Consider the following 55,493-nt stretch of genomic DNA (forward strand, 5'->3'; position numbering starts at 1 on the left):
GGGCGAGTGCGGCGCGCGCAGGACCGGTCCGCAAGCGGCGGATGGCGATGCCGGCGACAGCCAGCTCGTGGGCGGCCCGCGATGCCGGCGGCAGCGGCGAGGGATCGAAGCCGTCCAGCCTGCGCTCGGCTTCGTCTAGATGACCAATCAGCAGCAGGCGCCGAACTTCGAGGTTGCGCGCATGCGCGGCGTTGACGCGGTCGCCATGCTTTTCAAGCGTCGCCCGCGCGGTGTCGAGTGCCTTGGCCGGCCAGGCGAGGTCGCGCGAGACGAGCGCGATCTCGGCCTCGGCGACGATACACCGCGCGCGGGCCACGGCCTCCCTCGGGCTGAATGCGTGCGCCGCCCTCTTGAGAAGAACCTTCGCCCTATTCAGGTCGCCAAGCTGCGCCATCGCGATACCGCGCAACGCAAGTGCCGGCGCATCGTCGCGCAGCGCAACCCGTTTCAAGGCGCCGAGCGGATCGCCCGCCGCGAGCGCATGCGCCGCGGCCGTGATCAGCGAGTCCATCGGAATCCCGTCACACTTGTCACTCCCATGGCTTCGACATCCGGCGCTAAGTCCATCTCACCAACCAGTCGTATCGAGAATGGCGACTGTAGCCAACCTGAGTTGCGGCGCGCCTGAGTTGCGGCGCGATTATGCACTGAGCTCGAACACAACGATAAGCACTAGGAGAGACGCAATGAAGATCGAAGGCACAACTATCCTGGTGACTGGAGCCAATCGGGGCATCGGTCGGGCACTGGTCGAGGAAGCCCTGAGCAGAGGCGTAAAGCGCGTCTATGCCGCAACCCGCCAAGCCATGGCTCACCCCGACCGGCGTGTAACGTCCCTGATCATGGATGTAACGAACGCCGCGCAGATCCGGGAGGCCGTCGAGAAAATCGATGCTCTCGATATCCTCATCAACAATGCCGGAGTATCGCCCTTCGACGACCTCAGCGACCGTCGCGTGCTCGAACAACAGCTCGCCGTAAACCTCTTCGGCGCGTATGACGTGACCCAGGCTCTGCTGCCGTTGCTGGCCCGGTCGCGGGGAGCCATTGTCAACATTCTGTCGCTGGCCTCGATTGCCGCCGTGCCGTTCAGTCCGGCTTACTCGATCTCGAAGGCGGCCTCATTCTCCCTGTCACAGTCGTTGCGCACCCTCTTGGCCGGACGGGGTGTCAGCGTCCACAGGGTCCTTCCCGGCCCCGTGGACACGGACATGACACGGGGCCTGGACATCCGGAAGGCCTCTCCGGAGTCTGTTGCGCGAGCGATCCTGGACGGCGTGGAGAACGGCGAGGAGGAAATCTTCCCCGATCCCATGTCGGAATCCGTGGCGGAGGGTTGGCGCAGCAGTGCGGTCAAGGCGCTTGAACGCCAGTTTGCAGCCTATGCGGAAGCAAGCCCGTCAAGTGAAGCGAGCCCGTCAGGCAGTGGGCATGAGAGAAGCAGCGAAACGATTGCCCGCGAGCCCCATCCTTGCTGCTCGGCCTGAAACTGCCGATGCTTGTGCAGGGGACGGCAGCATCGCCGCCCCCGGCGCCAGCGGTCGGCGTCGCTGGCGCCGACCTTCACCATCATTGCGCGGCCTGGCGGAGATGCCTCGTTATGTCCCGGGCAAGTTGACGGATCAGTTGCGGTCGTCGGGGAAGCTGGGAATCGGCAAGAACTCGACGCCGTCCTCGGCAAGGCTCTTGGCCTCCTCCAGCGTCGCCTCGCCATAGATGCCGCGCGGATCGCTCTCGCCGAAATGGATTTTGCGCGCTTCCTCGGCAAACTTGTCGCCGACATAATCGGCGTTCTCGCGCACCTTCTCGGCCATGGCCTTCAATTGCGCCAGCGCCTGCTTCTGGGCCTCGCCCATGGCGAGCGCGATCTTTTCCTGGTTGCGCCCGGTCGAGACCGCGGGCGCCATCAGCGCCTTGTCGACCTTACGCGAGCCGCAGGCCGGGCAATCGACGAAACCGCGCTTCTTCTGGGTGTCGAAATCGTCGTTGCTGCGAAACCAGGCTTCGAATTCGTGCTCGTGCTCGCAGGTCAGGGAAAAGCGGATCAAGAGGCGGCACCCCTGAGCGGCAGCGCGTCCACCGGACCGGCGTTGACGGCAAAATCGCGTGCGTTCTTGAGGTTCGGTATCTTCTTGCGCGCGGCGACCGACTGCGCCGGGTCAATCTCGGCGACGATCACCGCCGGCTCGTCATGCGCTGCTTCGGCGATGATGCGGCCCCAGGGATCGACGATCAGCGAATGGCCATAGGTTTCGCGGCCGTCTTCGTGCACTCCGCCTTGCGCGGCGGCGACGACATAGGCGCCGTTCTCGATGGCGCGCGCCCTGAGCAGCACATGCCAATGCGCTTCGCCGGTCTGGCGGGTGAAGGCGGCGGGCACCGCAAGCAGATCGGCGCCGGCCAGCGCCTCGGCGCGGAACAGCTGCGGGAAGCGCAGATCGTAGCAGACGGCAAAGCCCAGCTTCGCGCCATCGATTTCGGTGACGACAGCCTCCGTGCCCGGCTCATAAGCGGCGGATTCGCGCCAGCTCTCGCCATTGTCGAGATCGACGTCGAACATGTGGATCTTGTCATAGGTGGCAATCGTGGCGCCGTCAGGCCCGAACAGAAGCGCGCGGTTGGCGAGCTTGCCGTCGGCGCGCAGAATGGCGGTCGAGCCTATATGCAGGAAGATGCCGAGTTCGTTGGCCAGCTTCCGTGACGTCGAGACGATGATGTCTTTGTCTTCGGAGGTGAACGAAGCGGCCCGGGCTTGGCTGTCGCGGATCAGCGCGCCGGTCATTTCCGGGGTCTGGATGTAGCTCGCGCCAAGGCCTGCCGCCTCGCGCACCAGCCGTTCCAGATCGACCGCATTGCGCTCCGGGCTGGTTCCCGAACGCATCTGGATCGCCGCCGCCTTGAAACCACTCATCGTCATGTCCTTACCTGGCCGAGCCGTTGGCGAGCAATCTGTCCAGCCGTCCTTCCGCCTCCAATTCGTGGAGATCGTCGGAGCCGCCGACATGCGTGTCGCCGATGAATATCTGCGGAAAGGTGGAACGGCCGTGAGCCCGGGAAATCATCTCCTGGCGCAGCTCCGGCGAGAAGGAGGCGTCGTGCTCGGTGTAGGCGACACCCTTCCTGTCGAGCAGCCGCTTGGCCGCAGTGCAATAGCCGCACATCATCCGCGTGTAGATCGTCACATCGACCATCGGTCAGCAACCCTGCCTCGTTCCGCTGTCATATAGGCTATATAGGCGCCGATTCGTCGGCCCGAAAGTCCCCCGGCAGCACGCGCGCGAAGGTCAGTACGTCGACTGCGCCGGCACCGCCCTTTTTTAACGCCCTGGCGACCGCACGGACCGTGGCGCCGGTGGTGTAGACATCGTCGATCAACAGCACCCGGCGGCCGGCGATTTCGATCTCCGCTTCATCAGGCACTGTGAATGCGGCGCGCACATTTTCCTCGCGTTCCCGCCGCTCCAGCCCGACCTGCTGGCGCGTGAGTTTGACGCGCTTGATGGCTGATGGCGTGAAGGGCCGATCGCCGAGCTGCGCCACCGCCCGCGCCAGTTCCGCCGACTGGTTGAACTGCCGCCTGAAGAAGCGCCGCCAGTGCAGCGGCACCGGCACGACCACGTCGGCCTCGGCGATGAGCTCGGCACCGGCGCGAAGCATCCAGCGCGCCATCCACGGCGCCAGATCGGTGCGGTCCTGGTATTTCAGCCCTTGCACCATCTGGCGGGCAACGCCGGAATAGGCAACCGCCGAGCGCGCGCGCTCGAATGGCGGCGGGTCGGCTATCGCCTCCGCCGACAGGAACCCCTCACCCATATTGTGGGTGAACGGCGTGCCCATCACCGGGCACCATGGCCGTTCCAGCAGCCTGAGTTTCGGCCAGCAGGCGCCGCACAACACGCCGGGTTGCGAGACATGGCGGCGGCAGCCGGCGCAGACCGGCGGGAACAACAAGCGCGCCGGCCAGCCCAATGCCTTGCGGGCAATGCTCTTGATCGCAATACGCTTGATCTCCGGCATGGGATCGGCCACGTGGTTGGTCCTCCGCGTCACTATATCAGAGAGCGAAGCACAAGGACCTGCCCATTGCAGCTTGTAATCGACACCTCGCTCTGGCTGGCGCACAAGCGTCGGGCACTGGCCCGCCCTATCGCCGGGGCGGATTTCCTCATGCGGCGGGCGGCCGAGGATCTTGCCGACCGGCTCGGCGCCGTCGAACGCAAGTTCGGCAAGGCGGCCTCATTGTTTTGCCAGACGCCGGCAGCAGCAGAGGTGCTCGCAGAAAGCGGCAAGGTAGCGGAAAACGTGCGCGTCGAGGCCGACGCCGCTTTCCTCGACGGCCGGCCAGGAGTGGTGGCGCCGTTGGAAACCGTGCCATTCGAGCCGGAAAGCCTCGATCTCGCTGTCTCGCTGCTGTCGCTGCAGGCGATGAACGACATTCCCGGCATGCTGGTGCAGATCCGCCGGGCGCTAAAGCCGGACGGGCTTTTCCTCGGCGCCTTCGCCGGCATAGGCACGCTCTCCGAACTGCGCGAAAGCCTGCTTGCCGCCGAGACCGAGCTCTACGGCGGCGCCAGCCCGCGTGTGATCCCGTTCACCGATGTCCGCGACGCCGGCGTGCTGCTGCAGCGCGCCGGCTTGGCGCTGCCGGTTGCCGACGTCGAGACGATTACGGTGCGCTACGATTCCCTCTTTGGCCTGGTCGCCGACCTGCGCGCAATGGGCGAGACCAGCGCGCTTGTCGACCGCAGCAGACGGCCGGGCACCCGAGCGCTGTTCGCGCGCGCCGCCGAAATCTATGCGGAGCGGTTTTCGGACGCCGATGGCCGCGTCAGGGCGAGTTTCTCGGTGGTCTGGATGTCAGGCTGGGCGCCCGATGCCTCTCAGCAAAAACCGCTGAAGCCGGGCTCCGCAAAAATATCGCTGAAGACGATCCTGGAAAACCCCGGCGGCCCCTGAGCATATCCCTGCGCAAAAGCTAGGCGTAGCCCTGCGCAACAGCCGAGCGAATCACTGCGCAAATGCGTTGGCAAGCCTGCTGCTGTTGTCGCTGAACAGCCACTCGATCGCACCGGCAGCCTGGCCGATGCCTGTGACAATGGCAAGCGACAGCACGGCCACGATCAAACCATATTCGATAGCCGTCGCACCCCTCTCGTCTTCTAAAAATCGTTGCAGCAAGATTTTCATGGGCGCCCATCCCTCTTGCCGGAACCTAGCGCCGACCCGTTAAGAAAGGTTAACGTGACAGGCTTAACGCGCGGTGAAACAGCTGCATTCCAATGCATGTCGCGCAAAAGTGTGCAGCGGTTTTGCGATAACGACATGCATCGAAACATAAGCGCGTCGCACGAGGCCGGTCGAACGCGACGCGCTTCAGATATCTGTTGAGGACGTCAGCAGTCACCGCTGCTTCTGCCATCGGCCCGAATGACGCAAACCGAACTGGGCAGCGGCTGCAGCACGCTCTTACGCAGCGTATAGCTGTCGCGCTGGCCGATCGAGCCGGTGCTCATTGTATCAAGCCCATCGCGGGCAAACTGCGATCGGGTCCGGCTGTCGAGGTAGGGTGTCGCGATCAAGGCCAGAGCCACCGCGGCCGAGCCGAACAAAAGGGCGATGCGCAATATTCCCATGCCAGCATTGGCGGCGCCAGGAAGGCGATCGGGCCAAGGCAAGTCCCAGTCCTTGTCGAAGCTCATGCAAATCGCTCCCCAGCGGTGGAATCGGCGTAACCGCTTTGCGTCAATTTTTCACGGCCAGATAAATCTTTCATTAACGCTGCTGATATCGCTTCGCGGAGCTGCCCGGTTTACGGGAGATCGGCCGTTACAGCAGATCGATGAGGAACTGGATCAGCGGGGCATCGGCCGGCGGCATTGGAAAATCGCACATCTGGCGCGGCCGCACCCATTTCAGCACCTGCCGTTCCTTCGGCTGGGCAATGCCGCGGAAGCGACGGCAGACGAACAGCGGCATCAGCAGGTGAAAATCATCGTAGGAATGGCTGGCAAAGGTGAGTGGTGCCAGGCAAGGGATATCGGTCTCGATGCCGATCTCCTCATACAGTTCGCGGATCAGGCATTGTTCCGGCGTTTCGCCGCGCTCGACCTTGCCGCCCGGAAACTCCCATAGGCCGGCGAGTTGCTTGCCTTCGGGCCGCTGCGCCAAAAGCACGCGCCCATCGGCATCGACTAGCGCGCAGGCCGCAACCAGGAGCAGGCGCTTGCCGACCGTGTCTGAGCCGCTCATGCGCCTTGTGGCCGGCGATAGTGATAGCGATAGACTTCGTCGAATCCGAGCGAACGGTAAAGCGCCAGCGCCGGCGCGTTGTCCGCCTCGACTTGCAGCCAGGCTTCCCGCGCCCCGCGCAGTCGCGCCCATTTCAGCGCCGATCGGATGAGGTGGCGGCCATGGCCCTGGTTGCGCACCGATCTGTCGGTGGCGATCTCGAACAGCCCGGCAAGGTCGCCGTCATGCACGCAGATCAACGTTGCCAGCGGCTCGCTGCCGTTCTCCAGCGCAAACAGCCCGGCCTCCGGCTGGATGGCGCCAATGATCTCCGACAGGCCGGGCCGCAGCGACACATCCGAGCCGCTCACCTTGAGCGCCGCGCCGATGAAACGGCTGATGTCCTTCAACGGAATCTGGTCCATGGCGTCGTCGAGCATGGCGTCCGCCAGCGGCAGCCGCATGACCAGCGACTCCGCGAATGTGCTCCAGCCCTCGCTGTCGAGGTACTTTGAGAAATCCGGCCCCGACAGCGGCGAGATGCGAAAGGTCAGCGGCCTGCCATAGGCGTCGAAGCGACGGCTGGCGCGGCCGATGCGCTCGGCAATGTGCTGAATGTCGCCCGGATCGAGCGGATTGACCGAATTCAGCCGCTTGGCCGAGTGGCCAGCCGTCAGCCGCACCACCCAGGTGCCATCATAATGGACGGCGGCCGCCGGCCAGGCGCGAAAGCCGGCCGCCTCGTAGCGGCGCACGATCGCCAACACGCTTGCCGGATGTCTGGAGGCCAATGTCATCAGCTCCGATAATCGCCATTGATGGCGACATATTCCTTGGTGAGATCGCAGGTCCACACCGTCGCCTTGCCGCGGCCGATGCCGATATCGGCGCGGATGCGGATCTCGTCGCGCTTCATATACGCCGAAGTCGCCGCTTCGGAATAGGCGGCGTCGCGCTCGCCCTGAAATGCCAGGCGGTTGTCGCCGAACCAGATCGACAGAAGGTCGCGGTCGGCCGGTTCGCCGGCCTTGCCGACGGCCATGACGACACGGCCCCAATTGGCGTCCTCGCCGGCGACTGCCGTCTTGACCAGCGGCGAATTGGCGATCGACAGCGCAATGCGCTTGGCCGAGCGGGCCGATTTGGCCCCGGTGACGGTGACCTCGACCTGCTTGCGGGCGCCCTCGCCGTCGCGCACCACCTGTAGCGCCAGCGACTTCAACACCTTGCCGAGGGCACGGCGGAACGCGCCGAGGCGCGCATCCTTGGGGTCAGAAATCGCCGGCGCGCCACGCCTGGCGGCAGCAGCTGTGGCGAACATCAGCAGCGTGTCGCTGGTCGAGGTGTCGCTGTCGACGGTGACCGCGTTGAAGGTCTTGGCCGTGCCGCGCGACAACAGATCCTGCAGCACCGGTGCTGCGATCGGCGCATCGGTGGCGATGAAGGAAAGCATCGTCGCCATGTCGGGCGCGATCATCCCCGCGCCCTTGGCGATGCCGTTGATGGTGACGTCGGCGTTGCCGAGCTTGAGCGTCGCGGTCGCCAGTTTGGGATAGGTGTCGGTGGTCATGATTGCCTTGGCGGCTTCGGTCCATAGTTCCGGCTTGCCGTCCTTGATCAGCCCGGCCAGCAGGTGGCTGAACTTGCCACTGTCGAGCGGTTCGCCGATGACGCCGGTCGAGGCCAGGAACACCTCGCCTGGCGTGCAGCCGGCCGCCTTCGCCGCCGCCTCGCCCGTGAGTGCGGTCGAGGCGCGGCCCTTCTGGCCGGTAAAGGCATTGGCATTGCCGGAATTGACGACCAGAACGCGCGCCTTGCCCGCCGTGAGGTTTTGCCGGCAGAAGTCGACCGGCGCCGAGGGGCATTTCGACCTGGTGAACACGCCGGCGACGGTGGTGCCGGCGTCGAACACCATGGCCAGCAGATCGGTACGGTTCTTGTATTTTATGCCGGCCTCGGCGGTGGCGATGCGCACGCCCTCGATGGTCGGCATCTTGGCATATTTCTTCGGCGCGAGCGGCGAAACCTGTGCGGACATGGAAGACCCCGGGCGGGAAAATCGCGAAAGGAACGCCGGTTTGCCCGATAGCGCGCGTCGGCGCAAGCCGTTTTCACAGCCGTTACGGGTGCCGGACGCCTGACACTGCCTCATGCCGCAAGCAGGGCTGTTGCAAATTTGTTGGCATCGCTGCGGCCGATAGCGCTATGATCCTGCCCCATGGGCAGGCTTGTGGTCTTGGCACTGGCGTTTCTGGGCTTTCTGCTGCTGCGCGCGGATGCGCAGACGGCGCGGCGCGTGGCGCTTGTGGTCGGCAACGGCAGCTACGCCAAAGCCGGCACGCTGGCCAATCCCGTCAACGATGCGCTCGACATTGCCGACAAGCTGCGCGCCATCGGTTTCGAAGTGATCGAAGGCAACGATCTCGGCAAGCGCGAGCTCGAACGCAAGATCGGCGAATTCTCCGATGCGCTGCAGGGCGCCGGTGCCGGGCTGTTCTACTATGCCGGCCACGGCCTGCAGGTCGACGGGCGCAACTTCATCGTGCCGGTCGACGCCAGGCTGGACATGCCGGTCAAGCTCCAGCTCGAGGCCGTGCCGATCGACGAGGTCCTCGACATCATGGAGCAGCAGACCAAGGTCAGCCTGGTCTTCCTCGATGCCTGCCGCAACAACCCGTTTGCGCGAGGTCTCAGCCGCAGCGCCACGACGCGCTCGGCGACGGCTCTCGCCGGCCTCGCCCAGTTCGAGTCGACACGCGGTTCATTCATTGCCTTCTCGACGGCGCCCGGCGCTGTGGCAATGGACGGGACGGGGCGCAACTCGCCCTTTGCGGCGGCACTTTTGCGGCATATGGCGGAGCCCGGACAGAGCATCAACGACATGATGATCGCGGTGCGCCGCGATGTCGTTTCCGCAACGCGCGAGGCGCAGCGTCCCTGGGAGCAGGGATCGCTGCTCGAGCGTTTCGAATTCGTGCCGGGCGGAGACAGTGCCCAGCAACCGAAACCGGCCGTCACCCCGGCGCCCGCGTCTGAGGTCGCAGCGCTCGAACGCTCCGTCGGCGACAAGGGCGCCATTGAGCAGTTTCTGCGCCACGACTATCTGACGCCTGATGCCAAGGCGATGCGCGAGACCGTCAAGCGGCTTTACGGTGCGTCGGCCACCATCTACGGCACGCGCTACGACAGCGAGGCCATCGTCAAGGTCAAGACTGACTGGTTCGCGGAATGGGCGTCGTGGTCGTTCGGTCTTGAGCCCGGCAGCCTTGAGGTGACGCCGCACGGCAAGGACCGCGCCGATGCGGTTTTCGCCATGACCTACGATTATGTGCCGAAGGACCACTCGGCGCAGCGGCTGACCGGCAAGGCACGGGTCATGCTGGAACTCGTGCTGGCCGACGGCGAGTGGCGCGTTGCGTCGGAAACGTCGCAGGCGCTGGAATGAACATCACCGGACCGCTGGGTTAATGAACCCGCGAAACGCCCGCTGCACGCCCGGAATCAGTCCCCAGATCATGATCGAGACCATCAGCGGCGCGATGACCAGTGTACGCTGCCAGCTTTGCCACTCCTTGGTCAGCGGAAAAACCATGTACAAAATGGCAGTGATCAGCGGGTAGACGCCGAGCAGCACCAGCAGGGCGAAGCGCAAGCGCGAAAAACGCGTGGCGACAGTCGAGGTCATTGCTGTTCTCCTTACCGTTACGGAACGTTCCGTTACATATGAAACGGATCGTTTCGTTTCGTCAAGGGGCTGTGTATGATGGCTGCTGAGATCATCGGCAAGGAAGACGAGATGGGCGAAACCACCGATCCCGGGCGCAAATCAGCCGGCGCACGGCGCAGCCCCGAAAGCGCCGATGCCATTCTCGACGCCGCCGAAGCGGTACTGGTCGAAGCCGGTTATTCCGGCTTCTCCATCGAGGCGGTGGCGCGGCGGGCGCGCGCCGGAAAACCGACGATCTATCGCTGGTGGCCAAGCAAGGCCGCTCTGCTGCTCGACGTCTACCAGCGGCAAAAGCGTGTCGACAATCCCGACACCGGGAACCTTGAGCAGGACCTCGTCGGCTTCCTGAAGAGCTTGTTTGCGCACTGGCGCGACACATCGTCGGGCAGCGTGTTCAGATCGCTGATTGCCGAGGCGCAGTCGGACGAAAAAGCGGCCGCCGCCCTTGCCGAATACGCAAGAGGGCGGCGCGTCCACACCGGCCAGATGGTCGAACGCGCCAAGGCAAGGGGAGAGGTGGCAGCCGACGTCGATGCCACTGTCGTCGCCGACCTGATCGGCTCGTACGCCTGGACGCATCTTCTGACGAACCGCCTCGACGAGGACGAAGCGACGCTGCACAGGGCGGTCGGCTATGTCTTGAAAGGCATCGTCGCTGGCGATGCCGGCGATGCCACGGCGGTCCGGCGGCGGCGTCGACGCATCATCGTTCGCCCTACCAAATAGAAGCGACAGGGCGGCAGCGCGCCCTGTCGTAGCTCAATCTGGCCTATTTCGCGCTTTCCAGTGCGTCGACCGTCTTCTTCAGGTTGGCATCGGGGATGTCGACCTTGGCGTTGGCGCGCAGCGACTTGACCAGCGCGAAATACTTGTCGCGGATGACCGCCTGGCGGGCCTGGTCCTTGACCTCGTCGAAGGCCGGCGGCTGCTTGGTGCGCTTGTCCTCGACCTTGATGACGTGCCAGCCGAACTGCGACTGTACCGGCTGCTCGGTGTATTTGCCGACCGCCAGCGCAAACGCCGCCTTGTCGAATTCCGGCACCATCTGGCCAGGCCCGAACCAGCCGAGATCGCCGCCGCTGGTCTTGCCGCTCGGATCGCTGGTGTGCTCGTTGGCAAGCTTCTGGAAATCGGCACCGCCGTCGAGCTGCTTGATGATGGCGTCCGCCTCTTCCTTCGTCTTCACGAGGATGTGACGGGCGTGCACCTCGTTGGTGGGCGGCGTGTTGGCGATTTCCTGGTCGTAGCGGGCGCGGACCTCGGCATCGGTAACTTTGTTGACGACGCCCTTCTCGACCATTTCGCCATGCAGCGCGCGCTGCTGCAGGAATGCCATGCGGCGCTGGAAGTCGGGATCCTTGTCGAGGCCGGTGGTCACCGCCTGGGCCGCCATCACGCGGATTTCGATCGCCGCCGACAGCGCCGCGGCGCGGCGCTGCTCGGGCGGAAGCTGCGCGAACTGCTGCGACAGCTCGCCCTCGGCAAGCCCAAGGTCTGCCTCGGTCAGCGTCTGGCCGTTGATGGTGGCGACCACGGCGTTCGGATCGACCGGCTTGGCCGCCGGGGCGGGTGCCGCCGGCTGGGCAGGGGCGGCTTCCTGCGCCATCAACGGCGACAGCGAGAGGGCCGACAGCCCGAATGCCAGACCAAGGCTGGCGAGCGACGCGCGGCGGAACAATACAGACATTACGATTATCTCCAAAGCGGGGTAGCTAGAGCGGAATGGCTTCCAGACCAGCAGGATTGTGGCGGAATTTGGCGCGGTCGACAGGGCGAGCGCGGCGTTGACATCGAATGAGCCCCCTCTTATCTGTCCAACGACTTTGCGTCCAGAACCGTTTTCCGGGCGCTTTTTGCGTTTGTCCGCGTTCACGCGGATTTGATGGGGGCCGGCCGGCGCCCGTCGCAATGACTTGGAATGCTATCGAAAGGGCCATTGGATGGTCAGTCTCGGCGGTCTCGCCCGTAAGGTTTTCGGCTCCTCCAACGATCGTCGGGTCAAATCGACCCGGCCGCGCGTCGAGGCGATCAATGCCATGGAAAACGAGATGCGGGCGCTTTCCGACGCCGAGCTTCAGGCCCGCACCGACAAATTCCGCCAGGACATCGCCAACGGCGCCAGCCTCGACGACCTTCTGGTGCCGGCCTTCGCTACCGTGCGCGAGGCCGCCCGCCGCGTGCTCGGCATGCGGCCGTTCGACGTGCAGCTGATCGGCGGCATGGTGCTGCACAATGGCGGCATCGCCGAGATGCGCACCGGCGAAGGCAAGACGCTGGTGGCGACGCTGCCGGTCTACCTTAACGCGCTCGCCGGCAATGGCGTCCATGTCGTCACCGTCAACGATTACCTGGCCACGCGCGACTCCGAATGGATGGGCCGCGTCTACAAATTCCTCGGCCTCAAGGTCGGCGTCATCGTCCACGGCCTGTCCGACGAGGAGCGCCGCGTCGCCTACGCCGCCGACGTCACCTACGCCACAAACAACGAGCTCGGCTTCGACTATCTGCGCGACAACATGAAATACGAGCGCGCCCAGATGGTGCAGCGCGGTCACAGCTACGCCATCGTCGACGAAGTCGATTCCATCCTGGTCGACGAAGCCCGCACGCCGCTGATCATTTCCGGTCCGCTCGAGGACCGTTCGGAAATGTACAACACCATCGACACCTTCATCATCCAGCTGCAGCCGCAGGACTACGAGATCGACGAGAAGCAGAAGACCTCGATCTTCACCGAAGAAGGCACCGAGAAGCTGGAGAACATGCTGCGCGATGCCGGCCTGCTCAAGGGCGAGTCGCTCTACGACGTCGAGAATGTCGCCATCGTCCATCACGTCAACAACGCGCTGAAGGCGCACCGGCTGTTCCAGAGGGACAAGGACTATATTGTCCGCAACGGCGAGATCGTCATCATCGACGAGTTCACCGGCCGCATGATGCCCGGCCGCCGCTATTCGGAAGGCCTGCACCAGGCGCTCGAGGCCAAGGAGCATGTGGCGATCCAGCCGGAGAACCAGACGCTCGCCTCGGTCACCTTTCAGAACTATTTCCGCCTCTACAAGAAGCTGGCCGGCATGACCGGCACGGCGCTGACCGAGGCCGAGGAATTCGCCAACATCTACAATCTCGACGTCACCGAGATCCCGACCAACCTGCCGGTCATCCGCATTGACGAGGACGACGAGGTCTACCGGACGGTAGAGGAGAAATACAAGGCGATCGTCAAGGAGATCAAGGAAGCCCGCGCCAAGGGCCAGCCGACGCTGGTCGGCACGACTTCCATCGAGAAGTCGGAGCAACTGGCTGAACGCCTGCGCAAGGAAGGTTTCAAGGATTTCGAGGTGCTGAACGCCCGCCACCACGAGCGCGAGGCGGCGATCGTCGCCCAGGCGGGCAAACCGGGCGCCATCACCATCGCCACCAACATGGCCGGCCGCGGCACCGACATCCAGCTCGGCGGCAATGCCGACATGCGCATTGCCGAGGAGCTTGGCGACATGCCGGCCGGCCCCGAGCGCGAGGCCAGGGAAAAGGACATCCGCGACGACATCGCCCGGCTGAAGGAAAAGGCACTCGCCGCCGGCGGTCTTTATGTGCTCGCCACCGAACGCCATGAATCGCGCCGCATCGACAACCAGTTGCGCGGCCGCTCGGGCCGCCAAGGCGATCCCGGCCGCTCGAAATTCTTCCTGTCGCTGCAGGACGACCTGATGCGCATCTTCGGCTCCGAGCGCATGGACGGCATGCTGCAGAAACTCGGCCTCAAGGAAGACGAGGCAATCATCCATCCGTGGATCAACAAGGCGCTGGAAAAGGCGCAGAAGAAGGTCGAGGCGCGCAACTTCGACATCCGCAAGAACCTGTTGAAATATGACGACGTCTCGAACGACCAGCGCAAGGTGGTGTTCGAGCAGCGCATCGAGCTGATGGACGGCGAAGGCTTGTCCGAGACCATCACCGAGATGCGCGAAGGCGTCATCGAGGAGATCGTCGCCAAGAACATTCCCGAAAACGCCTATGCCGAGCAGTGGAACGTCGCCGGGCTCAAGGCCGAGATCGCCGAATTCCTCAATCTCGATCTGCCGGTCGAGGACTGGGTCAAAGAAGAAGGCATTGCCGAGGACGACATCCGCGAGCGCGTCAGCCAGGCTGCCGAAGCCGCCGCCAAGGAGCGCGCCGAGCGCTTCGGCCCCGACGTGATGACCTATGTCGAGCGCTCCGTGGTGCTGCAGACGCTCGACCATCTGTGGCGCGAGCACATCGTCAATCTCGACCATCTGCGCTCGGTCGTCGGCTTCCGCGGCTATGCCCAGCGCGATCCGCTGCAGGAGTACAAGGGCGAGGCGTTCGAGCTGTTCCAGGCGATGCTGGGCAATCTGCGCCAGGCCGTCACCGCGCAATTGATGCGCGTCGAGCTGGTCCGCCAGGCGGCGGACGCGCCGCCGCCCGAGGCCCCTGACATGTTCGGCAGCCATATCGACGGCAGCACCGGCGAAGACGATTTCGACGGCGGCGAGACGGCCGTGCTGGTCCGCCAGGAAAGCAACGCCATCGTCGCCCCCGAAGACCGCGACCCGAAGAACCCGGCAACCTGGGGCAAGGTCGGCCGCAACGAGGCCTGCCCGTGCGGGTCGGGCAAGAAGTACAAGCACTGTCATGGGGCGTTTGCGTAAGGCTGCGCTTTCCTTCTCCCCGTGATGGGGAGAAGGTGCCCTAAGGCGGGGCGGCACGGACGTCTGCGATTAGCCAATCTCCCCACCTGAGGGGGAGATGGCCGGCAGGCCAGAGGGGGGCGGTGTCCCGCCGACACCAAAATACGCATTTCGAATTTTCTGTATCTCGACCGGCGGTGGTGTTTGAGTTTGAAATCTAATAGCCGGGTGACGCACGCGCTGATGTCCGCGCTTCATGAAGATCGGAACCTGCTAAAGTGGGTAAAGACACTACTTTGATTCAATAACCCCGTTCGAGGTCGATCTTGTTGGACAGAGGCTCTCCTCTGGCGACTTGACCGCAGAGATCGGCGGCCTGGTCGATTCCAGAATCCACCCAGAAGCTCGCGACATGAGGTGTGACGGTCACCTTGGGATGAGTCCACAACGGCGATGAAGCCTCCAGCGGTTCACGCTCAAACACGTCAAGACAAGCACCAGAAAGCTGACCTTCGTCGAGAGCGCGGATCAGGTCGGCTTCGTTGACATGCGCGCCCCTGCCGACATTCACAAGGTAGGCACCTCGCTTCATTTTTCCAAAGGCACTCAAGTTCAGTATCCCACGAGTCTCACCAGTCAGGGGAAGTGAACAGATAACGTAGTCCCGACTTGTGAGTGCGCCCGCAAGCTGGGCACGGCCAAAGTAACTGTGTATGCCAGGAAGCGTCTTTTGATGACGAGACCAGACTGCTGTGTCATAGCCAAAGTCCGCAAACAGCTTTGCGGCCCAGCCACCGATCCGGCCCGCACCAAGCACAACTATTCTTGTCTCGGAGATCTTCCGCGGCGCGATCGGATTCCACAACTTGCGGGCTTGTAGACTCATGTAATCCGCAACATGCCGTTGCTGGCAGAGAACGCGAAGGACGATGTACTGCACCACTTCCGAAGCCTGCTCACGCGTTGCGAGCCTGATGAGCGGAACACTCTTGGGAAAGCTCTGAAGATCAATACCCTCGACACCGGCTCCCAAATAGACGACGGCGCTTAGCCCCGTCATGGCATCAAAAAAGCCAGGACTGGCGCCCTTGTCGATCAGCACAATATCTATGTCACTTTTGTTCCCGGCGTCTGGCCAAAGCCTGAACTCCAGCTGCGGCACACGGGTTTTCAGCTCAGCAGCCCACACTTGTGCATCAATGTAGTCAGGATACTCATTGACCATCAGAACGGTAATGGGCTCGCCTAACACTTCGCCCCTCCCAGATTCAGGTAATCAGGCATCCACCGGATTACCGTTCTGTTGAGACTGAGGTTTGCGCAAACTGGCACCAGTTGCAAGATCAGACCCCGGCAAAAATGGCGTTGGTGATCCGCCAAAGCCGTGATGTCTGCCCGCTGCTGGCCGAGGATGTCGATTTCGCTTTCTTCAAGGCATAGTTCTCCCCTTGTTTTGCTGAAACGCATGACAACCGGGCCGGTCACGCCGGTGATGGATGGGGCGATGGCCGGAGTTCCGCGATCAGCCGCAGGATGTCGGTGAAGAGTTGCCTCGGGATAGCGACCTCCGCATCTGGAAGGCGACATAACGCCCATGGCTGATAACCTCGGCAACGATCTTGATGAGCTTCTTTGTGAGCTGGTAAGTGGTGCCAGAACATCCTTCCTGGCCTTTAGGTCCGGTTGGCATTCTTAGTTCTCCGCATGGCTAAAGACGACAGCGCCGTTGTCCTTACGAACTTCAACGGACACGATTCCATCGTCACCCTTTCGGGTTTGGAACATGGAGGTTGCATGATCTTTCGCGGTCTTCTCGTCGTCGAAGATCACCTTGTCGACGATGCCCTGCCTTCCATACCAAATGACAGTGTAGACCATTGTTGCTGCCATGCGTTCCGCTAAGCATATAGGCGTTTTCGCATATGGGGCAAACGAGATAGGCGTTTCCGCGTATTTCAAACTGAGACACTAAAGAGCAGGGTGAAGGGTTGCGCGAATGATGAATATGAAGCAGCGCGCCGCCCCTCATCCGCCTGCCGGCACCTTCTCCCCGTGAACGGGGCGAAGGAACACCCACCCAACCGTTTCTTAATGTGTTTTCGCTACACGCATAGCCAGAAAAGAAGCGGAAAACGGAGTGTGATCGGGGTGCGCTTTTCCGCGGCGACGACAGCCGGGCGGTTCCTGCCGCAGCGCTTTGCGCTGCGCATAAGGCCGCTGCTTGGCCTGATCGATGCCGTGCTGTTCAGCGCCGGCGAGCGCGGCGAAGCCGGCCGCATGTCGCTGATCGCCTTTTCGGTCCGCATCGTCAGCGCCGTCATCGCCTTCGTCAGCCAGGTCTTGATGGCGCGCTGGATGGGCTCGTTCGAATACGGCATTTTCGTCCTCGTCTGGGTAACGATGGTCATCGTCGGCAACCTCGCCTGCCTTGGCTTCCACACCTCGGTCATCCGCTTCATTCCCGAATATCGCGAGCGCGGCATGCTGGCCGAATTGCGCGGCATCGTGCAGGCCAGCCGGCTGTTCGTGCTGGTTGCCTCCACGGCGATCGCCGGGCTCGGCGCGCTCGGCGTCTGGCTGCTGTCGCCCTTTATCGAAGACTATTATGTCGTGCCGTTCATCCTCGGCATCATCTGCCTGCCGATGATCGCCATGTCCGATCTTCTGCAAGGGCTGGCGCGCGCCAATTCCTGGGCGCTGTTTGCGCTGTCGCCGACCTTTCTGGTGCGGCCGCTGCTGATCCTGGCGTTCATCGCGCTGATGCTGCTGGTCGGCTACGCGCCGGATGCCAAAACGGCGATCTTCGCCGCGATCGCCGCCACCTATGCCACCACGCTCGGTCAGCTCATCGGCGTCACTTCACGCATGGACAGAAGGATCCCGGCCGGGCCGATGAAGCTGCATTTCGGCCAGTGGTTCATCGTCTCGCTGCCGATCTTCCTGGTCGAGAGCTTCTTCTTCCTGCTCACCAATGCCGACGTGCTGATGGTCGGCGCCTATCTCGATCCCAACGACGTCGCCGTCTATTTCGCCACCGTCAAGACGCTGGCGCTGGTGCATTTCGTCTATTTCGCGGTCAAGGCCGGTGTCGCCCAGCGCTATGCGCAGTTCACCCATGGCGAGCCGCACAAGCTCGCCGCCTTCGCCCGCGAAACCGTGTCGTGGACGTTCTGGCCGTCGCTGGCGATGGCGCTGCTGGTGCTGGCCCTGGGCGAGCCGATGCTGACCTTGTTCGGCCCGGAATTTGCCGCCGGCTATCCGCTGCTGTTCCTTTTGGTGTTCGGCGTCGTCGCCCGGGCCGCCGTCGGCCCTTGCGAAAGCCTGCTCACCATGAGCGGCAACCAGAACATCTGCGCCGCCGTCTACGCCATGACGCTGGCCTTCAACATCGCGCTCAGCGTCGTGCTGATCCCGCTCTTCGGTCTGTGGGGCGCAGCGATGGCCACCGTCTTCGCCATGATCTTCGAGGCCGGCGCGCTGTCCTTCACGGTCTGGCGCAAGCTCGGCATCGCCATGGTCATTTTCGTGCCCGCCAAAGGAGCCGCCTGATGGCTGCCGTCCCCTTGCTCGAGGAAACCAGCGGCGGCCCGGCCGGCGCCATGGTGTCCGGCCTTGCCGGGCTTGCGCGCGAAGCCGATCCCGCCCATGTCGAGATCCTCGCCAACAACCGGCCCGAGCGCAAGCTTGCCATCTATCCGGCCTCCGCCGGCTTCGACCTGGTCGAGGAGCTCGACTATCTCTGCACCCGCACGATCGAGCCGAACGTCTTCTTCAATCCGCGCTTCCTGGCTCCGGCCATGCCGAGGCTCGAGGACCGCGAGGTGCGGCTGGCGGTCATCCGCGACGGCGACCAGTATCGCAACCGGCTGCGCCTGCTGGTGCCGTTCTCGGTCGAGCGGCCGATGGTGCCGCTCGGGATTCCCGTCATGCGCACCTGGTCGAGCCCGTTCGGCCCGATCGGCACGCCGCTGGTCGATCGCGACGATCCGATCGGCGTCATCGAGGATTTCTTCTCGATGCTGTCCAGGCCGCATCTCAAGCTGCCGAAGGTCTTCGTGCTGCCCGACATAAGGCTGGATGGTCCGGTGGCGAGCCTGCTCGCCAGCGTCGCCGAGACGCGCGGCCTGACGCTGGTCACCACCGGCAAGGCCGACCGCCCGGTGCTCGAAAGCGAGCTCGACGGCGAGGCGTATCTGAAGGCTTCGCTGCGCGCCCACCATTATCGCGAGTTTCGCCGCCTGAAGCGCCGCCTCGCCGACCTCGGCCGGCTGGAGCATGTCGTGGCGCGCGGGCCCGACGAGATCCGCCACGCCATCGAAAATTTCCTGACATTGGAGGCCGCCGGCTGGAAAGGCCGCGAGCGCACCGCCATGGCCATCGACCGCTACCGCGCCGCCTTCGCCCGCGAGGCGGTGCACCGGCTGGCCGAGCAGGATCTTTGCCGCATCCATTCGCTGACGCTCGACGGCCGCACCATCGCCTGCCTGGTCGTCTTCGTCGAGGCCGGCGTCGCCTATACCTGGAAGACCGCCTATGACGAGACGCTCGCCGCCTATTCGCCGGGCACGCTGCTGATGATCGAGGTGACCAGGCAGCATCTCGACGACCCCAACATCATGATGACCGATTCCTGCGCGGTGCCCGACCACCCCGTGATGAGCCGGCTGTGGAGCGAACGCAAGCCGATGGGCACGCTGGTGATCGGGCTGACGCCGGACGCCGACCGCCCCGCCCGCCAGGCGGCCTCGCAGCTTCACCTCTACCGCGAGACCCGCAACATGGCGCGCCTGCTGCGCAACCGGATGAGAAGCCTGCTGCGGCGACGGTAGCGCATCGGGTCCAAAGGGGGACCCGGCCCGGCCGACCGTCTCCGCACCATCGACCTGCTCCGGCCTAGGTCGTCAGGGTTAATTCTCCCGATCAGCGGAAAGGATTAGCATCGACGCAGTCCCAACAGGGATGAGGCGATCAATTACGGCCGCGCGTCCAGCATCACTGCCGCCTCGGTCCTGCACGGCCAGAAGAAAAATCTGGGAGGAATGCATGACGAAAACAACTCACCTCAGGCGTCTCGGTATCCTCACATTGGCAGGTCTCGTCGGCGCGTGTCTGAACGCCGCCGCTCCTCGGGCCGCCGAACCCGACAAGGCCGAGATCGATGCCCTGCGTAAATCGCTGTCCAGGTATGAAGACTACAAGGTTGCCATTCGCGAGCTTTATCTGTCGACGGTTGGATGCGTCTTCTACAGCGGCGAAAAGGTAGAGGGAGCGATGGACTACCCGAAGGGCGCGATGGGCATCCATTTCGTCAACGTCACGACTGTCGGCCCGACCGCGGATCCGACGCGCCCCAATGTGCTGATCTATGAGCCGGTCGGCGGCGAATTGCGCCTGGTCGGTGTGGAATGGCTCGTGCCCTTGACGCCGGACACCAAGGAGCCGCCGAAGCTCTTCGGCCAGACATTCATGGGGCCTATGGAGGGGCATTATCCGCTCATCCCGAAGGAGTTCCACCACTACGACCTTCACGCCTGGCTGTTCAAGGAGAACCCGCTCGGAATGTTCAGCCCGACGAACCCGGACGTGAAATGCGACAATTATGCGTTTCCGATGCCGGAGCAGCCGACCAAGATGGTGCCGGGGCCGATGTGATAGCGGCTCGGGCTGCGATCCGCAGCTTGCCAGGAAGGGCTGCCGGATCTCAGACGTTATCCCAGAGGACGCTCCTGGGATAACGCCCAAGTAACCTCTCGAGGTTTCCCGGAAGAAAATGGTGCCCTCAGCCCGGATCGAACCGGCGACGCATCGGCAGCCTAGGGCAATTTCGCCATAGCGCATTCGCTGCGGGGCCGTTGGGCTCGCAGCGCGGTCGCCTATGACTTGGCGGGCATGGCTTGGACGAAAGCCGCCATCTGGCGTTCGAGCGCCTTGAACGCGCTGCCGCGCCAGCTCTCGGCCATGGACGCCGATTTTGGATCGGGGAAAATTTCCTCCTCCCCTCGCGCCATGCCGTCCAGGATACCTTTCGCGACGCTCTCCGCAGAGCTCTTCGGGATGTCGGCGTCTCTGCTCATGTCGGTGTCTATGGGACCGGACAGGACCGCATGAACGCTCACGCCACGAGCGCCGGCGAGAGCACGGAGCGATTGCGTCATGGAGAACGCGGCGGCCTTCGACAGCGAGTAGGACGGAATCGGGAAGGGAACGAGGGCCGCTTCCGACAGGATGTTGACCACGGCGCCGCGCGAACTCGTGAGCAGCGGCAGGAATGCGTCGGTTACGCCGTGCACGCCGAGCAGGTTGACGGCGAGGTGTCGCTCGAGCGCAGCACGATCGCCGAGGTCGTCGTAGAGCCCGATGCCAGCATTGTTGATGAGGATATCGAGAGACCCGACCCTTTCGACAGCCGCCTCAATCTGCGCCGTATCGGTCACGTCCAGGATCAGCGGCGTGACACGCCGATCCGCGTGGGCGAGCGGTTTGCGCGCGCCGGCATAGACGCGCTTGGCACCCCGCCTCAATATTTCCTCGACCAGCGCCTTGCCGAGGCCGCGGTTGGCCCCGGTTACCAGAACGGCCTTGTCTGTGACTTCCATCGATTTTGGCACGGCGATCTCTCCTCCTACTTGCATGAATGCAAGCCATTCGTTCTTGCATCATGCAAGTAGGTTATAGGTTTCTGTTCCATGCTTGGATGCCGTCCCCCTTTGCGTTGCTCCAGGGCAGCCGGCACCGGCACCGTCGCCGGGCGAACCCTTGCAATCAGGACCCGACTTCCAATGTCGTGTAGGAGATCGGCGATGGGCGCTCCAGGAAGGCGCCGGTTATGGCCGAGACGAAATTCTTCGCGTCCGCCGAGCGTAGAAAAGCGTCGCGCTCCTGCTTCGATATCCAGCGCTCGACGCAGATCGTAACATGGGGCTCCGCCTCCGAGCGAAAGACGCTGTAGTCGATGCATCCGCTTTGCCTGCGGGCCGCCCCTGCTACGTCCCGCAGGGCATTCCGCACCTTGCTCTCGGTGCCGGGCTTCGCCGCTGCCGTCGTCATGACGATCATCTCGGCGCCATCGCTCGCTGTCTTGCGCTCGAGGCCGATGTTCTCGTTTTGCGGCACGACCGTTGGATTGGCGTTCTCTTCGCCCTTGTTGGGCTGCCCCTTGCCCGTCGAAATCAGGTCGCGAAGACTCGCGACATAGAAGCGCCAGGAGTCATGGCAGACGTCGTAGCATTCTTCACTCGGCTTCAGCCCGACATGGGTGAAGCGCAGCTCGGTACCCTTGTCGGTCGGCGCGATCTCGAAGACCACGTCCGTGCCGGTCCACTCGGTCGCATCCTTGACGAAGTTGAAGTAGTTCTGGACGACGTGCCAGACGACCTTCTTGCCGGGCACAAGCTCCGTAACCTTGAAGGTACCGCGGTGGATATCCTTGAAGTGATAGTAGAATATCGCACCGAGCTTGTTGGTATCGCCGTCGATGTCTTCGGACCACCAGGCGCGCGGATTGACAACCGCCGCAAAAACCTCTTCCGGGCTTTGCTCAACGACAAATGACGTCGTGTAATCTTCATCCTTTTTCATGACATATCTCCTGTCTGGATCCGACGGTTGATGGGCACCCAAGTCTCGGGCGATGAAGTGAGCGACGCTCTCTCGAGCTCCATCGCTTGCATCATGCAAGCACAATGCATACTTGCATGATGCAAGTCAACAGGGTATGTTCACGCCATGCTTGGTCGTCTTTATGAAAAACAGAACTGCTCGGCCTCACGCGCCCTGGAGCTGGTCGGCGAGCGCTGGAGCCTGTTGATCCTGCGCGACGCGATGTTCGGCGGCTACACGCGCTTTTCGCAATTCCAGAAGAGCCTGGGGATTGCCACCAACATCCTGGCCAAGCGCCTCGAGGATTTCGTCGAGGCCGGCCTGATGGACCGTCGTCCGGGTGCCGCCGGCGAGCAGGCCGAATACGTCCTGACCCGAAAGGGGCTGGAATTCAAAACGGTCATCATCGCGCTGACCGAGTGGGGCGACAAATGGGTGCGGCCCGGACCCATCTTCTACTGCGACCAATCCGACGGCAGGCCCGTCGAGGTGCAATTGCGCCGCGCCGACAATGGCAAGCGGGCCGATTTCGCCGACGTCGTGGCGGCCCTCCGCTAGGCACGGCGGCGGGTCCGGCCCGCAGCACGATCCAAGACGAAGCTGTTTCGAATTGTGCCATAAATGTTACCGCATAGCTCACCTCTCCAGGTTGCATCTGTGGCTCGGGTCTGGTGGATAGTCCGCGGGAGGAAACATGTCCGTCGGACAGCGATCGACTTTGCGGCAGCGTCTTTTTGCGTTTCTCGTCGCCGGCCTTGGTGGCCTCGCGGCGGCCGCCGCGTCATTCGCAATGACGGTGTATGAAGCATCCAACTCGCGGCCAACTCCAACGGTCGCAGCCGGCGAGCCCATCGACACCGGGCGCTGGGTTATTACGTTTCGCGGTGCCCGAACCGGCTCGGTTCCGCCGACGGGAACCGAGCCGTCCCAGCCGAAGACCTTTTTGATGGTCGAATTCGACCTCGACAACCGCTCGGCGGCGACCAGCAACGCCTTCGCGTCCATGTTTGACATCGACCCGCCGATCACGGACGTGCAGGCGCCGGCCTTCTATCTTGCACGCGACAAATGGATCGCAAGCGGCGTCCATCCCGGCATACCGGAACACATGATCGCCGCCTGGGAGTGGCCGAAGGCGCAGCCGCTGCCGCAGGATCTGCGTCTCGTGGTGGGCAGCCAGATCTACAAGCGGCGTGACAATCTCTACGGCGGCTCGGGCTGGTTCGATCGCGATCCGGTCGCGATCGTGGCATTGCCGGTAAAGACCGAAATGGTCGTCGGGCCGGGGCAATGAGAACAGGTCTCAAGGAAACCGGCGCGATCATCTTCGCGGCGGCGATCCTCTACGCAATGCAGCGGACTACCCCGCTCTACAGCAACATCACCTCGCCCGTCTCGATTGCTGGCGAGCAGGGTAAGCGCACCGACGCACGCGCCTTCGCGCTGGCCGTCGGCGACGTGCATCTCGCGCGTACCGTAAGGATCGAGCGCTTTGGCCAGACCCGGACCTACACCACTTCCGGGGTCTGGGTCCTGGTCGAGGCCGCCGCCGAAGCAAAACGCGAGAGCCTGACCCTGACCTCCGCCGAATGGCTCGGCCCGAGCGGGTTGCGCTATTCTCTCAGCCAGCGCATTTCCACCATGCCGGCAATGCTGCCGGCAGAGCGGCTGGAGCCGGGTCTGCCAAAGCCCGTGCTCATGGCTTTCGAAGTCCCGGAAAACGAACTTGCGGGCGGAACCGTGCTGGTCGCGCCATCGGCATTCACACCGCTGGGTGAAGAGGTCCGGGTGGCAATCACCGAACTTGCGGTGGGCGACATCCCTGGCGCCGTGACGATCCGCCGGAGCGATGGCCCGATGCCTTGGACGCTGGAGACCGAGTGATGGCGGAGGCCATTTCCCGTGCCGAGAGACGCCGCTACTGGCTGAGCCTTGCTGGGCTGGGCTTCGCCCTGCCGGTTGCAGTGCTGGTGCATTCCTGGGAAAGCCTGGAGGCATGGCGATCCGGTAGCGACCGCGACCCGATCGCGGTCGACAGGGGTGAGTCGCAGCGCTACGCCGGGGCCGAATGGCGGCTGACAACGCTGTCGCGCCTGCCCGGCGGCTCGGCAGATGAAGCCGTCGTGCTGGCCGAATTCGAGGCGAGGATCGAGGATCCTGGTCTCCTTGCAGAAAGCCCCTGCGCCGTTGTGCTCACAGACGCCGAAGGCCGCCGCTGGCTGCCTGCCTTCCTGACCCGGCCCGTCGTGCGCAAGATGCAGCCCGAGGCAGCCGACAAGCCCCGCTGCGGCGGGCTGGCCTTCCAGGGCGCCGGCACGCACGGCACGGCGCGCATGGCCGAGACTTTCGTCATTCCGGCGACGGCAAGCGGCCTTGCGCTGTCGGTCACGCTGGCGAACGCCAGGCCGCGCCATCTGCTCTTCAGGTAGCGACCCTCAGCGGCTGCCGTTGCGCCGCCACCGCAAATTCAAGCACCGCCGCCAGCAGCGCGATCCTCAAGGCGTCGAGCACTATGCCGCCGTCAAGATCGCTCGGACTGCCGATGAACACGCTGGCGAAGCTGAAGACGACCTGCCATGTATCGAGGTCTGGCGCGCCGAGCGTCCGCGTCGCGCCAGACCACAGCCAGGCGCAAAGCCAGCCGATCAGCCGGTAGGCGACGACGAAGGTGAGCAGCGTCGCGAGTCCTGCGCCGAGCGTGAGCTTGAGACAGGCCCAAATCGGCGCATAGCGCGAGCGGTAGCCGCCGAGGAAATGCGTGATGAAGTCGCTCAACCATTTGCGCCAGGTGGACCCGCGCGACGGCGGCGGCGCGGCCGCTGCCGAAGCGGCCGTCAGCTCGTAGCCGTTGATGATCGCCGCCATGACCAGCCAGACCATTGGCAGAAGCGCATAGAAGAACAGGCTTTGCGCCTGTTCCAGGATGCCGGGCTGCCTGAACTCGACCGGCGTGAAGCCTTCGGCAGCGTGAGCGGCGATCGACAGGACAAGCGATCCTGCGCCCATGCTGAGTTCGCTGCGCAACGCACTAGCCCCGATCCAGGTGATGAACTCGTCCTTCCAGATATCGAGCGCATAGAGCCCGATAAAAATCCAGCTTGCATCCGCCGCCACGACGAGCAGCCGCCAGTAAGGCCTGCGCGCGCCTTTGTTCATGCGCTTCGCGAACCAGCGGACCAACCAGCAGCCGACAATCGACGCAATGAGGCCGCTGGAGCGCAGCAGGCCGAATATGTCGGCGCTTTCTCCCAGCGGAATGCGTTCGAGCGCCAGCCGCGAATATTCTCGCACACTGTCGCCGAGGAATCCCCATGCGGCGTAATAGGCGAAGAAGGGCAAGATGGCGGCCGCGGTCACCGCCAGCAAGTGGTCGGCGGGCTGGGACGTTTTCTCCTGTTTCGCACCGCTTGCCGACATTTGGCGAAGCGAGGCGAGTGCCGGCAGTCCCGGACGCAGGGCGACGAACATCGCCACGATGACCAGAAGCTTCGTCAGCACCACCAGCGAAAGCACAACCATCCCGCCGAGGGGATTGACGAGGCCCACCGTGACTGCCGCGTTGAGCAGGAGGTCGCGCGCTACATAGCCGATGGCGCCGAGAAGCAGCAGTTGCGGCCAGAAGCGGGCAATAAGACCCACGGTAAGGGAAAGAGGCCTGACAATATCGTCGGTCGTTGTCATGCCATGTGCATAGCCGAGCAAGACCGGCGCCTCAATCCACGGAATGTCCGGTTCGGCTATACCAGCTGACCGCGGAGTTGGCGGCGCATCCCTCGTGATGGCGGGGACCGCAGCACGCCCGATTGCGGTGGTGAGGAACGCCCAATTGCGCTTGGGTCTAGTCCGCGCACCGTTCAGCGGAAGCTTGGGCAGCTTGCGGCAACAGGCAAGACGCAACCATTCGATGCCGTCGAGGGCGTCGTGGACGATCCCACCGACGCCCTTGGGTTTAATAAGAAGTGGCGTGGGAATTTAAGAAATGGTGCCCCTAGCCGGGATCGAACCAGCACTCCTTGCGGAACTCGATTTTGAGTCGAGCGCGTCTACCAATTCCGCCATAGGGGCTCAGGCCGGGCGGCCTGGATGGGCGCGGACTATACGGTTGGAGGCCTGTTCGTCAACTGGCCAATTCCCGAGACCCTATCTAGCCCAAGCCCAGGCTTTCGATTTCGTCGATCGGAGGCTTCGGTCCATAGTGGGCATCTCAGCCCGTTTGAACCCTTCTACCTCAACAGCGGCCACAGAATGCCGATGAATGCTGACACCCCATCCATGAGCCAATGCGCCGTCGCCAGCGGCAGGATGCGGCGCACGCGCAGGTACACGAGGGTGATGAATGTCGAATGGGCGATAGGCGCCAAGAGCCGGTAGAGCATGAAGTGTGGGTCGAACGTCAGCGGCATCACGGCGTGCTGAAACGACCAGGAAAACGCTACGACGGCAACGGCAAATCCCGTGCTTCCCGACAAGACTTGGAAACGCGGCAGAAGATAGCCGTTATAGGTGGTCTGCTCCGTAATGCCCCAGACCAACGGAAAGATCAGCACCCCGTAAAGCGCAGGCAAGAGCGGCAAAGGTCCGTATATTTGCAGTGCATCAGGGTTGCCGTAGACCAACAGGCTGCTGGCGATGATCCCACCGTAGATGAAAACGAGGCTCGGGAGGATGAGCGCGACGCCCAACAACAGATCGCGCCCCAAGCGTTTGCGATCGAAGCTGATAAAATCGAGCAGCGTGATGCCCTCGCGCCCGTGCAAGCCACCACAGGAGACCAAGGCAGCCCGCGTCGATCAAACTGCCGTATGCCGGCAGCCAAGCCCCTGCGTCGCGCCAGGGCGTTGCCGAACCGTGCGCTGCATAAATGGCCGCAACCAGGCCCTGCGCGGCAACAGCGAACGCCGAGCGCGCGAACAACATCAAGGCGGGGCCGGACCATGTCAGCACGCCGGCAGATCGCCGCTCGAGAATGGCGGCACGGGAGTTCGGGACTGTGGCTTCGCTCATGATCGGCTTCCGAACGCTACGGTGGAAACGAGTTCAGCCAATTCCGGTTTCTGGAGTGAAAGCAGAATGTGTCGAGCCGGCCATGAGCAAAACATCATCACCGAGGGCGGCTCACATCTCCTCGATGGCGTCGGCAATGTAGCCGCCGGTCTGACGCTTCCACAGTCGGGCATAGAGCCCGTCGCGTTCCAACAGCGCCGATGGTTTTCCCTCCTCGACGATGCGGCCTTTGTCGAGGACGACGATCCGGTCCATCCTGGCAATGGTCGACAGGCGATGGGCGATGGCGATCACGGTCTTGCCCTCCATCAGAACCGCGAGCTTGGACTGGACCGCCGCCTCGGCTTCGCTGTCCAGTGCGGACGTCGCCTCATCGAGAACCAGGATTGGCGCATCCTTGAGCAACACCCGGGCGATCGCGACGCGTTGGCGCTGGCCGCCGGAAAGCTTCACGCCGCGATCGCCGACGAAAGCGTCGTAGCCGGTGCGGCCTTCAGCATCTCTGAGATCGGCGATGAAGCCGTCGGCGTCGGCCAGCAGCGCGGCGTGCTCCAACGCCTCCGGCGGGGCATCGGGCCGGCCGTAGCGGATGTTGTCGCCGACGGAGCGATGCAGCAGCGAGACGTCCTGGGTGACGACGCCGATGCTCTCCCGAAGGCTGGCCTGGGTCACGCTGCGGAGATCCTGTCCATCGATCAGGATCGCGCCGCCCTTCAGCTCGAAGAACCTTAGGAGCAGGCTGACAAGGGTCGACTTGCCGGCCCCGGAGAGGCCGACGAGCCCGACCTTCTCGCCTGCGCGCACGGTGAGCGACAGGTCTTCGATCACCCTTTGGCCCTCGCGGTATTCGAACTGGATGTTCTTGAACTCGACTTCGCCGGCCGTGACGTCGAGCGGGTTGGCGTTCGGCGCGTCTTTTATAGTCGGCGGCGTCGTCACGACCGGCATTGCGTCGCGGATCGTGCCCACCGCCTGGAAAATCTGCTGGCCCATCTGCAGGAAGGCACGGGAGTTGGCATTGAGCCGCTGAACGATGGCGATCGATGCGGCGAACTGGCCAATCGTGACAAAGCCGGCGACAAATCCCCAGAGCCCTATGGCAACGTTGGTGAGAAAGAGCGCAACATTGAGCAGGACGACGCCCATGTCGGTCGTCAGATAGATGCGCCTTTCGCGCTGCTGGGTCTCGATGGCGTTTTCCATGACGGTGCGCATTGCGCCCGCCTCGCTGTCTTCCGCCGCAAACAGCTTGACCATCTGGATGTTGCTGTAGAGGTCGGTCATGGCGCCGACAACAAGGCTGCGCCCCCGCGCCGAGCGGCGCGAGCGTTCGGAATATTGGGGCACCGCCACCACCGCAATGGCGATGTTGGCGGCGATCCAGACGAACACCGGAAGCGCCAGCGGCCAGGATAACGCGCCAAGCAGAACGAGCGAACCGACGAGCTGCACCAGAAACAGCGGTATTCTGTAAAAGGCCACGACGATCTGCTGCTGCACGGCGGATGCGACTTGCGAAATGCGCGACGCAACCTGACCTGCGAAGAGATCGTGGAAGAAGGCAAGGTCCTGGCGTTCCACCGCCTTGTGGCCCTGCCATTGCATCGCCGCCGGCATGCATACGGCCACCGTCTGCGAGTTCAGCGCATTGCCCAGGAAGATGAGCAACGGCAGCACGGGGAAAACCAGCACGCCGAGCACGACCAGCGTCGGCCAGTCCTCGTGCAGGAAAACCGCCGCGCCCTTCGCGCTCACCCCGTCGACGACGAACGAGGCCCCCCAGATCGTCGCAAGGTTGATCCCCTCGATCGCCATCATCAAGACGGTAATGGCCGCAAGAGTGCCGCGGAACATCCTCGCGAAATGCAGGAGCAGCGCAAACGGCCCGCTCGTTGGCAGCGGCCCGGGTGGAATATCCAGCGGACGGATGAGCGTCTCAAAGGGGCGGTAAATGAAATCGGAGAACGTCATGGCGGCGCAAAGGGCGGATGGAAAGACAGGATGTGACAAAAATCGCCGTATTTAAACACGGATCGTGTTCGACGGGAAAACCCACGATCTATTAGATATTGCCTTGACGCACTTCAGGCGGGCAGGTGCTCGATGCCATGGCCTGGTCGTCAACTGGCCAATCCCGACATCTGGGCTCGCTCAAGCCTCAGCCTTTCGATTTCGTGAAGCAGCAGCCATTGTGCAGCGCGGAAAATCTTTCTAGACAGGCGGCGCATGTCATTGAAGCGCACCTTGTCCGACGAGATTGATGCGGCGCGCTTCCAAGTCTTGTTTGTACATGTCGTGACCCAAGACCACTACCGGTTTGGGCGTGCATTAGGAGTGCCGATGCTTCGCGGACTTTACGACTGGACCTTGTCGCTGGCGGCGAGCAAATCCGCCGAATGGTGGCTGGCGTTCATCGCCTTCGTCGAGAGTTCGGTGTTCCTGGTGCCGGCCGACGTCCTCTATCTCCCGATGGCGCTGTCGCGGCCGGATCGCGCCTATCGTTACGCGCTGGTCGCCACCGTCGCCTCGGTGCTGGGCGGCATCGCCGGCTGGTTCATCGGCCATTACGCCTATGACGCGGTGGCGCGGCCGATCCTCGAATTTTACGGCAAATATGACGAGTTCGAGGCGATGCGCGTCTCGTCGGGTGTCGGCTTCATCATCCTGATGCTGGTCACCTCCGGCCTCGCCCATCTGCCGCCGATCAAGGTGGTGACAATCCTGTCCGGCGTCATCGGCGTTCCTTTGCTGCTGTTCATCGTGCTGGCAATCGTTGCGCGCGGAGCTCGCTTCCTGTTTCTCGCCTGGCTCTTGCGCCGCTATGGCGAGCCGATCCGCCACTTCATCGAAAAGCGCCTTGGCCAGATTGCGGGCGCCGGCGCCGCTGCCCTGATTTTGCTCTATATCGTCGTCAAATACGCCGTCTGAACGGCATCGAACCGAATGGACTGAGTCCGATGACAGCGACCGTGAATGCCGATACCGGACGCCAGCGGCTGCGCACCGCCCTGTTCCTCGCCGTCGCCATGGCCGCCACAGTCGGCTCGGCGCTGGCCTTCCAGTATGTTGGCGGCTACATCCCTTGCAAGCTCTGCCTCGAGCAGCGCACCCCTTACTATGTCGGCGTGCCCTTGATGCTGCTGGCGGTGCTTGCGTCGGCCCTTAAGGCGCCCGCCTGGATAAGCCGTGGCCTGCTGGCCATTGGCGGCCTGCTGATGCTCTACGGCCTCTATCTCAGCGTTTATCACTCCGGCGTCGAATGGGCGTGGTGGCCGGGCCCGACCGATTGCACCGCAGCCGCCGGACCGGTGGACACCGGCGGCAAGGGCGTGCTCGACGCGCTCGACAAATTCGTCCCGCCCTCCTGCGACAAGGCGGCGCTCCGCATCCTCGGCCTGTCCTTGGCCGGCTGGAACGCCATCGCCAGCTTTGTCCTGGCAGTCGTCGCCTTCCGCAGCGCCTTTGCCCGCGATTGAGCGGTTCACCCTTGCGCCGACGCGAGATTATTCAAGAATTCGGCAGGCTGAGTCGTATCAAGTGATTATCGAGAACCGGAGCGGAGCGTACTAAAGTACGTGAGCACCAGCCTACGCCAGCCGTAGCCTTAACTACCACACCACGACCGCTCATGAATGCTTCGGCCGGCGAAGGCCGGAAGCGCAGAAAATCGCTTCAGACGGCCAGCCTCCCGAATTATCGGATGATCTCAAGGCTCCAGTTCGACATCCCAGTACAGATAATCCATCCAGCTTTCGTGCAGATGGTTGGGCGGGAACAGCCGGCCGTTATTATGCAAATCATGCACCGTCGGCTGGTAGGGCTTCTGCAGCGGCCACATCTTGGCGTGGGCCGGCATCATGCCGCCCTTCCTCAGATTGCAGGGCGAGCAGGCAGCGACGACATTCTCCCAGGTCGTGGCGCCGCCGCGATGGCGCGGAATGACATGGTCGAACGTCAGATCGTCCGGCGTGCCGCAATATTGGCACTGGAAACGGTCGCGCAGGAAGACGTTGAACCGGGTAAACGCCGGATGCCTCGACGGCTTCACGTAGGCCTTCAGGCTGACGACACTCGGCAGCTTCATCGAAAAGGTCGGCGAAGACACGGCGTGTTCGTATTCGGCGACGATGTTCACCCTCTCGAGGAACACCGCCTTGATGGCATCCTGCCAGGACCAGAGCGACAGGGGGTAATAGCTGAGCGGACGGTAATCCGCATTCAGCACCAGCGCTGGAAGCCCATCCGGAGATACGGCAACCGTCACGTCGTTGACCTCCTTCACCCTAGAACCGGTCGACGCGGATACTGTAAGCCCGACATGACAGGGATGTGAAGCGGATTGTCGATCATGCCGGGTCTCAAAAACGCATGATTTCAATGCTTTTTTGCGGATTCAGGCCGGAGGCGCGGCATCCCTGCCCTTCAATTCGCGATAATAAGCCCAGAAAAGCCGCGATGCGACACCGCGCCACGGGCTCCATGATTCGGCAAGCCGGATCAGCATTTTCTCCGGCGGACGCGGCTCGATGCCGAGTGCATGGCCGACCGCGCTCTGCAACGCAACATCGCGCGCCGGAAAGATATCTGGGTGTCCGGCGGCAAACAAAAGGTAGACTTCAGCCGTCCACGGGCCGATGCCCGGCACCTTGGTCATGGCAGCGATCGCTACCGTGGCATCGAGTTGGCAGAGGTGATCGAGGTCGAGCCCGTCGGCCACCGCCTGGGCGACGGCAATCAGGCCGCGCTGCTTGGGCCGCGACAGCCCGACCTCGCGGAAGACCGCCTCATCGGCGGCTAGTATCGCCTGCGGCGTCAGCGGATCGAGCAGTTTCGTCAGCCGGCCGAAGATGGCATCGGCGCTCGCGCGGGACACTTGTTGCGAAACGACGATCGAGGCAAGGCTCCTGAAGCCCGGCTCCGACAGCCTGAGCGGCACCTCGCCGGCCATGCCGCGCACCTTGTCCAGGCGCGGATCTAGCAGGCACAGCGCGTCCAGGCCTTCTACAATGTCGTCAAGGTTGGCGATGCGTTGCATGTCTGCTTGTTCCAAAATCAAAAGTGCCGCACACGCTTCGTCACGCGTCCCTCTGGACGCGCGACGCTGCCGGCGCAAAGTAGCAATTGGCGAAAGCGCCGCACAACCCGATTGCCGCCGGACAATGACACTGCTGACATTCCGCTTCGCGCCGAGCCCGAATGGCGAATTGCATCTCGGCCACGCCTATTCGGCACTGCTCAACCAGAAAATGGCCAAGGCGGCGGGCGGACGCCTGCTGCTGCGCATCGAGGACATCGACACGACACGCTGCACGCCGGAATTCGAGGCGGGCATTTTTCGCGACCTGAAATGGCTGGGGCTTGGCTGGGAGGAACCGGTGCGCCGCCAGTCCGAGCATTTTGCCGAATATCAGGCTATGCTCGAGCGTCTGATCGAAGAGGAGCTTGTCTATCCAGCCTTCATGAGCAGAAGTGAGATCCGCGCCTTCATCGCCGACAGCGAAAAGCGCGGTCGCGACTGGCCGCGCGACCCGGACGGCGTGCCCCTCTATCCCGCCGCCGACAAGGCGCTGCCGGCCAGCGAGCGTAAGCGGCGCATCGTGGAAGGTGCACCATTTGCCTGGCGGCTAGACGTCGATGCGGCAATGGCGCGGGTCGGCAGGGACCTGACATGGGCCGAATACACGGACGAGACGCTCTCTGGGACGCGTCATGTCGAGGCCCGACCGCAGGATTGGGGCGACGTGATCGTGGCGCGCCGCGAAATCCCGACCAGCTATCATCTCGCCGTCACCTTGGACGACGCGCTGCAGGGCGTCAGCCATGTCGTGCGCGGCCAGGACCTTTATTCCGCGACCAGCGTGCAGCGGCTGCTTCAGCAACTGCTTGGCCTGCCGCAGCCGGCCTATTTCCACCATCGCCTGATCCTCGGCCCGGATGGACGAAAACTGTCGAAGAGTCTTGGCGATACCGGCCTTGCCGCCCAGTGTAAGGCGGGCGCCTCGCCCGACGATGTCAGGCGGCTGGTCGGTCTTTAGACCGGTGAGCCGACGGCCATCAACGGCGCTCCTTCAATTCAAATGACTCTATGGATCAACCGTTTGGTTTTGCTTGCCGGCCCGAACGGCATTAAGCAATCGCCGCAGTCGATCCCTCACCCGAATTCACCGCGGCCTCCGGAAAATGCACAGCCTCAAGCGGTTCATCCCCGCCTCTTTCGTCGTCCTGTGGGCGACCGGCTTCATCGGCGCGCGCTATGCCATGCCGTGGGCCGAGCCTTTTACTTTCCTGGCTGCGCGCTTTGTCCTGGCCGCAATCCTGCTTGTCGCGTTGATGGCCGCGCTTGGTTCGAGCCGCGCCACCCGCGACGAGGCGCTGCACGCAGCCGGCGCCGGCATCCTGATGCATGGGGTCTATCTCGGCGGCGTGTTCTGGGCCATCCACCGGGGCATGCCCGCAGGGCTTTCAGCCCTGATCGTCGGCCTGCAGCCGCTGATCACGGCAGTGCTCGCCGGCCGGCTTCTGGGCGAGGCCATCCTGCCGCGCCACTGGGCCGGTCTCGGCCTCGGGTTGATCGGCGTGGTAATCGTGCTCTGGCCGAAGCTCGGCGCGCTCGGCGGCGGCGTGACCGCCGAAACATTGGGCGCCTCGCTGGTCTCCGTACTCGGCATGAGCGCCGGCACGATCTGGCAGAAGCGTTTCGCCTCCGGCGGCGATCTGGTGGCTGCCACGTTCTGGCAATATGTCGGCGGCGCATCGGTGATGGCTCTGGCCTCGCTCGCCTTCGAGACCCGAACGGTGATCGTCAACGGCGAACTGATCTTCGCCACGGCCTGGCTCGTGCTGGTGCTGTCGATCGGTGCCATCTTCCTGTTGATGGTAATGATCCGCGACGGCGAGATGTCGAAGGTCGCCTCGCTGTTTTACCTCGTGCCGGCCGTCACCGCGGTCATCGCCTGGACATTGTTCGGCGAGCAGCTGAGCCCACTCCAGATCGCCGGCATGGCCATCGCGACGCTCGGCGTCGGGCTGGCGACGGCTCAGCCACCGACGCGGGCGCGCGCCTCCAAATAGCGGCTGATCGCGGCGTTGAGCTCGCCGCCGAGGATGAAGATCGCCGAGACGATGTAGAGGAAGACAACGGCGATCATGATCGAGGCGAGGCCGGCATAGGTCGTCACATAGGACGAGAAATGGTCGAGATAGGCGGCGAAGATGGTCGACCCGATGAGCCAGCCGACCAGCGTGAAGATAATGCCAGGCACGATCGAAACGAACCGGCGCTTGCCGGCCGGTAACCAGAAATGCACGGCGAACAGGCCGCCGATGATGACGACCGAGGCGATGACGTAACGCCAGAGGGTGATCGTGCCCATATAGGGTTTTATCCATTCAAGATGAGATTCGGCCAGCCGCGCCAGCAATGGCGCAAAGACCAGCAGCACGCTGATCGCCAAAAACCCGGCCGTCGCGATCAGCACGAAGATGATGCTCTGCACCCGCCGGTAGATGATGCCGCGCGTTTCTGAGACACGATAGGCGCGGTTGAGCGAGGTGCGCAGCGCCTCGATGCCGTTCGAGGCGAAGTATCCGGCAAGCACGATACCGTAGGTCAACAGGTCGCTGCGCCTGACGGTAAGCACGTTGAGCACTTCGCGCGCGATCGGTTTGGCGATCTGCTCGGGCCATGTGTCGAACACAAGGTGCACGGCGGTGTCGGCGAAAGCCTGCGCGCCGAAAAAACTCGCCAGCGTCGTGGCGAAGATCAGGAAAGGAAAAAGCGCCATCAGCGCGGTGATCGCCAGATGGCTGGCCATTGCCCAGCCGTCGTCGGTGTTGAAATGGCCGAGCGCGTCGTAAAGCACGCGTTTGAGGGCTACGATCTTCCGCAACAAGAACCGCGTTCCCTTCGATTGTCCCGACGCCGCGAATATGGGAAGGGTTTGCGGCAAATGACAACCCTCGGTCAAACCACCATTCCTCCCGAAGAAGAGTTGCGCACCATCATTGTCACCGGTGCCTCTTCCGGAATAGGCGCCTATTGCGCCCATGCTCTTAAGAAGGAAGGCTGGCGGGTGTTCGCAACGGCCCGAAAGCCGGAAGATATCGCTACGCTCGAGGCCGACGGCATCGAGGCCTTTTATCTGGACTACACCGAGCCCGGATCGATCGAGGCGCTGGTGGCGTCGGTGCTGGAGCGGACCGGCGGCCGGCTCGATGCCCTTTTCAACAACGGCGCCTACGGGCAGCCCGGTGCCGTCGAGGACCTGGCGGTCGAAGCTTTGCGGCAGCAGTTCGAGGCCAATGTCTTTGGCTGGCACGATCTCACTCGCCGTGTCGTACCGGTGATGCGCCGCCAGGGCCATGGTCGTCTCATTCATTGCTCATCGATCCTCGGCCTCGCGCCGCTGCCTTTCCGTGGCGCTTACTCGGCATCGAAGCACGCCGTCGAGGGGCTGATGCTGTCCCTTTATCAAGAACTCCTCGGCAGCGGCATCCATGTTTCGCTGATCGAGCCGGGGGCGGTGAAATCGAAGATCGCCAGCAACAGCCTCCCCTGGTTCCTTGCGAACATCGATCACGAGAACTCAGTCCATCGCCTCGCCTATGCTGTGCAACTCAAACGGCTGCGGGCCGGCGGCAGCACATCGCGGCTGAAGCCCGGGCCAGAGGTGGTTTATGCCGCCTTGCGCCATGCGCTTCTGTCGCGGCGCCCGCGCCCGCATTATGTGGTAACTGTGCCGGCCAGGATCGGCGCGATCCTTAAACGCATCCTGCCGTCTTCGGTACTCTATCGTCTGCTCGCCAAACGCGCCTGAACGCAATCCAACTGGAACACACCATGGCAACTGTCTTCAACATCCTCGCTGTTCTCGTCATGGTCGCCGTGGTGATCGTGCTGATCCGCGGCCTCATCAACATGATGCGCGGCGGCTCCAGCATGACCTCCAACAAGCTGATGCAGACGCGCGTGCTGTTGCAGTTCGTGGCCTTGGTGCTGATAATGCTGGCGGTGTATTTCACCCGTAAGTGACGCACCGGCCGGCAGCCGGGAGGTAACCCGTGGTCAAGCTCAACAAGATCTACACCCGCACCGGCGACGATGGCACCACCGGCCTCGGTTCTGGTGAGCGGCGGCTGAAATCCGACCTTCGCATCGACGCCTACGGCACGGTCGACGAGGCAAATGCCTGCATCGGCATGGCTCGCATCCATACAGCGGCGGTAAATCCGGCGATCGATGCGATGCTCGGCCGCATCCAGAACGATCTTTTCGATCTCGGCGCCGATCTGGCAGTCCCCGATAATGGCAAGCCGCTCGACTACGAGCCGCTGCGCATCATCGCCTCGCAGACCGAGCGCATCGAACAGGACATCGACCTCCTCAACAAGGACCTTGAGCCGCTCAAATCCTTCGTGCTCAACGGCGGTACGCCGGCAGCGGCTGCCCTTCACCTCGCCCGCACGGTGGCCCGCCGCGCCGAGCGCATCATGGTGGCGCTGTCACAAGATCCAGACGAGCACGTCAACCGCGAGGCGATAAGATACATCAACCGTGTCTCGGACTTTCTGTTCGTCGCCGCACGCGCGGTCAATGACAATGGAAATGCCGACGTGCTATGGGTTCCCGGCAAGAACCGCTGAATCCGCCGGAAGCGGGAGAGGCCCGATGTTCATCCCGCTTTACGACACCAACCGGCTGCGGCACATCAAGCTGCAATATGTGACGATCAGCCTGATCGCGCTCAATGTGTTGATCTATTTTGTAACAACACTTGGCGGCGAGGACTTCGCCAACGCCGCGGTATTGGGCCTCGGCTTCATCCCGTCGGTTGTGCATGACAGCGTCGAGCTCGCTCCGCAATTTGTCGTCATTCCGGAGAGCCTGAGCTATCTGACCTATTCCTTCCTGCACGCGGATATCTTCCACCTCGGCGGCAACATGCTGTTCCTGTGGGTGTTCGGCGACAATGTCGAGGATGCGCTCGGCCATGTCCGCTATCTCGTCTTCTACCTGCTTTGCGCCATTGCCGGCGCTTTCTTCCAGGGCTTGGTGGCCTGGGATTCGCAAGTGCCGCTGATCGGCGCGTCGGGCGCCATCGCCGGTGTCGTCGCCGCCTATCTGATCCTTTATCCGCGGGTGAAGGTATGGGTGCTGGTCTTCGCCCGCATCCCGTTGCGCATCCCGGCCTTCATCCCGCTCATCCTGTGGATTCTGTTCCAGATCTTCATGTTTGCCCAGGGTGGCGAGGACCAGGTCTCCTGGGCCTGCCACATCGGCGGCATCATCGCCGGAGCCGTGCTGGTGCTTGTCTTGCGCAGCCGCGGCGTGCCGCTACTCGCCGGCGCCGACGAGGAGCCAGCCGTAGTCGCCGGGCCGGCGCCCATTGCCGTGGAGCCGCCGGCAAGCGATCTGCCGCCCGCCCAGCCGGCGCCGCGCTGGGGCCGGGGAAGCGTTTCCGGGCCGGACTGAACCGATTTGAATGCTTTGCCGAGGATCCGAGTGCGCCCGGGATATTGACGGGCGGGGTCGCCGCAACTACGGAAGCGCCACCCTACTGGCGTGGCGAGACCAGAATTCCGTCCGGAATGTCGGCTTTCGACAACTCTGAAGAGGTGCACGCTGCTATAGCGCGCCCGACGAGCGTGAAGAGACTATCGTGAAAGAGGTGACAGGCAAATGAAGATCCTTGTGCCCGTGAAGCGGGTTGTGGATGCAAACGTCAAGGTCCGGGTGAAGGCGGACGGTTCGGCGGTGGAACTCGCCAACGTCAAGATGGCGATGAACCCGTTCGACGAGATCGCGGTGGAAGAGGCGATCCGGCTGAAGGAAGCGGGCAAGGCCGAAGAGATCATCGTCGTGTCGATCGGGCCGCAACAGGCACAGGAGACCTTGCGCACGGCGCTCGCCATGGGCGCCGACCGCGCCATCCTGGTCAAGACCGACGAGCAGACTGAGCCGCTGGGCGTCGCCAAGGTGCTGAAGGGGGTCGTAGAGGCAGAACAGCCCGGCCTGGTCATTCTCGGCAAGCAGGCGATCGACGATGATTCCAACCAGACCGGCCAGATGCTGGCTGCACTTCTCGGGTGGGCGCAGGGCACCTTCGCCTCCAAGATCGTGCTCGACGGTGACAAGGCCACGGTGACGCGCGAGGTCGATGGCGGCCTGCAGACGCTGGAACTGAAGATGCCGGCAATCGTCACGGCCGATTTGCGGCTGAACCAGCCACGCTACGCGTCGCTGCCCAACATCATGAAGGCCAAGAAGAAGCCGCTCGACGAGAAGAGCCCTGCCGACTACGGCGCCGACGTCAAGCCGCGGCTGAAAGTGATCAAGACCGAGGAGCCGGGCGGCCGCAAGGCGGGCGTTAAGGTCAAGAGCGTCGCCGAACTGGTAGACAAGCTGAAAAACGAAGCCGGCGTGCTGTAAGGCCAGGAAGGGACAACAAAAATGACAATTCTTCTGATTGCCGAACACGACAACGCGACGCTTTCCGACCAGACCGCGAAGGCGCTTTCCGCGGCGCTGCAGATCGGTTCGGACGTGCATGTGCTGGTTGCCGGCAAGGGCGCCAAGCCGGCAGCGGACGCCGCCGCCAAGCTCAAGGGCGTCACCAAGGTGCTGCTCGCCGACGCCGACGAACTGACCGAGCGTCTCGCCGAACCGCTGGCGGCGCTCGTCATTTCGCTTGCTGAGCCATACGACACGATCATTGCGCCGGCGACCTCGTCGGGCAAGAACGTCTCGCCGCGCGTCGCGGCCCTGCTCGATGTCGCCCAGATATCGGAAATCATCGAAGTCGTGTCGCCCGACATCTTCAAGCGGCCGATCTATGCCGGCAACGCCATCCAGACCGTGCAGTCGAGCGACGCCAAGAAGGTCATCACCGTGCGCACTGCTTCCTTTCAGGCAGCACCCGAGGGCGGTTCCGCGCCGGTCGAGACGGTTCAGGCGGCAGCCAATCCCGGCCTGTCGAGCTTTGTCGAGAACAAGCTGTCCGAGACCGACCGCCCGGAGCTGACCTCGGCCAGGATCATCATTTCGGGCGGCCGTGCGCTGGGCTCCTCCGAGAAGTTCCAGGAGGTCATCCTGCCGGTCGCAGACAAGCTCGGTGCGGCTGTCGGCGCATCTCGCGCCGCGGTCGATGCCGGCTATGCGCCGAACGACTGGCAGGTCGGCCAGACCGGCAAGGTGGTGGCGCCCGATCTTTATATTGCCGTCGGCATCTCCGGCGCCATCCAGCACCTTGCCGGCATGAAGGATTCAAAGGTCATCGTCGCCATCAACAAGGACGAGGAAGCGCCGATCTTCCAGGTCGCCGACTACGGCCTCGTCGGCGACCTCTTCGTCATTCTGCCGGAACTGCAAAAGGCGCTTTGACGCCCTCTGCCAAAGCGTATTAAATTCTGCGGGGTGGGGTAGACGAAGTCGCCCCGCCCTTTTAGTTTGCACTGCACAAAAAGCAGGCCGCAAAGGCCTTGACGGGATCGGGTAATGAGCAAGATCGAGACGATCGGCATCATCGGCGCGGGCCAGATGGGTGGCGGCATCGCCCATGTATCGGCGCTGGCGGGCTACAAGGTGCTGGTTTACGACATTTCGCCCGACCGCATCGAAAAGGGCATTGCTACGGTCAGCGGCAACATGGCCCGTCAGGTCGGCTCCGGCAAACTTGAGGAAAAGCTGCGCAACGAGGCGATGGCGCGCATTTCCGCGGCGCCGGCCATGGCCGACCTTGCGGGCGCCGATCTGGTGATCGAAGCGGCGACCGAAGACGAGACAGTCAAACGCAAGATCTATGCTCAGCTCTGCCCGCAGCTCAACCCCGAGGCCATCCTGGCGACGAACACCTCGTCGATCTCGATCACCCGGCTGGCTTCGCAGACCGACCGCCCGGAACGCTTCATCGGCATACATTTCATGAACCCGGTTCCGGTGATGAAGCTGGTCGAGCTGGTGCGCGGCATCGCCACCGAGGACCAGACCTTCGAGGCAGCAAAAACCTATGTGAAGCAGCTCGACAAGACGATCACCGTCTCGGAGGATTTCCCGGCCTTCATCGTCAACCGCATCCTGCTGCCGATGATCAACGAGGCGATCTACACGCTCTATGAAGGTGTCGGCTCGGTGGACGCCATCGATACCGCCATGAAGCTCGGCGCCAACCATCCGATGGGGCCGCTGCAGCTTGCCGACTTCATCGGGCTGGATACCTGCTTGTCGATCATGCAGGTGCTGCATGACGGCCTGTCGGATTCGAAATACCGCCCCTGCCCGCTGCTGGTCAAATATGTCGAGGCCGGTTGGCTCGGCCGCAAGACCGGGCGCGGCTTCTACGACTATCGCGGCGAGCATCCCGTTCCGACGCGCTGATCGCCACCGCTACCAGCGCACGAAAAGCCGTCCGCCGACCGCCCCGAGCGCGGCAAGGCCGGCGATCGCGATCGTATACCAGGTGCCGACGAAAAGCGGCGAATCATCGAAGCAATGCGCTGCATAGAAGGTCGCCGCCAGCCCGCCGGCAAGCAGGCCCGCGGTCGCACCGGCAAGCACCGGCCTTGTTGGCGCGCCATGGCGCAGCACCGCGAGAAAGACGGCAAGCGGGCCGACCAGTGATGCACCGGCTCGACATAGACGGCGACGCCANCTTTCCCTACACGACGCTCTTCCGATCTGATCAACGGAATGAAGGTCAGGCAGATGACCATGTTCGTGCCGATCAGGCGCGTGCCCCAGTCGGACGCAGGCACGACGAGGAGTTCGAGAATCACGGCCATAATCACCAGCAGCGGCGCGGCGATCATCCAGCTCGCCGCCCGCCCTGTCGATGCACCGGGCGTCGACAGCGCGCGGACGAGGGCAAAGGCGCTGACGGCTAGAGCAATCGTGAAGACGAATTTGGACAGGAACCGCATCGTGTGCATGGCAAATGCGATGTCGGGACGTGGGCCGATCGTCAGCCAGAAAACCGCGGCCGCGATCACGATGGCCGCGCCGGTTGCAAGCAACCAGGCGGCGCCCAGCGGCAGCGCCTTGCTGCGGACATCGGCATCGAGCGCCTTGATAAGATCTTCGGTCCTCATGCTATTCCCGCCCCGCCCCGAACCGTTTGGCAATGGCGGCAAGCCCGCGGTGTAGTGAAACCCGCACAGCCGTCTCGCTGATGCCGAATTTCGCCGCCGTCTCGCCGATCGAACGGCCTTCGACCGACACGGCCGAGACGACCGAACGCTGCGCCGGCGGCAGGCAGTCGAGTGCCCGGTTGACGTCGCGCTCGCTGACCGTCTCCGATTCTGGCTCGGCAAAGGTCTCGGCGANCGTTTCACATGAATGGCCAGCAAGGTTTCCTGCACGACATCCTCGGGATCGACCCCGCCTTGCACGATCTTGCGCCGGGCAAAGCCACGAACGAGGGCGGCGATCCGGTGCAGAAAGTCGGCATAGGCCCTTTCGTCTCCGGCGATTGCGGCCCGCAGCAGCCGGGAAAGCTCGGCTTCGTCCTTGCCGCTCACAAGAGTTCACTCCCCGATATTCGCGTCTCGGCGCTGGTTTGTTACGTGGCCGGCGAAATAATGTCCAAGGCAAATTAGCTGGGCATCACGAAAGTTTGCTCCTTTTGAGCGATTGAGCGGGCCAGCAATGTTGACTGCGCTAGTCATGTATTGATAGGTGCAGCATACCAAGCCAAAGACCATCGAAATCGAGGACGATGCCATGAAATATGCTCTTTCCGCCCTTGCCGGTGCGACAGCACTTGCAATCAGCCTGATCGCCGGCCCGGCGTTAGCCGAGGACGAGGGCATCGTCGTCTACAACGCCCAGCACGAAAACCTGACCAAGGCCTGGGCGGAAGGATTCACCAAGGAAACCGGCATCAAGGTCACCGTCCGGAACGGCGGCGACAGCGATTTCTCCAATCAGATCGTTGCTGAGGGGTCCTCTTCGCCAGCTGATGTGTTCCTGACGGAAAACTCACCGGCCATGGTGCTGGTCGAGACAGCCGGCCTGTTCGCGCCGGTCAACGCCGAGACGCTGGCCCAGGTTCCGCAGGAGTACCAGCCGGCGAGCGGCAAATGGGTCGGCGTTGCCGCGCGCAGCACCGTCTTTGCCTACAATAAGACCAAGCTGACCGCCGACCAGCTGCCCAAATCGCTGCTCGATCTCGCCGATCCGAGCTGGAAGGGCCGTTGGGCCGCTTCGCCCTCCGGTGCCGATTTCCAGGCGATCGTCAGCGCCTTGCTGCAGCTCAAGGGTGAGACTGCCACGGCCGACTGGCTGAAGGCGATGAAAGAGAATTTTACCGCCTACAAGGGCAACAGCACGGTGATGAAGGCGGTCAATGCCGGCGAGGTCGAAGGCGGCGTGATCTATCACTACTACTACTACGGCGATCAGGCCAAGACCGGCGAGAACAGCAAGAATGTCGAGTTGCACTATTTCAAGCACGAGGACCCCGGCGCTTTCGTCTCGGTTTCCGGCGGCGGTATGCTGGCCTCGAGCAAGCACCCGAAGGAAGCCCAGGCTTTCCTGAAATGGGTCACCGGCAAGGGCGGCCAGGACGTGCTGAAAACCGGCGATTCGTTCGAATACGCAGTCGGCAAGGGCGCCGAGTCCAATCCGAAGCTGGTGCCGCTGGCCGATCTGCAGGCGCCGAAAGTCGACCCGACGGCGCTGAACTCGAAAAAGGTGACCGACCTGATGACGGCGGCCGGCTTGCTTTAGCCGGCGTTCGTCCTAAAAGGGCAACCGACTGCGCTCCTGTGGGAATTCGCTTTCCGCGGGAGCGCTCTGTTTTCAAAATGGCATTTGCCCATGACCACAAGCTGCTCGCCACATTGTCGGCCGCCGATCGTTTCCGCCTCCGGGCGGACCCGGCGCAACGTCTGATCTGATGCAGTCTGCGATCGATCTCGCACCTTCAGGCTTGCCGGCCGACACCACGGCCGTGCGGGCACGTCGTTGGTCGGTCTCATGGATTGCGTTGGCTGCCGTCTTTGTCTCGCTTTTCGCGCTGCTGCCGCTTGCCTTCATCGTCTGGGTGGCGGTGCAGACCGGCTGGGAAACGGTGGCGGCGCTGGTGTTCAGGCCGCGCGTCGGCGAGCTTCTGGTCAACACCAGCCTGCTGGTGGTGCTGGCGGTGCCGATCTCGATCGTGCTGTCGGTGGCGCTGGCTTGGCTGACGGAGCGCAGCGATCTGCCGGGTGCCCGCTTATGGGCCTGGCTGTCGGTGGCGCCGCTCGCCATTCCCGCCTTCGTCCACAGTTACGCCTGGATCACCATGGTGCCCAGACTGCACGGCCTGTGGGCCGGCGTGCTTGTGTCCGTCATCGCCTATTTCCCCTTCCTTTATCTGCCGGTGGCGGCGGCATTGCGCCGGCTCGATCCCGCTCTCGAAGATGCAGCGGCAGCCCTTGGTCTCGGCCCGTGGCGCGTGTTCAGGCGTGTCGTGCTGCCGCAGCTCCGGCTCGCCATTTGCGGTGGCTCCCTGCTGGTGGGCCTGCATCTCCTGGCCGAATACGGGCTCTACGTGTTCATCCGCTTTGACACCTTCACCACCGCGATCGTCGACCAGTTTCAGTCGACCTTCAACGGTCCCGCCGCCAACATGCTGGCCGGCGTGCTGGTGACCTGCTGCTTCGTGCTGCTCGGGCTGGAGGTGCTGGTGCGCGGCGAGGAGCGCTATGCCCGCGTCGGCTCGGGTGCTGCGCGCCACCAGCAGCGCACGAGCCTTGGGCGCGCCACCATTCCTTGCCTGCTGCTGCCCGCTGTTACCACGCTGCTGGCGCTCGGGGTGCCGTTCGTCACTATCGGTCGCTGGCTCATGGCCGGCGGCGCCGATGTCTGGCGGCTCGACGAGATCGGCCTGGCGCTTGGTCAGACACTGTTCCTGGCGATTGCAGGCGCGCTGCTCGCCACCGTCGCGGCAATGCCGATGGCGTGGATTTCGATCCGCGCGCCGGGAAGGCTGCAACGCGTCCTGGAGGGCTGCAACTATATCGTCGGCGCGTTGCCCGGGGTTGTCATCGCCCTGGCGCTGGTCACCATCGCCGTGCGTATCGCCATGCCGCTCTACCAGACCCTGTTCACCATCCTGGTCGCCTATGCGCTGATGTTCCTGCCGCGCGCTCTGATTAGCCTCAGGGCGTCGATCGCACAGGCGCCGGTCGAGCTCGAACGGGCCGCCTCCAGCCTCGGCCGGTCGCCGCTCAAGGCGCTGTGGTCGACGACCATCCGCCTGTCGGCGCCGGGTGCCGCGGCCGGCATGGCCTTGGTCGCGCTCGGCATCATGAACGAGTTGACCGCAACCCAGATGCTGGCGCCCAACGGCACCCGCACGCTGGCCATGGCGTTCTGGTCTTATAGCGGCGAGATCGACTATGCGTCGGCGGCGCCTTATGCCTTGATCATGGTGGCGATGTCGCTGCCTTTGACCTGGCTGCTCTACGTCCAGTCGAAGCGGATGGCCGGGCGATGAGCTTTCTCGAGCTGAGCGGCATCCACAAGCACTACGGCCCCGTGGCAGCACTTGCCGGCGTCGACCTCAGCGTGGCCAGCGGCAGCCGTACGGCGATCGTCGGGCCATCCGGTTGTGGCAAGACCACCTTGCTGCGGCTGATCGCCGGCTTCGAGGCGCCCGACCAGGGCCGCATCGTGCTCGATGGCGAGGTGCTGGCCGATGGCGACACGGCCGTGCCGGCGCATCGCCGCGGCATCGGGCTGGTGGCGCAGGACGGCGCTCTGTTCCCGCATCTGAGCATCGCCGCCAATATCGGGTTCGGCATGGGCCGTCACGAGGAAAAGCGGAGCGAGCGCATCGCCGAGCTCGCCTATGTCGTCGGGCTGGACAAAGGGATCCTGAAGCGCCGCCCGCACGAACTCTCCGGCGGCCAGCAGCAGCGCGTCGCGCTCGCCCGCGCCATGGCCATGAAGCCGCGGCTGATGCTGCTCGACGAGCCGTTCTCGGCGCTCGACACCGGCTTGCGCGCCTCAATGCGCAAGGCCGTGGCCGAGCTCCTCGAAACGGCCGGCATCACCACCATCCTGGTCACCCATGATCAGGCCGAGGCGCTGTCATTCGCCAGCCAGGTCGCGGTGATGCGCGACGGCAAATTCTCGCAGGTCGGCACGCCGCGCGAGCTCTATTTCAAGCCGAAGGACCGGATGATCGCCGAGTTCCTCGGTGACGCCATCGTCCTGCCGGCCAGGATCGCCGATGGCGTCGCCACCTCGCCGCTCGGCCGCATTGCCGTCGACAGCACGGAGCGGCGCGACGTCGCGCGCATCATGCTACGGCCGGAGCAGGTGCTGCTGAAACGGACATCGCGTGAAGGCATGTCCGGCACGCCGGACATGCTGTTCGGCGAGGTGACGGAATCCGAATTCGCCGGCTCGATGTGCACGATCGCGGTGCGTCTCTTGAACAGCCCCGATCCGCCCGATGCTGCCGCCATCGGCAACACGCCGTTGATCCTGCGCAAGCCGGGCATGGACGCGCCGGCGATCGGCGAGATCGTCCGGCTGACCGTGTCGGGCAAGGCGCATGTGTTTGCCTGAACGGTTTTGCGCAAGGCCGACCTCAATCGACCCGTTTACCGGCCTGATCGAACCAGTGCAGCTTTTCAGACCTGGCCACGACGCGCAATTGGTCGCCTGGCTTGGCGCTGGCGCGGCCTGAGACGCGCACGACGATACGGCTGCCGGCTGCCGCGCAGTGGAGAAAGCTTTCGGCACCGACCGGCTCGACTGCTTCCACTGTCGCCGGCAACGCGAGCGCGCCGGCCGGCGCCTCTGCCGCGAAGGTGATATCGGCATCCTCCGGACGAAAGCCGAGTGTCACCGCCTTGCTTTGTCCAGGCGCCGAGCCAATCACCATCCCGTCCGCCAATACCGAGCCTGGAGAGGCCCCTGTGAGCGCCAGCAGATTCATCGGCGGTGCGCCTATGAACGAAGCAACGAAGGTCGAGGCCGGCTTCTCGTACACGTCGAGCGGCGCGCCGATCTGCTCGACCAGGCCGGCGTTCATGACGACAAGGATGTCGGCCAGCGTCATCGCCTCAAGTTGGTCGTGGGTGACATAGACCGAGGTGACGCCAAGCGAGCGCTGCAAATTCTTGATCTCGACGCGCATCTGCCCGCGCAATTTCGCATCGAGGTTGGACAGCGGTTCGTCGAACAGGAAGACCTTCGGGTTGCGCACGATGGCGCGGCCCATGGCGACACGCTGGCGCTGACCGCCGGAAAGCTCGCGCGGGCGCCGGTCGAGCAGCCCCGAAAGCTCCAGCACCTTGGCAGTCGAGCGTACCCTGCTGTCTATCTCGTCCTTCGGCGTGCCGCGGTTGCGCAGGCCATAGGCCATGTTGTCGTAGACCTTCATATGCGGGTAGAGCGCATAGTTCTGGAACACCATGGCGATGTCGCGCTCGGTCGGGCCAATGGCGTTGACCACCTTGCCGTCGATGGCGACTGTACCGGCCGAAATCGTCTCGAGCCCGGCGATCATCCTCAGCAGCGTGGACTTGCCGCAGCCGGAGGGGCCGACCAGCACGCAAAGCTCCTTGTCGGGAATGGCGATGGAAACGCCCTTCACGGCCTCGACGCCGCCGGGATAGATCTTCTTGACATCCTTCAGATCGACGGTCGCCATCGGCTTCTCACTTTTCGGATTCGACCAGGCCGCGCACGAACCAGCGTTGCATCAGCACCACGACCAGGATCGGCGGCACGATGGCCAGCATCGCGGTGACCATGACCAGGTGCCATTGGGTGTCGGCATCGGCGAAGGAAACCATCTTTCGCAGCGCGATGACGATGGTGTTCATGTCGTTGCTGTTGGTGACGAGCAGCGGCCAAAGATACTGCGTCCAGCCGTAGATGAAGAGGATCACGAACAGCGCGGCGATGTTTGTCCGCGACAGCGGTACCAGAATATCGAAAAAGAAGCGCCATGGACCGGCACCGTCGACACGCGCCGCCTCGACCAGTTCGCCCGGGATGGTCATGAAGAACTGGCGAAACAGCAGCGTTGCGGTGGCCGAGGCGATCAGCGGGATAATCAGGCCGGCATAGGTGTCGATCATGCCGAGATCGACCATCACCTTGTAGGTCGGCAGAATGCGCACCTCGACCGGAAGCATCAAGGTGATGAAGATCAGCCAGAAGAAGGTCATGCGCAGCGGAAAGCGGAAGAACACGATCGCGTAGGCCGACAGGATCGAGATGAAGATCTTTCCCACCGCGACGCCGAGCGCCATGATCGTGGTGTTGAGGAGCAGTCTGCCGACGCTGATACCGCCGATACGACCGATGCCGCCGAACAGCGCCTCGCTGTAATTGTTCCATAGCTGGTCGCCGGGCAACAGCGGCAGCGGCGGCCTGAGGATCGTTTGCAGCGTGTGCGTCGAGGCAACGAAGGTGTAGTAGATCGGAAAAACCACGATCAATATGCCAAGGATAAGCACGGCATGGGCGATGACGGTGCGGAGCGGGGATTGGCCGATCATCGCTGCCCTCAGCCGTAATGGACTTTGCGTTCCACATAGCGGAACTGGATGGCTGTGAGCGCGATGACGATGGCCATCAGGATGACCGACTGCGCCGCCGAGTCACCCAGGATCAGATTGACGAAGCCGTCATTGTAGACCTTGTAGACCAGCGTCTCGGTCGTCTTGCCCGGGCCGCCGCCGGTGACGGCATGAACGATGCCGAACGTGTCGAACAGGGCATAGACGGTGTTGACAACCAGCAGGAAAAAGGTTGTCGGCGCAAGCAGCGGGAAGACGATGGTCCAGAAGCGCTTGGTCTCGCCGGCGCCATCCATGGCCGCCGCCTCGATCAGCGTTTTCGGCACCGCCTGCAGGCCGGCGACGAAGAACAGGAAATTGTAGCTGATCTGCTTCCAGGCAGCCGCCGACACCAGCAGGACCATGGCGTGGGTGCCGTTGAGCAGCGGGTCCCAGGCGATGCCGAGGCTTCTCAGCAAATAGGCCAACGAGCCGATCGAAGGATTGAACAAGAAAAGCCACAGCATGCCGGCAATCGCCGGCGCCACGGCATAAGGCCATATCAACAGTGTGCGGTAGAGGCCTTTGCCGCGCACGGCCTTCTCGGCCATGACCGCGAGCAGCAGGGCCACAACCATGGCAACGATCGCGGTCGCAAGCGAGAACACCACCGTGACCTTGATCGAGTTGAGGTAGGCCGGATCGGCCAGCACCTTCCGGAAATTGGCAAACCAGACGAACCTGCTCTTCAGCCCGAACGGGTCTTGCCTGAGCATCGACTGGTAAAGCGCCTGACCGGCCGGCCAGTAGAAGAAAACCAGGGTGATGGCGAGTTGTGGCGCCACCAGCAGGTACGGCAGGATCTTGTTGGGAAATACGACGCGTGGAGACAGGCTGATTTCCCTCGCTATCCAGGTGTTGCCAACGCGAGCTCGCGTGGGCGATATTTCAACCGACTAATGCATGTCGCCCAAAAGTGCGCAGCGATTTTGGGGTAACGACATGCATAAGAACAAGAGCTTAAAGCGCGTCGCATGTGGCCATTCAAACGCGACGCGCTTTAACCGAGATAATCTCGTCAGTTCTCCAGCGCTTCCTTGATCGCGGCGTTGCCGCGTGTGACCGCATTGTCGAGCGCCTGCTGAGCGGTTTGCTGGCCGGCCAGCATCTTCTCCAACTCCTCATTCTGGATATCACGCACCTGCGGCAGATTCGGCAGGCGCACGCCCTTCGAGTTGTCGGTCGGCGCCTTGCCCGTCATCTGCAGGATGGGTGTCTCGCGGCCGGGGTTTTTGTCATAGAAGCCTGATTTCTTGGTCGCCTCATACGCGGCGAGCGTCACAGGCAGGTATCCCGACTTCTGGTGCAGATATTCCTGCACATCGGTGTTGGACAGATAGGCAAAGAAGGCGGCAACACCCTTATATTCCTCGTCCGACTTGTTGCCGAACACCCACAGGCTGGCACCGCCCGGCGTGGTGTTCTGTGGTGCGCCCTTGGCGTCGCTATCGTAAGGAAGCTGGCCGATGCCATAGTTCATGCCGGACTTGACGATATCGCCGAGGCCGCCCGACGATTCGGTGAAGATGCCGCATTCGCCAGCGAGGAATATCTGCTTGGCTTCGGAGGTGCGCCCGCCATACTTGAACGTGCCGTCCTTGGCCAGGTCCGCGAGCGCCTGGAAGTGGTTGACGAAAATCGGCGCATTGATCTTGAGTTCGACATCGCCGCCGGCCAGGCCGTTCTGCTGAGTGGCCCAAGGCACGTCATTCCACGCCGCGAAATTCTCCAGATGGATCCAGGTCAGCCAGGTCGAGGTATAGCCGCAAGGGGCGGCGCCGCTCGTCTTGATCTTCTTGGCAGCTTCCCACACCTCGTTCCAGGTCTTGGGCGGGCTGTTCACGTCGAGGCCTGCCTTCTGGAAAATGTCCTTGTTGTAGTAGAGGATCGGCGACGAGGAGTTGTAAGGGAACGACAGCATGGTGCCGTCCGGCTTCGAATAATAGCCGACGATGCCGGGCAGATACTGGCTCTTGTCGAAGGTCATCCCGGCACTGGTCAGCACATCGGCCGCCGGCTTGATCGCACCCTCGGCCGCCATCATCACGCCGGTGCCGACGTCGAACACCTGGAGGATATCGGGCGCCTGGCCGGCGCGGAAAGCGGCGATGCCGGCATTCAGCGTCTCCGGATAGGTGCCCTTGAACACCGGAACGAGCTCATAGTCGCTCTGGCTGGCGTTGAAATCCTTGGAGATCTTGGCGACGACCTCGGCGTTGGCGCCGGTCATGGCGTGCCACCAGCTGATCTGCGTGACGGCGAAGGCGGAGGTGGTGGAAAGCAGGGTCAAGGTGGCGGCAACACCGGCCGCGAAGCCGAAGAACTTCATGTTTCATCTCCCGTTTGTCATTGGCGAAAGGGGCACTCTCGCAAAGCCAATATGTGGCGCTGATGACAATCGGACAACGGTTTTGTTGCGGGTCAATGAACATCGCTTCCGGCTAAAGTGCGCTCGCTACCGAAAGCGTCGCCAGGAACTACATCACCGCCTTCTCGGCGGAGCGCATCGGTTTTCCCCCGAAAAGGCCCGCCTCATGGCCCGCGGGTTAACCATTCGTTAAAATCTCCAAGAGCTAATCAGTCACACCTCCCCTGTTATTTGGCAGACCGAGTGAACCCAGGATGCTGACGGTCTATAATTGTATTGTAAGTCAGCACGACCTGAGACTGGTCGCACTTGCCGCCCTCGTCTGCGGCATTTCTTGCTTCTCTGCAGTAAATCTCCTTAAGCACGTCGGCCGATCGACNCGCACTTGCCGCCCTCGTCTGCGGCATTTCTTGCTTCTCTGCAGTAAATCTCCTTAAGCACGTCGGCCGATCGACCAACCGAAACCGGCTTGTCTGGCTAATGATCGCCGCAACTTCGACCGGGTTCGGCATATGGGCGACGCATTTCATCGCCATGACTGCGTTTACGCCGGGAATACCAAACGCATATAGTCCGGGATTATCCGCCTTTTCGCTTGCCGCCGCCGTCATCCTGACCGCGCTTGGGATGTGGGTTGCCACCTTGCGCCGCGGCATCGACCATTTCCTCGTCGGCGGCGCCATTCTCGGTGGTGCCATCGCGACGATGCACTACATCGGCATGGCGGCGTTCGAGGTCGAGGGCCGGATCGTATGGAACCTGCTCCTTGTCGCGATATCGCTTCTGGCCGGCGGGACGCTCGCGGCAATGGCGCTCCTTGTCGTCTTGCGCCGCCCGTCCGCGCTCGCAACACTTGGTGGCGCCGCGCTTTTGACGCTGGCGATTTGCAGCTTGCATTTCATCGCGATGGGCGCGGTGTCGATCATTCCGGATTCCTCGATTGAAATATCCGAACATTCCATCGAGCCCATTTCCCAGGCCTTTGCCGCAGCGGTCGCCAGCCTGGTAATCCTTGTGCTGTCAGGCGCCGCGCTGTGGATCGACCTGCGCTTTCGCCGGCAGAGGCTCGAGGCCGATCGCATGCACGATCTCGCCAATGCCGCGGTCGAAGGGCTGATCGTTTGCGATGGCACACGCATAGTCAGCGCCAATGACAGCATGGCGAAACTGACGGGCACGGCGACAGCCACCCTGAACACGATGCAACTCGGCGAGCTGTTCGATGGACAGAGCGCAGCCGATGTATCCGGCTTCGGCGAACAGGCACAAGAAACGAAATTGAGGGGCAGCGACGGCACGAGAATTCCTGTCGAGCTGATCGCCAGGAAGATCGCCTACTGCGGCAGGCCTCATACGGTGCTTGCCGTTCGCGACATCCGTGAGCGCAAGAAGGCGGAAGAAGAGATCCTCCGTCTCGCGCATTTCGATCCACTTACCGGGCTTGCCAATCGGCGGAGCTTTTCTTCCCGGCTCGAAGCAGAAATCGCTTCGATGGAGCGTGGCAGCAAGGATGGATATCTGGCGCTCCTGCTGCTTGACCTCGACCGATTCAAGCAAGTCAACGACCTCTACGGCCACAGCGCCGGTGACGCCATGCTGCAGAAGCTGGCGCACTGCATTTCCGGCATTCCGCGCCACGGACAGATGCTCGCGCGTCTCGGCGGCGACGAGTTTGCCGTCTTAGCTCCGAACCTCCCCGACCCCCTGGCCGCAGGCCGCATAGCCGAGGACTTGCTGGCGGCGATCCGGGAGGAAAACAGGGTTTCAGTCGGCTCCGGCCCTGTTTCGGCCAGCATCGGCATCGCCTTCTTTCCGCTGGATGCCGAAGATCAGGCCGGCCTGATCGGCCATGCCGACACGGCACTCCATCGCGCCAAGACCGAGGGCAGGGACACCTATCGTTTTTTCGAGATAGCCATGGGCACCGCGGCCCGCGACAAGCGCGTGATGGAGCATGAACTGCGCCAGGCGATCGCCCGCAAGGAGTTCCACCTCGTCTACCAGCCGCAGAAGGAAATCCGCAGCGGCAAGATGATCGGCTTCGAAGCCCTGGTCCGTTGGCAGCATCCGGAGCGGGGCGACATTTCCCCGGCCGTTTTCATCCCCGTGGCCGAGGACAGTGGCGCCATCGCGCAGATCGGCGACTGGGTGCTGACGACGGCTTGTAACGATGCTGTTCGCTGGACGAATCCGCTGATGGTCGCCGTCAACGTCTCCGCCGTGCAGCTTCACAATCCGAACTTCAGCCGCAAGGTGCACGACGCACTGTCGAGATCCGGCCTCGCACCCGGCAGGCTCGAACTGGAGATCACCGAAACGGCCCTGGTGAAGGACATGCCCCGCGCATTGGCAACCTTGAGGCAGGTCAAGGCGCTTGGCGTGCATGTGGCGATGGACGATTTTGGCACCGGCTATTCTTCGCTGTCCAACCTTAGCGCCTTTCCCTTCGACAAGATCAAGATCGACGGGTCGTTCATCAAATCGGTCGACAAGAACGGCCAGTTCGCGGCGATCGTCCGCGCCGTGCTGGGGCTTGGACGCGGTCTCGGCCTGCCGGTCCTGGCGGAGGGCATCGAGACGCCGGGCGAATTGCAGTTCCTTGACGCCGAGGCTTGCGAGATCGGGCAAGGCTATTACCTCGGCAAACCGGCTCCGATCGAGACATTCGGCGAGTTGACGGGCGTCACGGCTCCGGCAGTCCGCACCGCCAGCCGGCGCGGCGCAAGCATCGCCGTGCTCAAGCCGCGCCTGCGCACGGTCTGAGCCTATCCCGGCTGAAGCGCTGCCTCGACCAGACGCTTGGCATCCGGCCCCGACCATTCGGCCGGGCCGTTCATATGGGCGATCAGGCAGCCTTGCCCATCGATCAGCATGGTGACCGGCAGACCGAGCGCCAGGCCGCGCGTCTTGACGTCGTTGAACAGCGCCATGGTGGCATCGCGATAATAGCCGAGCGCCTTGACGCCGGTGTCCTCGAGGAACTTCTTCGGCTTGGTATCGTCGCCGGCATCGACGTTGACTGCAACAACCTGAAACGCATCGCTGCCCATCTCCTTCTGCAGTGCATCGAGCGCCGGCATTTCGGCGCGGCAAGGTGCGCACCATGTTGCCCACAGATTGAGCAGCACCGTCTTGCCGGCACGATCGGCGATCGTCGTCGGCTTGCCGTCGGGGCCGTTGAAGGCGAGGCTTTTCAGCGATTGCGGCGGATCCGCCGGCAAAAGCGCGGCGACTTGACCGGTAGCGGCGGCGGCGATCTTCTTGGCATGGTCGGTCCTGGCGGCGCAGGCGACGTCGTCATTGCCGCCGCCGGCGGCCACTTGCGCGGGCGCGTTATTGCCAGAACCGCTTTCCCTGACATATACCGCGACCGCGCCGGCCAGCACGCCCGCAACCAAAGCGGCGAGGATGAGACGCAAAGCCGGGAAAAATCTATTGCCGTCTGCCATTTTTCAACAACTGCTCCGGAGCACGGGTTATAGCGATGAGCGATAAGAAGGCCAGCAACCAGATGTGGGGCGGACGTTTTGCCTCGGGTCCGGCCGCAATCATGGAAGCGATCAACGCGTCGATCTCGTTCGACCGCAAACTCTATGCCCAGGACATTCGCGGCTCGATCGCCCATAGCGAGATGCTGGCGCAAACGGGCATTATTTCGGCGGCCGATCAAGAAAAAATCAGTCACGGGCTGAACACGATCCTGGCAGAGATCGAGGCCGGCACATTCGAGTTCTCGACCAGGCTGGAAGACATCCACATGAATGTCGAGGCCCGCCTCGCCGATTTGATCGGCCCTGCCGCCGGCCGCCTGCACACTGCCCGCTCGCGCAACGACCAGGTGGCGGTCGACCTCAGGCTCTGGGTCAAGGACGAGTGCTTTCGTGTCGCCGAGGCGCTGAAAGGCCTGATCACGGCGTTCCTCGCCCGGGCCGAGGAGCATGCGGCAACGGTGATGCCGGGCTTCACCCACATGCAAGCGGCGCAGCCGGTGACCTTCGGCCACCACTGCATGGCCTATGTCGAGATGTTTGCGCGCGACCTGTCGCGCGTCCGCGACGCGATCGAGCGGATGGACGAAAGCCCGCTCGGTGCGGCCGCCCTCGCCGGCACCAGCTTTCCGATCGACCGGCACCAGACGGCAACGGCGCTTGGTTTTCGCGAACCGATGCGCAATTCGCTCGACAGCGTTTCGGACCGCGATTTCGCGCTGGAATTCTTGGGGCTGGCGGCGATCTGTGCGACACATCTGTCGCGGCTGGCCGAAGAGATCATCATCTGGTCGACGCCGCAATTCGGTTTCGTCAGGCTGTCGGATAGCTTCTCGACGGGTTCGTCGATCATGCCGCAGAAGAAGAACCCCGACGCCGCCGAACTGGTGCGCGGCAAGACCGGCCGTGTCACCGGCCATCTGGTCGGCCTGCTGACGGTAATGAAGGGCATGCCGCTGACCTATGGCAAGGACATGCAGGAAGACAAGGAATCCGTCTTCGACGCGGCAGAGACGCTCGACCTGATGCTGGCGGCGATGACCGGCATGATGCGCGACATGACGGTGAACACTGCCGCGATGAAAAAGGCGGCGGGCGCCGGCTATTCGACTGCGACCGACCTCGCCGACTGGCTGGTACGCACGCTCGGCCTGCCGTTCCGCGAGGCGCACCATATCACTGGCCGGGCGGTGGCGCTGGCCGAGGACAAGAAGGTCGGGCTCGACAGGCTTTCGCTGCAGGATTTGCAGTCCATTCACCTCGGTATCAGCGCAGACGTGTTTTCGGTTCTGGCCGTGCAGAATTCTGTAAAGAGCCGCACAAGCTTCGGCGGCACCGCGCCGTCCGAGGTGCGCAAGCAGATCCGCTACTGGAAAAAGCGGCTCGACAAGGCGTAAGACGCGGGGTGCAATGGCCGCAAAACTCGGCTAGAAGCGCTGCGGGCAACAGTTTCGGACGGATGACGCGATGACCGGAAGCAGGATTTTGGTGACGCTGACGCTGCTAGCGGCGATGGCGACCGTTGCGGCCTGCGGCAGGAAGGCTGCGCTCGATACGCCCTACGCGGCAGCCGTGCAGGCGCGCAAGGACGCCGAGAAGGCCAAGCAACCTTTGCCGCCGGAGCCGGAAAAACCTGTCGAGGACAAGAAATTCATCCTCGACCCGCTGCTCTGATTTTCGGACCGATCTCGTGAACCATTTCGACTACCGCGACGGCGTACTGCATGCCGAGGACGTGGCAATATCAGATATCGCCGCCAGTGTCGGCACGCCGTTTTATTGCTATTCGACGGCGACGCTGACCAGGCATTTTCGCGTCTTTGCCGAAGCTTTTGCCGGGCTCGACGCCCTCGTCTGCTATGCCATGA

55 protein-coding genes, 1 tRNA gene and 3 pseudogenes (1 of these 59 running past the window's edge) are annotated in these 55,493 nt (G+C 63.2%); 30 read left to right on the top strand and 29 right to left on the bottom strand.

Translation table 11 applies throughout. The features are described 5' to 3' along the window. A pseudogene (locus X760_RS63810) lies at positions 1-511 on the bottom strand (helix-turn-helix domain-containing protein); the annotation flags it as partial. A 175-nt stretch (positions 512-686) separates the two neighbouring features. On the opposite strand from X760_RS63810, the gene X760_RS63815 reads away from it, so the two are divergent. Beyond that, the gene (locus X760_RS63815) at positions 687-1,487 is read left to right on the top strand and encodes an SDR family NAD(P)-dependent oxidoreductase (RefSeq protein ID WP_023721033.1); all 801 of its coding nucleotides are present in this window, start codon (positions 687-689) and stop codon (positions 1,485-1,487) included. A 135-nt stretch (positions 1,488-1,622) separates the two neighbouring features. On the opposite strand, the gene X760_RS63820 is transcribed toward X760_RS63815, so the two are convergent. The 4 genes from X760_RS63820 to X760_RS63835 are packed head-to-tail and all read right to left on the bottom strand — an operon-like array spanning position 1,623 to position 4,029. Continuing rightward, entirely contained in the window at positions 1,623-2,048 is a 426-nt protein-coding gene (locus tag X760_RS63820; protein ID WP_023721034.1) for a DUF1178 family protein, read from the bottom strand. Continuing rightward, positions 2,045-2,911 (bottom strand): carbon-nitrogen hydrolase family protein, encoded by an 867-nt coding sequence (locus tag X760_RS63825; protein WP_023721035.1) that lies wholly within the window; start codon positions 2,909-2,911, stop codon positions 2,045-2,047. The genes X760_RS63820 and X760_RS63825 overlap by 4 nt, the downstream gene beginning before the upstream one ends. Before the next feature lie 10 nt (positions 2,912-2,921). Continuing rightward, positions 2,922-3,191: a glutaredoxin 3 gene (grxC, locus tag X760_RS63830; RefSeq protein ID WP_023721036.1), complete on the bottom strand. Its 270-nt coding sequence runs from the start codon at positions 3,189-3,191 to the stop codon at positions 2,922-2,924. A gap of 37 nt (positions 3,192-3,228) precedes the next feature. Then, complete coding sequence (locus tag X760_RS63835; protein ID WP_023721037.1) at positions 3,229-4,029, bottom strand: ComF family protein; 801 nt, start codon at positions 4,027-4,029, stop codon at positions 3,229-3,231. 54 nt (positions 4,030-4,083) lie between these two features. On the opposite strand from X760_RS63835, the gene X760_RS63840 reads away from it, so the two are divergent. After that, positions 4,084-4,956, top strand: coding sequence for a methyltransferase domain-containing protein (locus tag X760_RS63840; protein WP_023721038.1), 873 nt, complete (start codon positions 4,084-4,086; stop codon positions 4,954-4,956). A gap of 51 nt (positions 4,957-5,007) precedes the next feature. Here X760_RS63840 and X760_RS63845 read toward each other — a convergent pair whose 3' ends face one another. From X760_RS63845 to argJ, 5 genes are all read right to left on the bottom strand, one after another. Then, positions 5,008-5,187, bottom strand: a complete 180-nt coding sequence (locus tag X760_RS63845; RefSeq protein WP_023721039.1) for a Flp family type IVb pilin — start codon at positions 5,185-5,187, stop codon at positions 5,008-5,010. 206 nt (positions 5,188-5,393) lie between these two features. Next, positions 5,394-5,699, bottom strand: coding sequence for a hypothetical protein (locus tag X760_RS63850; protein ID WP_023721040.1), 306 nt, complete (start codon positions 5,697-5,699; stop codon positions 5,394-5,396). A gap of 127 nt (positions 5,700-5,826) precedes the next feature. Next, positions 5,827-6,249 carry a (deoxy)nucleoside triphosphate pyrophosphohydrolase gene (locus X760_RS63855; RefSeq protein ID WP_023721041.1) on the bottom strand — a complete coding sequence of 141 codons (423 nt, stop codon included), beginning with the start codon at positions 6,247-6,249 and terminating at the stop codon, positions 5,827-5,829. After that, a complete protein-coding gene (locus X760_RS63860) occupies positions 6,246-7,025 on the bottom strand; it encodes a GNAT family N-acetyltransferase (RefSeq protein ID WP_031194554.1) in 780 nt (259 codons plus the stop codon). Before X760_RS63860 ends, X760_RS63855 begins: the two co-directional genes overlap by 4 nt. Next, a complete protein-coding gene (gene argJ / locus X760_RS63865; RefSeq protein ID WP_023721043.1) occupies positions 7,025-8,266 on the bottom strand; it encodes a bifunctional glutamate N-acetyltransferase/amino-acid acetyltransferase ArgJ in 1,242 nt (413 codons plus the stop codon). Before argJ ends, X760_RS63860 begins: the two co-directional genes overlap by 1 nt. Before the next feature lie 180 nt (positions 8,267-8,446). Between argJ and X760_RS63870 the strand changes: the two genes are divergently transcribed. Continuing rightward, the gene (locus X760_RS63870; RefSeq protein ID WP_023721044.1) at positions 8,447-9,673 is read left to right on the top strand and encodes a caspase domain-containing protein; all 1,227 of its coding nucleotides are present in this window, start codon (positions 8,447-8,449) and stop codon (positions 9,671-9,673) included. Between the two features lie 3 nt (positions 9,674-9,676). On the opposite strand, the gene X760_RS63875 is transcribed toward X760_RS63870, so the two are convergent. Further along, the gene (locus X760_RS63875; protein ID WP_023721045.1) at positions 9,677-9,913 is read right to left on the bottom strand and encodes a hypothetical protein; all 237 of its coding nucleotides are present in this window, start codon (positions 9,911-9,913) and stop codon (positions 9,677-9,679) included. 111 nt (positions 9,914-10,024) lie between these two features. Here X760_RS63875 and X760_RS63880 point away from each other — a divergent pair, with 111 nt between their 5' ends. Beyond that, on the top strand, positions 10,025-10,681 hold the full coding sequence (locus tag X760_RS63880; RefSeq protein ID WP_023721046.1) for a TetR/AcrR family transcriptional regulator: 657 nt from the start codon (positions 10,025-10,027) through the stop codon (positions 10,679-10,681). Between the two features lie 43 nt (positions 10,682-10,724). On the opposite strand, the gene X760_RS63885 is transcribed toward X760_RS63880, so the two are convergent. Beyond that, complete coding sequence (locus X760_RS63885; RefSeq protein WP_023721047.1) at positions 10,725-11,642, bottom strand: peptidylprolyl isomerase; 918 nt, start codon at positions 11,640-11,642, stop codon at positions 10,725-10,727. Positions 11,643-11,895: 253 nt separating this feature from the next. On the opposite strand from X760_RS63885, the gene secA reads away from it, so the two are divergent. Continuing rightward, positions 11,896-14,628 carry a preprotein translocase subunit SecA gene (gene secA, locus X760_RS63890; RefSeq protein ID WP_023721048.1) on the top strand — a complete coding sequence of 911 codons (2,733 nt, stop codon included), beginning with the start codon at positions 11,896-11,898 and terminating at the stop codon, positions 14,626-14,628. Between the two features lie 280 nt (positions 14,629-14,908). Here secA and X760_RS63895 read toward each other — a convergent pair whose 3' ends face one another. Together X760_RS63895 and X760_RS63900 are read right to left on the bottom strand one after the other, a co-directional pair. Beyond that, the gene (locus X760_RS63895) at positions 14,909-15,859 is read right to left on the bottom strand and encodes a glyoxylate/hydroxypyruvate reductase A (protein WP_156948167.1); all 951 of its coding nucleotides are present in this window, start codon (positions 15,857-15,859) and stop codon (positions 14,909-14,911) included. 440 nt (positions 15,860-16,299) lie between these two features. Beyond that, positions 16,300-16,485 carry a hypothetical protein gene (locus tag X760_RS63900; RefSeq protein WP_031194557.1) on the bottom strand — a complete coding sequence of 62 codons (186 nt, stop codon included), beginning with the start codon at positions 16,483-16,485 and terminating at the stop codon, positions 16,300-16,302. A gap of 270 nt (positions 16,486-16,755) precedes the next feature. On the opposite strand from X760_RS63900, the gene X760_RS63905 reads away from it, so the two are divergent. The 3 genes from X760_RS63905 (at position 16,756) to X760_RS63915 (ending at position 20,259) form a co-directional block, all read left to right on the top strand. Next, positions 16,756-18,156, top strand: a complete 1,401-nt coding sequence (locus X760_RS63905; RefSeq protein WP_023721051.1) for a lipopolysaccharide biosynthesis protein — start codon at positions 16,756-16,758, stop codon at positions 18,154-18,156. Next, positions 18,156-19,436, top strand: a complete 1,281-nt coding sequence (locus X760_RS63910) for a GNAT family N-acetyltransferase (RefSeq protein ID WP_023721052.1) — start codon at positions 18,156-18,158, stop codon at positions 19,434-19,436. The genes X760_RS63905 and X760_RS63910 overlap by 1 nt, the downstream gene beginning before the upstream one ends. A 214-nt stretch (positions 19,437-19,650) precedes the next feature. After that, on the top strand, positions 19,651-20,259 hold the full coding sequence (locus tag X760_RS63915; protein WP_023721053.1) for a hypothetical protein: 609 nt from the start codon (positions 19,651-19,653) through the stop codon (positions 20,257-20,259). Positions 20,260-20,480: 221 nt separating this feature from the next. Here X760_RS63915 and X760_RS63920 read toward each other — a convergent pair whose 3' ends face one another. After that, a complete protein-coding gene (locus X760_RS63920; RefSeq protein WP_245278667.1) occupies positions 20,481-21,215 on the bottom strand; it encodes an SDR family NAD(P)-dependent oxidoreductase in 735 nt (244 codons plus the stop codon). A gap of 154 nt (positions 21,216-21,369) precedes the next feature. Beyond that, the gene (locus tag X760_RS75125) at positions 21,370-22,185 is read right to left on the bottom strand and encodes an antibiotic biosynthesis monooxygenase (protein WP_023721055.1); all 816 of its coding nucleotides are present in this window, start codon (positions 22,183-22,185) and stop codon (positions 21,370-21,372) included. 147 nt (positions 22,186-22,332) lie between these two features. Between X760_RS75125 and X760_RS63925 the strand changes: the two genes are divergently transcribed. The 4 genes from X760_RS63925 (at position 22,333) to X760_RS63940 (ending at position 24,635) form a co-directional block, all read left to right on the top strand. Next, positions 22,333-22,764, top strand: coding sequence for a helix-turn-helix domain-containing protein (locus X760_RS63925; RefSeq protein ID WP_023721056.1), 432 nt, complete (start codon positions 22,333-22,335; stop codon positions 22,762-22,764). Between the two features lie 136 nt (positions 22,765-22,900). Then, positions 22,901-23,500, top strand: a complete 600-nt coding sequence (locus X760_RS63930; RefSeq protein ID WP_031194561.1) for a hypothetical protein — start codon at positions 22,901-22,903, stop codon at positions 23,498-23,500. Beyond that, entirely contained in the window at positions 23,497-24,090 is a 594-nt protein-coding gene (locus tag X760_RS63935; RefSeq protein ID WP_023721058.1) for a hypothetical protein, read from the top strand. Before X760_RS63930 ends, X760_RS63935 begins: the two co-directional genes overlap by 4 nt. Further along, complete coding sequence (locus X760_RS63940; protein WP_023721059.1) at positions 24,090-24,635, top strand: hypothetical protein; 546 nt, start codon at positions 24,090-24,092, stop codon at positions 24,633-24,635. The genes X760_RS63935 and X760_RS63940 overlap by 1 nt, the downstream gene beginning before the upstream one ends. Here the strand turns inward: X760_RS63940 and X760_RS63945 are convergent. From X760_RS63945 to X760_RS63960, 4 genes are all read right to left on the bottom strand, one after another. Further along, on the bottom strand, positions 24,628-25,887 hold the full coding sequence (locus X760_RS63945) for a hypothetical protein (protein ID WP_031194562.1): 1,260 nt from the start codon (positions 25,885-25,887) through the stop codon (positions 24,628-24,630). The genes X760_RS63940 and X760_RS63945 overlap by 8 nt on opposite strands. Before the next feature lie 299 nt (positions 25,888-26,186). Further along, a tRNA-Leu gene (locus tag X760_RS63950) sits at positions 26,187-26,271 on the bottom strand. A 158-nt stretch (positions 26,272-26,429) separates the two neighbouring features. Continuing rightward, the gene (locus tag X760_RS63955) at positions 26,430-26,963 is read right to left on the bottom strand and encodes a CPBP family glutamic-type intramembrane protease (protein WP_023721061.1); all 534 of its coding nucleotides are present in this window, start codon (positions 26,961-26,963) and stop codon (positions 26,430-26,432) included. Between the two features lie 358 nt (positions 26,964-27,321). Then, on the bottom strand, positions 27,322-29,181 hold the full coding sequence (locus tag X760_RS63960) for an ABC transporter ATP-binding protein (protein WP_023721062.1): 1,860 nt from the start codon (positions 29,179-29,181) through the stop codon (positions 27,322-27,324). Positions 29,182-29,550: 369 nt separating this feature from the next. On the opposite strand from X760_RS63960, the gene X760_RS63965 reads away from it, so the two are divergent. Together X760_RS63965 and X760_RS63970 are read left to right on the top strand one after the other, a co-directional pair. Next, positions 29,551-30,138, top strand: a complete 588-nt coding sequence (locus X760_RS63965; RefSeq protein ID WP_023721063.1) for a YqaA family protein — start codon at positions 29,551-29,553, stop codon at positions 30,136-30,138. A 29-nt stretch (positions 30,139-30,167) separates the two neighbouring features. Further along, a complete protein-coding gene (locus tag X760_RS63970; RefSeq protein ID WP_023721064.1) occupies positions 30,168-30,686 on the top strand; it encodes a disulfide bond formation protein B in 519 nt (172 codons plus the stop codon). A 230-nt stretch (positions 30,687-30,916) separates the two neighbouring features. Here X760_RS63970 and X760_RS63975 read toward each other — a convergent pair whose 3' ends face one another. After that, a complete protein-coding gene (locus X760_RS63975; RefSeq protein ID WP_023677956.1) occupies positions 30,917-31,474 on the bottom strand; it encodes an HNH endonuclease in 558 nt (185 codons plus the stop codon). A 129-nt stretch (positions 31,475-31,603) separates the two neighbouring features. Continuing rightward, the gene (locus tag X760_RS63980) at positions 31,604-32,245 is read right to left on the bottom strand and encodes a DNA-3-methyladenine glycosylase (protein WP_023721065.1); all 642 of its coding nucleotides are present in this window, start codon (positions 32,243-32,245) and stop codon (positions 31,604-31,606) included. Between the two features lie 124 nt (positions 32,246-32,369). Here X760_RS63980 and gluQRS point away from each other — a divergent pair, with 124 nt between their 5' ends. Both gluQRS and X760_RS63990 read left to right on the top strand, forming a co-directional pair. Beyond that, positions 32,370-33,245 carry a tRNA glutamyl-Q(34) synthetase GluQRS gene (gene gluQRS / locus X760_RS63985; protein ID WP_023721066.1) on the top strand — a complete coding sequence of 292 codons (876 nt, stop codon included), beginning with the start codon at positions 32,370-32,372 and terminating at the stop codon, positions 33,243-33,245. Positions 33,246-33,390: 145 nt separating this feature from the next. After that, a complete protein-coding gene (locus tag X760_RS63990) occupies positions 33,391-34,281 on the top strand; it encodes an EamA family transporter (RefSeq protein ID WP_023721067.1) in 891 nt (296 codons plus the stop codon). On the opposite strand, the gene X760_RS63995 is transcribed toward X760_RS63990, so the two are convergent. Continuing rightward, complete coding sequence (locus X760_RS63995; RefSeq protein ID WP_031194564.1) at positions 34,248-35,102, bottom strand: YihY/virulence factor BrkB family protein; 855 nt, start codon at positions 35,100-35,102, stop codon at positions 34,248-34,250. The two genes, X760_RS63990 and X760_RS63995, sit on opposite strands and share 34 nt — an antisense overlap. A gap of 57 nt (positions 35,103-35,159) precedes the next feature. On the opposite strand from X760_RS63995, the gene X760_RS64000 reads away from it, so the two are divergent. The 7 genes from X760_RS64000 (at position 35,160) to X760_RS64030 (ending at position 40,582) form a co-directional block, all read left to right on the top strand. Beyond that, positions 35,160-36,026 (top strand): SDR family oxidoreductase, encoded by an 867-nt coding sequence (locus tag X760_RS64000; RefSeq protein ID WP_084642873.1) that lies wholly within the window; start codon positions 35,160-35,162, stop codon positions 36,024-36,026. A gap of 23 nt (positions 36,027-36,049) precedes the next feature. Next, on the top strand, positions 36,050-36,241 hold the full coding sequence (locus X760_RS64005; protein ID WP_023677950.1) for a twin transmembrane helix small protein: 192 nt from the start codon (positions 36,050-36,052) through the stop codon (positions 36,239-36,241). Between the two features lie 29 nt (positions 36,242-36,270). Beyond that, the gene (locus X760_RS64010) at positions 36,271-36,852 is read left to right on the top strand and encodes a cob(I)yrinic acid a,c-diamide adenosyltransferase (RefSeq protein ID WP_023721070.1); all 582 of its coding nucleotides are present in this window, start codon (positions 36,271-36,273) and stop codon (positions 36,850-36,852) included. A 25-nt stretch (positions 36,853-36,877) separates the two neighbouring features. Next, entirely contained in the window at positions 36,878-37,681 is an 804-nt protein-coding gene (locus X760_RS64015; protein ID WP_023721071.1) for a rhomboid family intramembrane serine protease, read from the top strand. A 207-nt stretch (positions 37,682-37,888) separates the two neighbouring features. Continuing rightward, a complete protein-coding gene (locus X760_RS64020; RefSeq protein ID WP_023677947.1) occupies positions 37,889-38,638 on the top strand; it encodes an electron transfer flavoprotein subunit beta/FixA family protein in 750 nt (249 codons plus the stop codon). 21 nt (positions 38,639-38,659) lie between these two features. Next, a complete protein-coding gene (locus X760_RS64025; protein ID WP_023721072.1) occupies positions 38,660-39,589 on the top strand; it encodes an electron transfer flavoprotein subunit alpha/FixB family protein in 930 nt (309 codons plus the stop codon). 114 nt (positions 39,590-39,703) lie between these two features. Then, on the top strand, positions 39,704-40,582 hold the full coding sequence (locus tag X760_RS64030) for a 3-hydroxybutyryl-CoA dehydrogenase (RefSeq protein ID WP_023721073.1): 879 nt from the start codon (positions 39,704-39,706) through the stop codon (positions 40,580-40,582). Between the two features lie 711 nt (positions 40,583-41,293). Here X760_RS64030 and X760_RS64040 read toward each other — a convergent pair. Continuing rightward, positions 41,294-41,721 (bottom strand): annotated as a pseudogene (locus X760_RS64040) (sigma factor-like helix-turn-helix DNA-binding protein). A 202-nt stretch (positions 41,722-41,923) separates the two neighbouring features. Between X760_RS64040 and X760_RS64045 the strand changes: the two are divergent. The 3 genes from X760_RS64045 to X760_RS64055 all read left to right on the top strand — a co-directional run bounded on the left by X760_RS64045 (position 41,924) and on the right by X760_RS64055 (position 45,763). Next, entirely contained in the window at positions 41,924-42,931 is a 1,008-nt protein-coding gene (locus tag X760_RS64045) for an iron ABC transporter substrate-binding protein (protein ID WP_023721077.1), read from the top strand. Between the two features lie 169 nt (positions 42,932-43,100). After that, complete coding sequence (locus tag X760_RS64050) at positions 43,101-44,684, top strand: iron ABC transporter permease (RefSeq protein ID WP_023721079.1); 1,584 nt, start codon at positions 43,101-43,103, stop codon at positions 44,682-44,684. Then, positions 44,681-45,763 (top strand): ABC transporter ATP-binding protein, encoded by a 1,083-nt coding sequence (locus tag X760_RS64055; RefSeq protein WP_023721080.1) that lies wholly within the window; start codon positions 44,681-44,683, stop codon positions 45,761-45,763. Before X760_RS64050 ends, X760_RS64055 begins: the two co-directional genes overlap by 4 nt. Before the next feature lie 22 nt (positions 45,764-45,785). Here the strand turns inward: X760_RS64055 and X760_RS64060 are convergent, their stop codons facing one another. The 4 genes from X760_RS64060 to ugpB all read right to left on the bottom strand — a co-directional run bounded on the left by X760_RS64060 (position 45,786) and on the right by ugpB (position 50,098). Further along, entirely contained in the window at positions 45,786-46,853 is a 1,068-nt protein-coding gene (locus X760_RS64060; protein WP_023721081.1) for a sn-glycerol-3-phosphate import ATP-binding protein UgpC, read from the bottom strand. A 7-nt stretch (positions 46,854-46,860) separates the two neighbouring features. After that, positions 46,861-47,709, bottom strand: coding sequence for a sn-glycerol-3-phosphate ABC transporter permease UgpE (gene ugpE / locus X760_RS64065; RefSeq protein WP_023721082.1), 849 nt, complete (start codon positions 47,707-47,709; stop codon positions 46,861-46,863). 8 nt (positions 47,710-47,717) lie between these two features. Continuing rightward, the gene (ugpA, locus tag X760_RS64070; protein ID WP_023721083.1) at positions 47,718-48,602 is read right to left on the bottom strand and encodes a sn-glycerol-3-phosphate ABC transporter permease UgpA; all 885 of its coding nucleotides are present in this window, start codon (positions 48,600-48,602) and stop codon (positions 47,718-47,720) included. Positions 48,603-48,787: 185 nt separating this feature from the next. After that, on the bottom strand, positions 48,788-50,098 hold the full coding sequence (gene ugpB, locus X760_RS64075) for a sn-glycerol-3-phosphate ABC transporter substrate-binding protein UgpB (RefSeq protein ID WP_023721084.1): 1,311 nt from the start codon (positions 50,096-50,098) through the stop codon (positions 48,788-48,790). A 293-nt stretch (positions 50,099-50,391) separates the two neighbouring features. On the opposite strand from ugpB, the pseudogene X760_RS0138925 reads away from it, so the two are divergent. Next, positions 50,392-52,900 (top strand): annotated as a pseudogene (locus X760_RS0138925) (EAL domain-containing protein). A gap of 2 nt (positions 52,901-52,902) precedes the next feature. On the opposite strand, the gene X760_RS64080 reads toward X760_RS0138925, so the two are convergent. Beyond that, positions 52,903-53,586 (bottom strand): TlpA disulfide reductase family protein, encoded by a 684-nt coding sequence (locus tag X760_RS64080; RefSeq protein WP_023721085.1) that lies wholly within the window; start codon positions 53,584-53,586, stop codon positions 52,903-52,905. Positions 53,587-53,621: 35 nt separating this feature from the next. Here X760_RS64080 and argH point away from each other — a divergent pair, with 35 nt between their 5' ends. The 3 genes from argH to lysA all read left to right on the top strand — a co-directional run. Further along, complete coding sequence (gene argH / locus X760_RS64085; RefSeq protein ID WP_023721086.1) at positions 53,622-55,022, top strand: argininosuccinate lyase; 1,401 nt, start codon at positions 53,622-53,624, stop codon at positions 55,020-55,022. Positions 55,023-55,092: 70 nt separating this feature from the next. Next, positions 55,093-55,299 carry a hypothetical protein gene (locus tag X760_RS64090; RefSeq protein ID WP_023677931.1) on the top strand — a complete coding sequence of 69 codons (207 nt, stop codon included), beginning with the start codon at positions 55,093-55,095 and terminating at the stop codon, positions 55,297-55,299. Between the two features lie 16 nt (positions 55,300-55,315). Next, on the top strand, positions 55,316-55,493 hold the beginning of the coding sequence (gene lysA, locus X760_RS64095) for a diaminopimelate decarboxylase (RefSeq protein WP_023721087.1). It continues 1,091 nt past the right edge of the window; 178 of the gene's 1,269 nt are visible here — the first part of the coding sequence; the start codon lies at positions 55,316-55,318; its stop codon lies beyond the right edge, outside the window.

Origin of the sequence: Mesorhizobium sp. LSHC420B00, from assembly GCF_000503055.1 — a bacterium.
Lineage (GTDB): Bacteria > Pseudomonadota > Alphaproteobacteria > Rhizobiales > Rhizobiaceae > Mesorhizobium.

What these genes read in the sequence shown, in the direction of transcription:
- X760_RS63970 (WP_023721064.1), top strand. Translation starts at nt 30,168, where the DNA reads ATGACAGCGACCGTGAATGCCGATACCGGACGCCAGCGGCTGCGCACC.
- X760_RS64030 (WP_023721073.1), top strand. Translation starts at nt 39,704, where the DNA reads ATGAGCAAGATCGAGACGATCGGCATCATCGGCGCGGGCCAGATGGGT.
- X760_RS63930 (WP_031194561.1), top strand. Translation starts at nt 22,901, where the DNA reads ATGTCCGTCGGACAGCGATCGACTTTGCGGCAGCGTCTTTTTGCGTTT.
- X760_RS63900 (WP_031194557.1), bottom strand. Translation starts at nt 16,485, where the DNA reads ATGGTCTACACTGTCATTTGGTATGGAAGGCAGGGCATCGTCGACAAG.
- X760_RS64090 (WP_023677931.1), top strand. Translation starts at nt 55,093, where the DNA reads ATGACCGGAAGCAGGATTTTGGTGACGCTGACGCTGCTAGCGGCGATG.
- X760_RS63990 (WP_023721067.1), top strand. Translation starts at nt 33,391, where the DNA reads ATGCACAGCCTCAAGCGGTTCATCCCCGCCTCTTTCGTCGTCCTGTGG.
- X760_RS63880 (WP_023721046.1), top strand. Translation starts at nt 10,025, where the DNA reads ATGGGCGAAACCACCGATCCCGGGCGCAAATCAGCCGGCGCACGGCGC.
- X760_RS64060 (WP_023721081.1), bottom strand. Translation starts at nt 46,853, where the DNA reads ATGGCGACCGTCGATCTGAAGGATGTCAAGAAGATCTATCCCGGCGGC.
- argJ (WP_023721043.1), bottom strand. Translation starts at nt 8,266, where the DNA reads ATGTCCGCACAGGTTTCGCCGCTCGCGCCGAAGAAATATGCCAAGATG.
- X760_RS64045 (WP_023721077.1), top strand. Translation starts at nt 41,924, where the DNA reads ATGAAATATGCTCTTTCCGCCCTTGCCGGTGCGACAGCACTTGCAATC.
- X760_RS63850 (WP_023721040.1), bottom strand. Translation starts at nt 5,699, where the DNA reads ATGAGCTTCGACAAGGACTGGGACTTGCCTTGGCCCGATCGCCTTCCT.
- X760_RS63940 (WP_023721059.1), top strand. Translation starts at nt 24,090, where the DNA reads ATGGCGGAGGCCATTTCCCGTGCCGAGAGACGCCGCTACTGGCTGAGC.
- X760_RS63875 (WP_023721045.1), bottom strand. Translation starts at nt 9,913, where the DNA reads ATGACCTCGACTGTCGCCACGCGTTTTTCGCGCTTGCGCTTCGCCCTG.
- X760_RS63845 (WP_023721039.1), bottom strand. Translation starts at nt 5,187, where the DNA reads ATGAAAATCTTGCTGCAACGATTTTTAGAAGACGAGAGGGGTGCGACG.
- secA (WP_023721048.1), top strand. Translation starts at nt 11,896, where the DNA reads ATGGTCAGTCTCGGCGGTCTCGCCCGTAAGGTTTTCGGCTCCTCCAAC.
- X760_RS64025 (WP_023721072.1), top strand. Translation starts at nt 38,660, where the DNA reads ATGACAATTCTTCTGATTGCCGAACACGACAACGCGACGCTTTCCGAC.
- X760_RS63915 (WP_023721053.1), top strand. Translation starts at nt 19,651, where the DNA reads ATGACGAAAACAACTCACCTCAGGCGTCTCGGTATCCTCACATTGGCA.
- X760_RS63815 (WP_023721033.1), top strand. Translation starts at nt 687, where the DNA reads ATGAAGATCGAAGGCACAACTATCCTGGTGACTGGAGCCAATCGGGGC.
- X760_RS63860 (WP_031194554.1), bottom strand. Translation starts at nt 7,025, where the DNA reads ATGACATTGGCCTCCAGACATCCGGCAAGCGTGTTGGCGATCGTGCGC.
- X760_RS64055 (WP_023721080.1), top strand. Translation starts at nt 44,681, where the DNA reads ATGAGCTTTCTCGAGCTGAGCGGCATCCACAAGCACTACGGCCCCGTG.
- X760_RS64050 (WP_023721079.1), top strand. Translation starts at nt 43,101, where the DNA reads ATGCAGTCTGCGATCGATCTCGCACCTTCAGGCTTGCCGGCCGACACC.
- X760_RS63945 (WP_031194562.1), bottom strand. Translation starts at nt 25,887, where the DNA reads ATGACAACGACCGACGATATTGTCAGGCCTCTTTCCCTTACCGTGGGT.
- X760_RS63935 (WP_023721058.1), top strand. Translation starts at nt 23,497, where the DNA reads ATGAGAACAGGTCTCAAGGAAACCGGCGCGATCATCTTCGCGGCGGCG.
- ugpB (WP_023721084.1), bottom strand. Translation starts at nt 50,098, where the DNA reads ATGAAGTTCTTCGGCTTCGCGGCCGGTGTTGCCGCCACCTTGACCCTG.
- X760_RS63885 (WP_023721047.1), bottom strand. Translation starts at nt 11,642, where the DNA reads ATGTCTGTATTGTTCCGCCGCGCGTCGCTCGCCAGCCTTGGTCTGGCA.
- X760_RS64020 (WP_023677947.1), top strand. Translation starts at nt 37,889, where the DNA reads ATGAAGATCCTTGTGCCCGTGAAGCGGGTTGTGGATGCAAACGTCAAG.
- X760_RS75125 (WP_023721055.1), bottom strand. Translation starts at nt 22,185, where the DNA reads ATGAAAAAGGATGAAGATTACACGACGTCATTTGTCGTTGAGCAAAGC.
- ugpE (WP_023721082.1), bottom strand. Translation starts at nt 47,709, where the DNA reads ATGATCGGCCAATCCCCGCTCCGCACCGTCATCGCCCATGCCGTGCTT.
- X760_RS64015 (WP_023721071.1), top strand. Translation starts at nt 36,878, where the DNA reads ATGTTCATCCCGCTTTACGACACCAACCGGCTGCGGCACATCAAGCTG.
- X760_RS63825 (WP_023721035.1), bottom strand. Translation starts at nt 2,911, where the DNA reads ATGAGTGGTTTCAAGGCGGCGGCGATCCAGATGCGTTCGGGAACCAGC.
- X760_RS64000 (WP_084642873.1), top strand. Translation starts at nt 35,160, where the DNA reads ATGACAACCCTCGGTCAAACCACCATTCCTCCCGAAGAAGAGTTGCGC.
- X760_RS63855 (WP_023721041.1), bottom strand. Translation starts at nt 6,249, where the DNA reads ATGAGCGGCTCAGACACGGTCGGCAAGCGCCTGCTCCTGGTTGCGGCC.
- X760_RS63980 (WP_023721065.1), bottom strand. Translation starts at nt 32,245, where the DNA reads ATGCAACGCATCGCCAACCTTGACGACATTGTAGAAGGCCTGGACGCG.
- X760_RS63925 (WP_023721056.1), top strand. Translation starts at nt 22,333, where the DNA reads ATGCTTGGTCGTCTTTATGAAAAACAGAACTGCTCGGCCTCACGCGCC.
- grxC (WP_023721036.1), bottom strand. Translation starts at nt 3,191, where the DNA reads ATGGTCGATGTGACGATCTACACGCGGATGATGTGCGGCTATTGCACT.
- X760_RS64005 (WP_023677950.1), top strand. Translation starts at nt 36,050, where the DNA reads ATGGCAACTGTCTTCAACATCCTCGCTGTTCTCGTCATGGTCGCCGTG.
- X760_RS64080 (WP_023721085.1), bottom strand. Translation starts at nt 53,586, where the DNA reads ATGGCAGACGGCAATAGATTTTTCCCGGCTTTGCGTCTCATCCTCGCC.
- X760_RS63870 (WP_023721044.1), top strand. Translation starts at nt 8,447, where the DNA reads ATGGGCAGGCTTGTGGTCTTGGCACTGGCGTTTCTGGGCTTTCTGCTG.
- X760_RS63965 (WP_023721063.1), top strand. Translation starts at nt 29,551, where the DNA reads ATGCTTCGCGGACTTTACGACTGGACCTTGTCGCTGGCGGCGAGCAAA.
- gluQRS (WP_023721066.1), top strand. Translation starts at nt 32,370, where the DNA reads ATGACACTGCTGACATTCCGCTTCGCGCCGAGCCCGAATGGCGAATTG.
- argH (WP_023721086.1), top strand. Translation starts at nt 53,622, where the DNA reads ATGAGCGATAAGAAGGCCAGCAACCAGATGTGGGGCGGACGTTTTGCC.
- X760_RS63910 (WP_023721052.1), top strand. Translation starts at nt 18,156, where the DNA reads ATGGCTGCCGTCCCCTTGCTCGAGGAAACCAGCGGCGGCCCGGCCGGC.
- X760_RS63960 (WP_023721062.1), bottom strand. Translation starts at nt 29,181, where the DNA reads ATGACGTTCTCCGATTTCATTTACCGCCCCTTTGAGACGCTCATCCGT.